Genomic DNA, 57671 nt, shown 5'->3' with positions numbered 1-57671 from the left:
GCTGAAAGTCTATCAGGATAAAGCGGAGCTCATCAGGAAAAGGAATTTGGAAGCATGGGACGATCGGCAGCTTCAAGCAGAATCCCTCCGGCTGCAAAAAGAAGCAGAATCAGGTACGCCTTTGGATGAGCTGCTTGTCGATGCTTATGCCCTAGTCTGCGAAGCAGCGAAGAGAAAACTCGGATTACAGCCTTACGATGTCCAGATCATGGCTGCCGTCGCTCTGCACGAGAGATTTTTGATCGAACAGCATACTGGCGAAGGAAAAACGCTCTCTGCTGTTATGCCTGCTTATCTAAATGCGCTAACCGGCGAAGGCGTTCATGTGCTGACTTTTAACGATTATTTGGCAGATCGGGATGCGGAGTGGATGGGCCCAATCTATCGTTTCCTCGGGTTAACGGTAAACTCGGTTCAAGCGGGCATGAGCCCGTCCGAGAAACGGGAAGCGTATACCGCGGATATAACCTATGTTACCGCCAAAGAGGCGGGATTCGATTATTTGCGTGACACGATTGCACTAAACGAAGCTGATACCGTGCATCGTCCTTTCCACTACGTCATCGTCGACGAAGCGGATTCACTACTTCTGGACGAAGCACGGGTGCCGCTAGTTATCGCAGGCGAGTCGGGCTCTTCCAGCAACGACGGCATTCGTTTTGCAGAAGTGGCTCGGCAGCTCGAACAAGTAGAGCATTACTACTTCGACGAGTTCAAGCGGAACGTTTATTTAAATGAAGCAGGCTCTGCGAAAGCGGAGTCGCTGCTGGGATGCGGCAATTTGTACGACAGCCAAAATAGTCATTTGTTAACGTCATTAAATTGCGCGCTGCATGTGGAACTGTTATTGAAAAAAGAAGTCGATTATATCGTCCGGGACGGTGAAATCGAGCTGATCGACGAATATACCGGACGCGTGGCGGAGAACAGGCATTTGCCGGACGGGCTGCAAGCCGCGCTTGCGGCCAAAGAAGGGCTGCAGTCGATATCCGGCGGGGAAATTCTCGGGACGATCACCCTTCAACACTTCCTTAGCCTATATCCAAAGATTTGCGGAATGACGGCTACCGCGCACGCTTCCGCAATGGAATTCGAAGATATTTATGCGCTGCAGGTCGTGCAAATCCCGCCGAACCGACCAAACATTCGGATCGACCATCCACTCCGGATTTATACTCATAAAGAAGCCAAACTTAAGGCACTTGTAAAAGAAATTTCGTCCGTCCATGCGACGGGCCGTCCAATTCTCGTTGGCACATCAAGCGTCGAGGAGTCTGACATACTGGCGGAGGCGCTAGCGGTTGCCGAAGTACCTTGCCATGTTCTGAATGCCAAAAACGACGCAAAAGAAGCCGAGATCATCGCCAATGCGGGAGAAATCGGCGCCGTGACGGTGTCTACGAATATGGCGGGACGCGGCGTCGACATTCGACTCGGCGGCGGCAACCCCACACAATCAGAAGTTGTCGTCAAACTGGGCGGGTTGTACGTGATTGGTACGCATGTGAACGAAAGCGTGCGGATCGACGACCAACTGCGCGGGCGTTCTGGCCGCCAAGGCGACCCGGGAGCTTCCGTATTTTTCGTAAGCTTGGAGGATGAGTTGCTGCTTCGGTTCGGTATCGATAAAGCGTATCGTAATCTTAGGCAGGATGAGGCTCTCGAGAAGCCGGTGCTCCGCAGCAAAATTGCGCATATTCAGCGCGTTACTATGGGCCAAAACTTTCATATCCGCCAGGAACTGAACGGTTATTCGGATATGGTGGAGGATCAGAGGCGAATTCTATACGAGGAGAGGCTCGGAATTTTGAAAGGCGAGAAGCCGATGAGTCCTTCGGAGCAGCGTGTACGGCTTTTTTATATCGACGAGTTCTGGGCTGACCATCTGGCATACGTTTCTTACATTCGCGAAGGCATCCACTTGGAGAGTCTTGCTAGCCGCAATCCGATCGACGAATTTCATGTACAAATCACCCAAGCATACGAGCAAATTCCGGCTAAAATAAATAATGAGTCGGCGAATATGCTTGTAAGGCTCGGAGGCTCGAATGATCCGGCGAAGTGGGAAAAGTTCGGTCTGAAGAGTCCCACTTCCACTCGGACTTATATTATCAACGATCAATACATCCAGAACAAGCGCAGCTCATGGACCCCAGAGACAGTAATGGCTTATTATATTCGCAAGATTTTGAGTCCGGTATTCGACCGGATATTTTCTGTACTAAACAGAGGCTGATTGCGTTGTCCCCCCACTTGCTGCACGAAATAATGGATGATCTGAATACTTATCGACAATATCTGACTACCCACTCGATGATTACAACACTTGACTAATTTTAACGAAGCTATTTATTTGCCGCCTGGTTCGCTTGGATTTCTTGATATTAAATCAGAATAGCAACCAATTATCGCCGCCATAGCTTTGGCGGCTTTTTTGCATCAATTTAGAGAGGAGAAATTCATATGACACAATCGACAGCAACACGCGAATGACTGACTTCCGCTACGATCAGCTTACATCAATAATTGTTGAATTTGCGTTGATTCCATATGCCCCTGTACAAGAATTTTTGACTTCCGAATCTTTGTTTAAAACCCTCTACAAATGCAAAAAGGTCGATCAGTCACTCGATGAGTTAAGCTGCCGACCTTTGTTTTGTCTATACAGAGGGCTGAGTTTTGCACCGTAGAGCATACGAGCGCGTGCTCGGTTCAAGGCTAATCATTTCAATCAGAGGGTTTTCATTTAAAGCAACTTAATCTGCTCTTCTAGCTCATCAACCAATACTTTTGCAAGTTCAAAATCAGTATCTTTTAAAGCCAATTCTATTTTCATTTCAACTGATTTTTTATTTTGTTCATTTTCTAGATAGTCTTTATCAAAATGACTAGCATAAATCATCTGTCTAAATTTTTGCATACTCATTTTTCTAATCGTCTTATCGTCAATGATTAGAACATAATCCATACCATTTACAACAGAATAGAAATCATGAGAAATCATGAGAATCGCACCTTTGTAGTCTTCAATGGCTTTCTCCAGTGCTATTTGTGTATAGGTGTCTAAATGGCTTGTCGGTTCATCAAGAAGCAATACGTTTGCTTTACTGGCAGAAACTTTAGCCAATTGAAGCGTGTTTTTTTCTCCACCAGATAAAGATTCTATCTTTTGATTAACGATTTCCCCTTCAAAACCATAGTTTGAAAGATACGATCTAACCTCATCATAAGTTTTAAACCCAGCATCAATGAATTCTTCTAATATTGTATTTGGATCCTTTAGCATTTCGCCTTGAATCTGAGATAAATAAGCCACTTTAACATCAGCATTTATTTCAATTGAATCATGATTATTTTTAAAGATATCTCGGAGTAAAGTCGTTTTCCCGGTACCGTTTGCACCAATAATGGCTACTTTATCAGTAGATTTTATCTCAAAGTTAACATTGTCTAAAAGCAACTCACCAAAGGTAACACTGTAATTATTGACGCTTATAACAATGGTGTCTTCAATTTCATTATCTATACCAAAACTAATATTCGGTTGCTTAATTTCAACAAATGGTGCTTTAATTCTACGCGCTTCCAATCTTTCTTGAAACCTAACTCTAGCTTTTAATGCTTTCCCTCTAGAAGCTTCTGAATTATAAGTTGCGATAACTCTAAGATTAACGATTGTTTTCTCATTTCTCTTAATTTCTTCATCATCAGCGATTGCGAGTTCTTGCAACTCTATTTTAGTCTGAAGTAATGAAAAGTTATAATCAATATATCGCCCATCAAACTCTTGGATCTCCGTGTTTTCAAGGTGTATAATTTTGTTGAAACAATGATTCAATAGATATCGGTTGTGCGTTACAACTAGCAGTATTCCTTTGTGAGAATTAATAAGATTTTTAAGTGCATTTAGGTTTTCAAAGTCTAAAAATACATCTGGTTCGTCCATAATCATTAAGTCTGGACTACTAAGCATTTCCTTCATCACTTGAATAAGTTTGAATTCGCCACCACTGAGATCGGATATCCTAAGGTCTTTTAGCTTCATAAGGTTTGCTAGATTTAGTTTCTTGTTAATGTTGCTTTCAAAATCATCCCCACCGATAGAATCAAATGCGTCTAAAGCTAATTGATACTTTTCTAATAACGAATCAATATCCGACGATGTTTCCATTTCAGTACAAATAGATGTTATTTCATTTTGTATCTTAATAAATTCTTCCCCTATATATTCAAAAACTGTTGTTTCTTTCGTTTTGTCTAGTTGTGAGAATTGACTTACATGCCCAATTTTGCAAGTCGGGTCTATTTCTAACATGCCCTCGAACATATATCTTTCTGGATCCATCAGTATATCTATTAATGTACTTTTCCCACTGCCACTTGTTCCTATAAATGCGCAATGTTGTGCCTCTTCTAACGTAAATGAAATGTTATTATATAGTTCTTTTTGCGGAAATGAGAAGGATAATTTATCAACTTTTATCATAGTATTACCTTTCTTTATAACTAAAATAGTGACTATTATTAGATGTATTGCAAAACATAGATTTTGAGTTTACCGTTGTTTGAGTAACACTGTTTACAACTAACTTCAATCCATTTGTATCCCATACCTTGGGGGTCAAAGTTCCATGTTACCTCCTCAACTGTCCTGATAAAAGCGCCAGAATGAATTCGACTTTGATCACTGTCGGTTGTAAATCTACCATATTCATCTTATCTCGCTCCTTAATCAAATAATGATAAGACGAGAATACCTCCTGACGAATAGCCAACGGAATAGGTCGGGGAGCTTTTTGGTAGGCTGCAGGGGTGAGCTGACAAGCCTCCCTCCTTTCCTTTTGATCATATCGCCGGCGATTTTTGCATACTTGATTCGAGTTGTACAATAAAATCTTGCCATTACTTATGATAAGGTTCTCCATGCTGACTGTAACGGCAAGTTTAAGAGCCATCCATAGCGGGATGGCTCTTTTGAAGAATACATAACTCACTGAACTGAGGCCCGTAAGTGTTGCATCCTTCTCCCCCATCTCTGTAGAATAGGCTAAACCGCTATCAGTACCTTTTTGGCTTTGACATGCGTTCCATGATCAAAGCTACCCTGCGTCTGCTAAAAAATCGGATCATTTGAGCCATAAGGTAATTGTTACGGCCATCGATGATATAGCTGCGTCCCTGGTCAATCCCGCGAATTCCGGCCTGTACAACCCTCTCCGGGGTCGAGAGCTTTTGACCCGCCCCCATCTCTTCACTGCCAACCGCATCGAAAAACCCCGTCTCAGTTGCACCTGGGCACAGTGCGAGCACGCGAACGCCTCGCCCGCGCGTTTCCGCCCATAGCGCCTCAGAGAAGGACAATACAAACGCTTTGGTAGCCCCGTAAACTGTAGAATAAGCACACGGCATAAACGAGGCCATCGAAGCCACGTTAACGATGACTCCGTCCTCTCGCCTCAGCATATTAGGCAGCAACCGATGCGTAAGATCGACTAACGATGCCGTGTTCAGCATAATCTCTTCCTGCTCGCGCTCCGGATCTATTTCCTCGAAACGGCCATAAGTGCCAACGCCTGCGTTGTTGATGAGAATATCGACCGACAAGCCCAGTTCAGAAATTTGTTCGGCCAGTTGACGCGGGGCATTCGCTTTGGACAAATCACAAGCCAACGCATATGCCTTCACGCCATACTGGCGGTTTATTTCCCCAGCCATTGCATCCAGTTTGTCCTTGGAGCGCGCTGCCAGAACGACATGACAACCTCGTGCCGCCAGTTCTTTGGCATACGCTTTCCCGATTCCGGATGAAGCACCGGTGACTACAGCTAGCTTGTTTCTATAGGAATACTTGTTCAAGAAAAAAAACCTCCTATCGACAGCACTTCTCTGTCGTTAATATCTTAATCGTACCGTCGGTAGAGGTTGTTAGCCACATCATGTCTATACTATTAGCGGGATTAACAGGCATCCGTTCTCGGTGAAGGTTATGTCCTGTGGCAACAGACACTTTAAAGAGATATAATGTTCATGTACGAGAATATTTGGTTAATTTTGTTAGTTATGATTTGTATTCTCGCATAGGATTAATGGGAGGTCATACATGTGAAAACAAATCATTCCTCATCCGCATTAGGTGAATTCATTAAATCACGCAGGGAACGGTTGCAACCCTCACTAGCGGGGATAAAGCCGCTTCCCGGACGAAGACGCACCCCGGGGCTTCGAAGAGAAGAGGTCTCCTATCTCGCTAATTTAAGCGTGACTTACTATACTTGGCTGGAGCAAGGCAGAGAGGTTAATCCTTCGCCGGAAGTATTGCTAAATATCAGTAACGCGCTGAAGTTGGATGAAGACGAGCAAAAGTATCTGTTTGATCTGGCAAATGTAGACCCGGCGAGCGCAGGTGCAGTGCTAAATATCGAAAAATCAGATACCGGGTTTTTGCAAACGATCGTTGATCAATTGCATTATCCTTCTTTCGTCACAAACGAAGGAACAGATGTTATCGCCTGGAATCGGGCAGCGGAACTGATTATAGCCGATTTCGGTAGTCTGCCAATAAACGAACGGAATATGATGAACATTATGTTTTTAAATTCGGATTACCGACAAAGACTGGTAGATTGGGAGGGGTTTGCCCGGTACATGACTGCGATGGTGCGGGCAAACTTAGACCGTTATAAGAATAATTCATTGTATATGGAACGGTTCGAACGTTTGAGGCTGGAAAGTGAGGAGTTTGTGCATTTCTGGGATCTCTATGAAATCAAGCAAAGGCGGGTCGCAACTACTTCATTTCGTCTTCCAGACTCACAGGAGATGGAGTTCGTGATCCATTCCGCTTCTGTAGTCGATAACGACCCAGGCCTGCACTGGTGTTTCTACGTCCCGGTACCCGGATCAGGCACCGAAGAGAGTTTATTGCGTCTACTGAAGCGAGACAATAAGCGGTATTAGTATTACAGCCAGCAATTGATGACTAAATCTCTACATCCATTTCAAAAAACTTGCCATTACTTATGATAAGGTTCAACCTATCATCTATAGAGCGAAATAAAAGGGCACCCGATGGGGGGCCCTTTAGCCCTTTAATAGCCGCTAGCACGATGCTAGCACGTCCTCTTCATATTCATGGGAATTAGCTTGGATAGTTCCATGCTTGGTTCAACCTCTTCATCATTCAGATAGAGTCATTCTATAGGCTGATAGTCAATAGGAGGTGTCGTTACCGAATAATTGGCTAACGCTACGATCTCTTCATCGCGATTAACTGCAATTACACGCAGATTATAAACCGTCTCCGGATTAAGACCCCAAAGTGAAACATGGGTGGTTGGACTGGTTTCGATCAGCTCCTCATTCAGATAAACGTGATAGTTGATCCCCTCTTCCCCATACTCATCCCAATAGAGTTCAATGAAATCGGGCTGGACTTCAGCCCTCATATTCTGTATTTCCCCATAGTACGCGAAACGAAAGGAGGTTTCAGTTAGTCCGCCTTTTCCATCATCGGCCGTCATACGAATTTCTGTTGAACCGATACCAGTTGGGCTAATGCGCATACTAGCTCCTTCCACATCTACCTCTGCAACTGCCGAATCACTCGAACGAGCTGTGAATGTTAACGAATCGCCATCCGCATCATGGAACACCTCGCTCATATTGATTTCAAAAGGCTCCTCAGAGTTTACTATTCTATCGGATATTGGTTTGACCACCTTAGGAGCGGTATTAGTCGGTGTTGGCGTCGGTGTCGGTGTTGGCGTCGGTGTTGGCGTCGGTGTTGGCGTCGGTGTTGGCGTCGGTGTCGGTGTTGGTCCCGATGGTCCTGATGGTGTCGATGGTGTCGTCGGCGTCGGTGCTTGCGGCCGCTGAGCTTGTTCTTGCTGCTGCATCACCTGCTCCAAAACTTTTTTCAGCTCCTCAAATTTTTTCTTCTCAGCATCCAAAAGTTGTTGCATCAACTTTTCCTCCGATTGTTTACGGGCTTCTTCAAGTTTCTTCTTATTCTCCTGCCCTTGCAGTACTTTTGCAGCTAGAAGCTTATCTATTAGGGCCTGCTTCTGTGCGTCTAGTTGACGCTGCTTATTTTGCTCCTCCAGCAGTCTTTTTTGTTCTTCCTCCAATTGCTTCTGCCTTGCCTGCTGCTGCTTTTCCTCATCCGATAATTGAAGCGGCAGGACATTATTCAAATCGATCTTTTTACCGGATTGCTTATTGGCCTCATCAATAAGTGCCTGCAATTGTTCTGGTCCTATTAAATTCTGATCACGAGCCTGCTTTAAAATATTAGCAAGTAGATTATCTAAATTATTCTGGTATCGATCCAGATCGTCTGGAGACAAGCCACCCGGATTTCCGCTAGGGATAGACCCTGGGGCTTGATTTCTAAACCTCTCCAGCATCTCCTCATTTTCCTGCTCTATTTTCTGCTTAGCCTTTAATATGGCTTCGATAACAGCAGGTGAAGCTTGATTAACGAAATCGGAAAGGTCAACCACATAAGGCACATTGGGCGTTTGCGAATCTAATCCTGGATTTAAGCTCAGTTGCTGCCCAGGATATACGAGGAGGGCTGGATCCTGACTGGTTCCGTTGCCGCTTCCCTGAACTAGACCGCTGTTTACAGTAATCATCGGAAACAACGTAACCGGATTGATACCCACCATAAAATTCGTGCCTCGTACATCAGTCACAGCCGTCGGCGTCAGGATGTTGAAGGTATCCTTGGCACTTACCAGTGAGGACACATTGGCCGCAGCTAGCCCGCTCCATAACATTAAGCTCGTGTGCTTTACACGGGACGCATCACTTAAGTTTGAAATGTACAGCTCCGAGTTTTCGCTTATCGTAATTTCATCCCCACGATCGGCCGTCCTTAATATCGCGCTCGTATTTTTTTCCGTAAGAATATGATCACCTTGATGAAGATTCATGCCATTATAGGCCCGGTAAGTCAATGAACCGCCCGCCTGATTGATCCAGACCGTTCCTTTAATCTGTTCGATTACCGTCACACGCGACTTGCGATCTGCTGCAGGCAGCTTCTCGACCGCTTCCGCGATTTCCCGCAAAATTACCGTCCTCGTGTTCGAATCCCATTCTACATCTGCTCCAAATGCCTCACTGAAAAACCTGACCGGAACATAGGAACGACCATTTTTCGTATAAGGCGCCGCCTCAATCGACCACTGCTCTTCCAGATCTGTCGCGGCTTTCTTAATCGAAGTTACTTGACTTCCAATTTGCAGCCTGACTTTTACCTCGCCCTTCGTCAATTCAATGTTACTCTGGTTACCCAAGAACCCAACCTTATAGCCCATCATTTCGCTTAAGGCTCTCACAGGCACCATCGTGCGCCCCTTCACAATTTCGGGCTGCGCATCAAGGGTAATCACCGAATCACCGACCACAACCTTCACTTGATCATTGCGGGGAAGATTGGTTGGGAGCCGGTAATATTCAAGCTCGCGGATTTTATTGTTATAACTGTCCGCAATGAGCAAGCCGCCATTTGGCAGAACCGCTACATCAGTCGGATGATGGAGCAGATTGTGACCGTTAATGCCATCTACATGGCCAAATTGCGCAGCTACACCAGCAATTGTACTCACATGTCCATCAGCAAGATAACGAATCGTGTGATTTAAGCTGTCGGCAATAACCAGCCCCCGATCCTTCGTTACGGCGATTCCTCTAGGAGACTGAAAACGCGCCTCGTCAGCGGCCCCATCCGCATAACCGCCTTCGGCATAAAGGCCGCCATTCGCATACACAGGCTTCTCCCCCGGAGACAAGCCCGCTGCAGTTGTAACCGAACCTTTTTCCAGGTCAATATACCGAATCACATGATTACCTGTATCGCTCACAAATAGATTACCTTTATGGTCGATTGCAATACTGGTAGGCTCATTAAACTTGGCAGTTGATAGCTTACCGTCTGCATAATCACCTGCAGGAACAGCATAGCCGGCAATAACCTCCACGACTCGATCAGATGTAGTGTTAAGCGTAGTCACTTGACCATCCGGCGTTATTTGACGGATCGAGTGATTTAACGTATCCGCAACATACAGGGTTCCATCTGAAGCAACAGCCACATCTTGAGGATGATGGAATCTCGCACTCGTGCCTGTACCGTCTTCCTCACCGATTATGCCATCTCCGGCAACCGTTGTTACCGTTCCGCCTTTAGCTATTTTTCGTATTCGATTATTTTCAGTATCCGCTATGTAAATATTACCATATAAATCTGTGTCCATGCCTGAAGGTTCGTTGAACACTGCCGTTTCCTTAGCACCGTCATTCCAAGCTCCAACAGGAAATCCTTCGTCTCCCGAATCAAGCATGAAGCCCGCATAAGTAGAAACCTCTCCATTCTTAACTTGACGGATGAGATGATTTCGGGTGTCCGCCACAAGCACAGAACCATCTTTCAAGACAGCAATACCTTGAGGCATACGAAAAGATGCCTTTGATATCTCTCCATCCCAATCGTCAAAATTACCACTTCCAGCAAATACCGTTACTCTTGACAGAGCTTTATGGCTGTCGCCTAGAGACGGATCGCTTTGTTTTCCAGCAGCCTCTGTGGCTGTGCCTCCAATAAGTGTGGAAATCATAACAGCGACTAACAAACGACCAAATACTACCCTCATATTGATCCCCTTTCACCTCATAAGTTCAAACTTATTTCAAACAATAATATGCTGCCGCTATTTTAGCTAGTGACAATTGTCACTAGTTATGTCATATGACAAAGTGGATATATTTGTGAAAATAACGTTGCACACGCTAATCGAACAGACTCTTTACGAAGGACATCTGACATTAATACCTTCGTGCTGACTGCGACCACAAAAAAAGAGCACAGACGCTTAACGCACCTGGCTCTGTACAACACTCTTTGATACTAAAATATACTTTTCCTCATAAGAAAACACTTCGCCCTATTTGTGGTACGGTTCCCCTTGATTAATCTTAAAAGTATTTAATTCCATTTAGAAGACTAGTTAACTCTATGTTGATTAAACCCACACAAAATAAGGCTGTTGGCTTGGTCTTACAATGCAAACATAGCTCTGACAGTACATATACATAATTCTGAATCCGTCTATTTCTCCATGACTTTGTAAAGTACTTTCAGCAATTAATTGTTGACTCCGTGTTGACTTCGACACCCCTAAGTTGCATACTACTATGCTGATTAAGCGTTCTATTCGTCGCCAGTGGCAACAGGATTTTCAGGACTGGAACTCCAATCACTCCAACTACCCGCATACAACTTCACGTTCTTAAATACCGCTTCCTGCAGATCAAACATATTCGGCGTTGCCGTTACGCCGGAACAGCAATAGACAATGATTTCATTGTCTGGCAAGCCTGAGAAGCGTTCAGCTTGCTCTTCGGGTGACTTCCATGTACCGTCTGCTCGTTTGCCTTCATTTTAGAAGCGGTTGATGGCGCTGGGAATATGTCCAGCCTCTATTTTTTTATAATCGCTTATTTTCTATCGATCTCCCATATCCCGTACAGAACCACTTCTCCCTCATCATACCCAAGCATCCGTAGAGTAACCTCGCTGCTCCCAATAGCCGATATGATCCGTATCAATAAGCTCGATACGGTTCAGCCATTTCACCGATTTGTACGCATACATTTTCGGTACAACTAGCCGCACCGGACCGCCGAGATCACTCGGGATCGGCTTTCCATCATGCATAACCGCCACCATTACATCATCCATGTCGGCCTGCTCCAGCGTCAGCGTATCTGTATACACGCCATCACCAGAATATAGCTTCACGTACTTCGCATTTTTGCCTACGCCTGCCATCTTCAAGAACTCTTTGAGGGGAATACCTTCCCACGTATTCTTGTATACCGACCAGCCCGTTACACAGTGGAAATCACTCACCTGTACCGTTCTGCTTAGCGCAACAAACTGCTCCCAATTCCATTTCATCGGTTTGTCTACTAGTCCATCTATTGTAAAAGACCAATTCTCATTCGAAAAGGATGGGATCGCCGTTACCGTATAGACACGGAACTGCCCTTTTGCACCTCCGCCGATCGGCGGTGCAGAGGCAGCGAGCGGCTGCGGTGCCGGCAGCATTTGATTGGCGTCATTTTCAAGAAGCTTGTCAATCGCCTGTCCGCCTCCCAATCCGCCAAGCGAGCCACCGAGCCATTTTAGAAAAGATGGGCCCAGTGTAATCCCAAGCCCTACTCCTATAGCGCCGCGAATGAATGCTCTGCGCGTATAAACGGGCTGCGGTGCTCCTAACGTAGGAGTCTCCTCTGTCACATTTTCGCTCTTAATTGTGCGGCGGTTCGGCTCCTTCAGCCATTTGGCCCTCGTAATCGAATGGTAGATAATATAAGGAAGACCAATCCAAGTAAGTAAATCATGTATCGTTAACGCGATATTCGAAACGCCCGGTCCAACGGTTCTGAATTGCCAGAGCAACACACCAGAGCCGAACCAGCCAAGCAGCAGCACAAGCACAACCAGCACATTAAAACGCTGCCAAGGCTTTTGCTTCAGCCCCTTCCAATGCTTGCCCGCAAGCGCCAGGTAGTAGACAACAGGCAGAATCGATGCAATACCGACTACGGTATGCAGCCACTTAATCCATACTCGTCCCTCTCCGAGGACCCCGCGCCAAAAACCTCCGACGAGAATTAGCCCCGTAAGTGCCAAAACGACGACAATCCAACCATTCCAGCTATGTAGAGATACCAGTTTCTTGCCATAACCTTTGCGCAATCGGTCGATAATTCGGCTCATTCTGCATCCCCCTCTTTCCTTTATTATAGCGCCGTTAAGCTACAGATACGACTGCTTAAGAGACTGATTCTCACCCCTCCCATACAAAAAAAAAAAAAAGCAGATCACCCCCAAATTGAGGGTAATCTGCTTCCTGCGTGCGTCATCCAGATGCTTTGCTTACATCCTTCAAATGCTCTTCCTTCATTTCTTTACTTAATCCCCTGAGCCGTCACATACGCCTGCCACTGCTTCGTATATTCCGCTTGAATTTTCTCAAGTCCCGCTTGCTTGGCTTTGTCCATAAAGGTCTTCATGCCGTCCTCTACATTTTTCACGAGGCCTGCATTAAGCGGATACAGATATTGCTTCTCTACTTGCTCTAGAGCCGCTCTCTCTGCTTGGTAAGGCGTGTAATCCTCTGCAAAGCCCGTAAATTTATCAGGTACTTGGATTTTATCCAGCTCGTCAAAAATAGCTTTGACACCGTCATAGTTTTTATCGAACAACATAAATTCAGGGTTGCGCCATGCCCAGCCGTTCATCGCCTCGCGCGAGAAGCCATTTGTCTTGGAATCGCCAATCAAACTATAGTAGCCATCTTTCACTTCATAGTTTTTGCCCTCAACACCGTATTGTGTCAGCATGTTATAACGCTTGTCAGTAACAAGCTTCTCATAGAACGCAAGGGCGCGTTCTGCGTTTTTGCTGCTGACAGGAATCGCGAAGCCATTATGAATTGGATGTACAGGTGTTGCGATGCCATTTGTTAAAGGATACGGATAGTAAGCAAGCTTCCAATCTGGATGCGCTGCTTGAAGGTTGATTACCATATCATTAAAGCGTGTAGGGTTATCGCCCAATAACGCAGCTGCTTTGCCGCTTGTAATTTGATCCTGAAGCGTGTCTTTCACGGCTAGAACGTTTTTCACCATATAGCCGTTGTCCTGCCAACGTTTTAATGTGATTAAATCTTCTTTTTGCTCATCTGAACCCCAATAGCTGTAAACCTCGTTAGGGGTAGCGTAATTAATACCGATACCGTAAGGCAAAGCGCCAATTGGCTTGTGAGCAATGCTTTTGAATGTATCCATCAAGTTTGTTTTAACATCAGAGTTCATGGATAGCGGTGTCATTTCAGGCTCATTTTTCTTAATGCCATCCAAATATTGCTCGAAGGTTGCAATATCAACAGGCTTAGGAAGATTGTATTTCTCCCTTAGATCCTCACGCCATACAAAACCATTCGTTACATATTCTTTATAAGTAGCTGGCACTGTATAAATATTTCCATCGATTTTTACAGCTTCCCACATATCTTCCGGTACGAAATTATACAGTGTTGGCGCAGCTACAGGCAGCAGCTTATCAAGCGGCTGGAATGCTCCCTTCGTCGCATACGATTGGTATTGCGTCCAATCCGCTGTAAAAATCAAGTCAACCTGTTGGCCTGATCCGAGCAACAGCTTATATTTTTGATCCCAGTCCGTCCAAGAGGTGTAGTTGAACTTCACGGTAGCATTCAATTCCTCTAATGCCATTTTGTTTATCTCTGCTGCAATAGAATCTAGCTCTTTCGGAGCATCGCCTAGCATATAGAATTGCAGCTCTACCTTTTTGGACGTATCAATTCCGGTTTTCTCTTCTGTATCTTTTCCCGTATTGGCGGCCTTTTCTGTTTCTTTTGGAGCATTAGTCGCCTCCGTCTTCCCGCCTGTGTTGCCGTTGTTGTTGGATGAACAAGCTGCTAGTACCGAAATGATCATAATAATGGACACGAACAAAGACATTGCTTTTGCTGCTCTCTTAGTCATTTGAATCCTCCCTTTATATGTTCTTTCCATCTATGTCAGCTAAGCTTGGTATGAAATGCCCATGCTTAGTTCTAACCTTTTACAGCACCAATCGTCAATCCTCTTACAAAATAACGCTGCACAAACGGATACAGAAACAAGATAGGTCCCGTTACAATAATGGACATCGCCATCTTCGTCGATTCCGTTGGCAGATCACTGCCTAGCGACACACCGGTTCCAGCGCCCATTTGAGCAATGAAGCTCATGGCGTTAATAACATTGTACAGATAGTATTGCAGCTGGTATTTGCTTGTATCATTGATGAACAATGAAGAAGTGAACCAGTCATTCCAATAATGCAGTGCTAGGAATAAACCGACTGTCGCGATGCCGGGCATCGATAGCTGCAGCACGATTCGGCTATAAATCGTAAAATCATTCGCTCCGTCTATTTTCGCCGATTCTATGACTTCATCCGGAACGGCGCTGCGAATGAAGTTTTTCATTAATATAATGAGGAACGGCGTCATGAGCCCTGGAAAAATCAATACGGTAAGCGTATCTGTCAGCTTCAGATATTTGGTCATTAGGATGTACCAAGGTACCAAGCCGCCGCCAAACAGTGTTGTGAAATAGATCATGAAGGAGAAGAAATTACGATATTTGAAATCTTTACGCTGCAAGACATACCCCGCCATCGTCATCAGAAACAAACCAAGTGTCGTACCGATAATGGTGGTAAGAGTCGTCACGCTATAAGCGGCCAGCACCTGCTGCGGAAAGCGAAATACCGTCCTGTACCCCTCCAAGGAAAATGCAGTAGGAATCAGATGATAACCATCGCGAATGATCGCCTCGTTCTTGGTCAAAGAAGCCGATACGATAAGCAGGAATGGAAACAAGCAAGCTGCAGTCGTGATCAGAATAACGAGGAACGCCAGTAATCTAAACCATTTCATATAATTATCGTCTTTGATTTTCATAGGTGCCTCTCCCTCCTAAGCTGCTGATAGGATTAAAATAGAGCGTATTCATCATTGATCTTCCGAATAATGTAATTGACGGTCATGATGAGGACAAAGCCGAACAAGGACTGATAGAGCCCTGCCGCCGTCGACATTCCGATATCGAACGTCACCTTCAAGGAACGGTATACATACGTATCGAGAATATCCGTCGTATTGTATAGAATGCCGTTATTGCCAACCAGTTGGTAGAACAAATCGAACTGCCCTTTCATAATGCTGCCGAGCGCGAATAATAGGAGCATGACGAAGGTCGTTTTCAGCATCGGGATCGTAATATACCAAATGCGCTGAAAAATGTTAGCTCCGTCTATTTTGGCAGCCTCATAATATTCCTCGCTTATCCCTGTTATAGAAGCTAAGTAGATGACCATGCTGTAGCCGATATTTTTCCATAGGTAGAAGATAACGATCAGGAATACCCAAACCCATGGGGTATTGTATACATCCACCGATTCATAGCCCAATTGCTTCAGCGTCGCATTCAAGAACCCGCTCTCATAATTGAATACGTTGTACACAATGACGCTCAGGATAACGAAGGATACGAAGTAAGGCAGAAACATAATCGATTGCGTCAGCTTTTTGAACCATTTCAAGCGCAGCTCACTCAGCAGAACCGCTAGTGCAATCGCCAGTACATTTCCTAATAGAATAAACACGACATTGTAGCCGACCGTATTTAAAGTAAGCTTAACGAGAATGCCTGATTTCCATAGAAACTTAAAGTTTTCGAACCCAACAAACTGGCTCTCGAACAAGCTCGTATTGAAATCGAATCGTGTGAACGCGTAGTAAATGCCCACCATAGGTACGTACGAATTAACAATGAAGAAGCATAATACCGGTAGTAACATGAGGAATAACAGACGATTCGTCACCAGTTCTCTTAGAAAAGAATTTCTCTTCAGCATGCAGATGTGTTCCCCCTTCGTTCTTTCCGTCCATTCGGATTTGTCATGTTGGTTCTGTCCTTTTTGACTTGGTCACCCTATCTGATTCTCAGTGTACGCTCCTCCAAGTTCGGTCGAAAGAGTAACAATACAACCTTTGTGAACGATATGGCGAAATGACAAATGAACAATTTTCACCGCAATGAACGAATTAGAATATGTCACAAATACATAATCGCAAAAAAATGGAGACCCCGAGGTCTCCTTATACCGCCTAGGTTTTCAAGGATAATCGCCACATAATTCACTCATGTACCAATTGTTCACTTCAGAAGATCAAGAATCAGCAGCATCATCCATTCCATTCATTGCATGCCATCGCAAGTGAAGATTATAATAATAGAAGCAATAGGAACATTATGATTGTGAACAATATGAACCAGTTTGCAAGAAGCCGCACTCAACGACATAAACGTAAACGCTTACATAACGATTGCCTACATCTTGCTTCTACTTTTAAAAAATATAAAGGGGGAGTCCGTATGACAGCTTTTAAAATAAATAACAATGGAAAGTTATACAGCAAGCTACTGCTAAGCATCACCTTATGTATTGTTCTTACCTTGTTAGTCTCCTCCCTGTTCTATTTCTTCACCTATATGCGCATTGATCTTAAGAAAGCTTATGAATCTGATGTCAGCAATCTAAAGCAAACGAGCAAAGAGGTCATCAGCATGACCGATAGCGCACAGTCCCTTTCATTTCAAATCTATAGAACCTTTACCATCACGAAGCTTATGTTCTATACAGATCCCAATATCTATGATGTGACTGCAGCCATGAATGAACTCAACAATTACTTGAACTCGATGCCTTTCATTGAATCCATCTATGTGTACAATTCGAATAATAAGCTGTTCTATACAGCCAGTCGGGCTGGAGAAGCAGGTACATTCAGTGAAGAAGATTTGGCGGATCAGGGAATACGAGGCGTTCTCGATAACTTCCAGCAATATAAGCCATTCACCCCTATTCCAAGAACTTATTCAACCGTCACGCTAAAAGGTGAAAATACAACGAAGGCCTATACGTATTTGGGCTATGATGCTATAGGAAGAGAGCAAACCATCAATTCAGCTGTCATTATTAATATTTCTTCGGCTTGGATCAATAAGGACATTGCTGTTAATAAGAGCGAGGCAGAGGGCAAATCATTTATATTGAATAATGCAGATGATCTCTTAAGCGGGGATACGCTCATTCCAAAGAAGCTAAGCCAAACGGACAGCGCTTTGATTATGAACCAAATTCGAGGGAAGGAATCCGGTTATGTGGTCGCTAATTTTGAAGGCAAAAAATCGCTGATCTCCTTCACCTCGCCGGATACACTAGATTGGCAATATGTACGTATTACACCATATCAGAAGGTTACAGAAGAAATTACAGCGATTCGCAATAAGACCATTCTAATTGCTGTGAGCATTTTGGCCGTCGGCTTATTCTTTTCATGGCTGCTCTCTTCTCTGCTTTATCGCCCTATTCAGCAGATCATGAACAAAATGAACATACTGGAGACGGAGAAACGCAACAGCTCTTATACGATTAGACAAAATATGCTTCGCAGTCTTATTCAAGGCTCACTGTCCCTGCAAAGCCACGCACAGCTTCAAAAGCTGTCACAGGCGGGGATCACATTCGATTTTAATGCCAGCTATCGCGTCGTGATGCTGAAAATTGATCAATTCGAAGAGCTGAAGGAAATGCGCGGCAATGATCTTCATGTCTATAAGTTCGCCATTATGAATATAAGCTGGGAAACGAGCATGCTCCATTACCGGGTGGAAACGGTGGATGTAGAGGATAATGCGATCATTATGCTCATTAATCGGCTAGATCCCTCTGGACTGTCGGATGATGAAATACTGCGAACCGTGCTGCACCAAATTCAGCAGTCTATCCTGAGCTACTTGAAAATAGGTCTCTCCATTGCATATAGTCCGGAAGCTGTGCAGCCGCAGCAGCTATCGACACTGTATAGTCAGGTGAAAGAAGCCTCCATGCACCGATTATTTTATGGTCATGGCTGCTTGATTGACGCACAGTCGATTATGTCTTTGAAGTCCAAGGAATATATTTTCCCCGTTGATAAGGAACGCAAGCTGTCAGACGCACTCATGACTTCCAAGCCAGAGGAAGCGAAGAGACTATTCGCTGAGATCGTACAGGAAACAGCTGGCTATCCCATTCATGTCGTGCAGCTCGCCATCTCACATCTGACAATGACCATCGACCAGATCCTATTCACGATTCAGAAGAATAACAATCTAGAAATCGAAGCAAGTCCGACCATTTATTTCCCATCGCCGGATACATTTGAGATTATTCAGGAACTTAATGCTTTGTTCTTCGCCTTGTTCGACGACATTGCCATGAAGCAGCAAGTAAAGCGAACGCTTAAACAGGATGATCTCATTCGCAAAATTAATGATCTCATTCATAATGATTACGCCAATCCGAATCTATGCTTAAACGCCATTGCTGAGGAACTGGATATGTCATCGATCTATTTAAGCCGTGTGTATAAGAAACAGACGCTAACCGCAATCGTTGACGTCATTAATCATGTTCGAATGGAGCGAGCGAAGGAATTTTTGGTGCAAAGCGACTTGCCTATCATTGATATTGCAGTGAAAAGCGGCTATACTAGCAGCTCCTACTTCCATCGCATATTCAAAAAGACATTCGGCGTAACCCCGTCCGATTATCGTAAGTTTAGACTGCAAGAGCATGCTTGAACGACGAAAGCCGAGCTAAAAGCAGGAATCCCCTGCTGCAAGCTCGGCTTTTTTCACAAAACGTATCTATTCAATGACCCATGATGCTTAACACCAAAGACTGTCCAGAACCCACTGCTACATCATCCTCTGACATAGAGGCTGCCGTTACGGTCTCGATTGTAATGCCATTAAATATATTGTTCTTTATCTTTACTCCGCTGCATGCCAGCAAACGAATTAGCCCATCCCTGCCCATCGCAGCTTTATCTTCCTTACGGTTATACAATAAAATTCGATTATTCGAGAACACTAAATTTCTCGTGCTCTTAGCATCCAGTAACCGAGAGCCTGACATTTCAATATCATTTCCTTCTATTATAATATTGCAGTGGACAGGGTTGTCTACGGATACCATCGTATTTTCTGGATGTATAAAAATAACAGGCTCATCGCTCTCCCCGCAGTCAATAAATCGGTTGCCCCGGACTTTAACATCCCTTACCATACCTGATTCATACCAGCTTCCAGCATCATTTGCAATTAAGATCGCACTCATCTGCATGCCGTCGAAAATATTATCTTCAATGATTACCTCACGACGAGTCGTAACTAGTACCCCTCGAGTCGGTATTCTCTTAAAGTGATTACCGCGGATATACACCTCAGGCGTCCAGGTTGCATTCTCGATTACATCCCCCGCTTCCACATTCTCCGGAAGAGGCTCATCCAGTGTCAGTTCGATTTCCCGCAATGAGATCGGAGAGACAGCATGAATTGTACGTGTTGCATATGGCGTCAGCTTGCCTGCTGATACAAAGTCAACGATATCCCCTTGTTGGAATGCTTTGAATCCGTAGCTTTGTGCATGCATAAACCGAACTCGAATACAGCGATCGTCATCATGGCTGACAATTTGCAAATGCGTGCCATGAACATTAATCGGATCATCATGAGCGCCTTCAAAAACACTGTTATTTATAGAGATCCTGCCCCTATTAGCGGAGAAGTGCATGAAATCAGCAAACGCTGCTGCTGTTCTTCCACTAGAAGGGTTAGGCGCCAGTCGCAGTTCCTCAAAGGTTAGATTCTCGCTGAATTGACCAACAATCCCCAGACCATGCATATATCTCATTCCAATATTATGCCAAGCAATATTTCGGCAGCTTATGATGAGTGAACCGACCTGATCCCGAATACCGTCACGCATTTGAAACACATGATCGATCTCCGTACGCGGAGCTGAGACGAATGTCAGCCTAAGCTTGCCGCTCTCTAATTCCTCTACATGACTAGCTAAAGTCACTGGATTTGGCACCCGCCAAGTCCGATTGGTTCGTGGATTATATTGTTGCGAAGGCCCATCTGTATAGGTCCACCCTTCACCGACCCAAATGAGCTTCCCATCCTGAAGCAAATAATGCGAATCGGGATGAACCGCTACATCCCAATGACGTTCGCCAGTTGCTAAGACTCTCATCTCAGAGATCGTAGGACGGGCAAAATCAACATAGAGATTACGAATGACCGCTTCCGTGCAGCTATCCAGAACGATCGGTGTCATTTTCCCATGAAAAAGGAGCAGCGAGCCATTGCCTTCCACCGTAAATTGCGACCCTCCCTTGAACAGGAGTCCTATTGTCTTCGTAGGATCAGCATGCTCTTGTTCGCTTGCTGTATTCGAAACATAATATTCTTTTTTGGCTGCTTTATCTGGATAGAAATCATATTGTCCATGTGGAAAATCAATGATTACAGGTCCGTCGACAGTGAGTGCAGCATCTATTGCAGACTGTATCGCCTTGGTTGCATCCTTACCGGAATCTGGTCTTGCTCCAAAGTCTGTTACCCGAAAAACCGTTATCGGTTCATTAGCCATAACATTCATCAGTTTAGACAACCCTTCTAGTATCTATTGCGAAACGTTAAGTGTGTCACAAAACTCGATATAATAGGATTTACCTGCTTCGGTTTTCATTGCAATTTCTTGACCGTTGTATACAATCTTACAGTCTCTTCCTCCCAATGAGACAATCTTGCAAGCGGTTAAGATTCCTTCCCGCCATTCTATATCGATCTGGAATCCGCCGCGTGCTTTAAGTCCCTTCACAATACCCTCTTTCCAAGCATTTGGAAGGGCGGGCAATAGCTCTATCTCGCCTGCATGGCTTTGCAAAAGCATTTCTGCAATACCTGCAACACCACCGAAATTTCCATCGATTTGAAAAGGAGGATGACTATCGAATAAATTCGGAAGTGTCGATTTTTTCAATAGCATTTTAAGATTATAGTAAGCCTGCTCCCTATCCTTTAGACGTGACCAGAAATTAATAATCCATGCTCTGCTCCAGCCAGTATGACCGCCGCCATGACTTACCCGATATTCAAGCGTTTTCCGTGCAGCAGCCATTCTATCCGGAGAAGAGGTATAGGTATATTGCGCTCCTGGGTGTATGGCGTACAAATGAGAGATGTGACGATGTCCAGGCTCAACCTCTTCTACAGGCTCATACCATTCTAGAAGTCTGCCGTCAGTTCCGATACCGGACATAGCAAGCTCACTCCATACCTCTATCACCTGTTCAGTAAAGGCATCACTTATACCTAGCTCTTGCGCAGCCTCAACCACACATGCGAACACATCCCAAATAATTTGCTGGTCCATCGCAGGCGCCATACATAGGCCCACACCCGTTCCATTAGGCGTTAAATATGTATTCTCGGGTGAAGATGAAGGTCCCGACACCCATTGTCCCGTTTCCGGATGTCTAACCAGCCAGTCTAGGAAGAAGAGCGCAGATTCCTTCAAGATCGGATAAGCACGCTCTGTCAAAAACGCTCTATCGCCAGTGAATCGATAATATTCCATGAAATCCCGCACACACCAGCCCGCTCCCATCGGCCACATGCCATAATTCACAAGTCCAACCGGAGCTGTAAATAACCAGGCATCGGTCGTGTAATGAGCAACAAAGCCGCGGCAATCATATACTTCTCTTGCTGTCTTGCTTCCTTGATCGACCAATCCCTCTATGAGATTAAAATAAGGAAGATGACATTCTGCTAGATTCGTCACTTGAGCAGGCCAGTAGTTCATCTGAATATTTATATTGATGTGATAATCGCTATCCCATGGTGCAGCCATATGCGGATTCCATATCCCTTGAAGATTGGCTGGCATATTGCCTGGACGGCTCGAGGAGATCAGCAGGTATCTTCCATAATGAAAATATAAGGCAATCAGGTCATGATCCTCATTGCCTTGCTGATAAGCTTCTAATCTCGAATCCGTCGGCAGAGAATCAGGAGATTCAGGAGCATCCGATTGCTGAAGCTGGAGCTCTACACGTCTGAACAAGCGTTGATGCTCTTGCATATGCTCCTTCTTCAGCTGTTCATATGATTTTTTCATAGCTTGCTCTATATCTGCTTCACATTGCTCCAAGAGATTATGTTGAAGGGGTTCTGATGGTTTGGCAAAATAATAGTCTGTGCGAACCGCTAGGTAAAGGGTTAACATGCTCGCATCCGTTACGAGAAGAGTATTCCCCTCTTCTTTTATCATGCCGCCCTCTGCAACCGTTCTCAATACACCAGTGAATTTTACACCAAGATGTGTTTCTCCATGAGCTGCCTGCGCTGTAAGCACCAAGGAATGATTGTCCTTCACCCTAACTGCTGCAGCTTCATCCCGTGTCATATCAATCTGTGTGTTGATCTTGCCTCGCCCATCTGTATGCCAACGAATGACAAGCACTTGATCAATTGGACTAGAGAAAACTTCCCGGTAATGACGAACCCCATCTTGAAGGTAAGAAACGGTTGCTATTGCTGTATCTAGGTCCAACTCTCGTCTATATAAGCTTATCGGCTGCTCGCTCGAAGCTTCAAGATCATGAAGCCATATATCCCCGAACGGCTGATAGCTTCTAGGGCCTGTATGCGGAGAGAGTACCTTTTCCTGTACCAGTCTCTCCGCTTCCTCGCTCTTGCCAGCGAATAATAGCTCCCTTGCTTGATGAATCGCCTCTTTCGCTTCCGGCTGATGAACGGGAACAGGAGGTCCTGCCCAAATAGACTCCTCATTTACCTGAATTCGTTCTACAGGCGAGTCGCCAAACACCATGGCTCCCAGCCTTCCGTTCCCAATCGGGAGCGCTCGGTTCCAGCTCTCTAGATCATTCTCATTCAGCGTTGACGGTCGATCATACCATAGCTTCCAATTTTCACCCATGTTGTTAAGGCTCCCTACCTTTTTAATTTACTTTGATTCCAAAGCCGCTCCCTAGCTTATTCCCTGCAAGGAGAAACGCTTTCGCGGATCGTTGCAAACCTGTTTGCTCTTCATATAGAGAACGATCAGAACTAATCTTATTAAAAATGCGTTGTTCCGCTTCAATTGAATCATCATCAACATCATAGATAAAAAAGTATTTTTGAAATTGTAAAATGTTGGATTCCGATTTCAAGATATCACTTAGCCTAGGATAAAGCAGCCATGAATGACAAATAAAGATAGGTGTTATACCTCTAAAAAAGGCTCGCGCAAGCTCAAAGGATTGCTCAACGCCTTCAGGGTTTAAGGGCTCTCCAGAAGGAATATGAACATTAAGCACAATTTGATTCTTCCACAATTTCTTTCCATTTACCTCAATGTTTCTATCGAGCGCAATTGGTTGAAATTGCATTCTTCCCAAGCGGAATAATCGAAGCTGAACATGCTCTTGCAGCCAATGATATTCTTCCAGTCCATATTCACCGAAATCTCTCTTGCAGTTGTCACACCAAATTCCAATATCTAAGAAGGTATCAAAATAGACAGCATCATCAATTCCCCTTATGCGATACTCTTCATGGGCGTCGACTGCAAATCTTGCAAATAAATATAAAAACAGCTTCCGATAGTTTTCCTTCTCCTTAATCGTTTCAAAAAAGGAAAATCTATCGTTATGAAATTGCTCCTTATATTCCCTGTAATCTTTCTCTTCCATTTGAAATTGATAGATGACTTGCTGAGCATTTGGATCTAGCTGTATGCCCTCACATAATTGTTTTAAGTTCATATGGTTGCCTTCTCCTCCTAGCGATTCATCCACTTGCCATTTGTAAAATCAGGTATAGCTACCGGATGGCCGCCCAATGCGATCGAATCCTCTGATAGCGTAGAAATACTCATCCAAGCAGCCATATCATAAACATCAAGAGGCGTTTGCGTTTTGTTTTTTACACTTTCGAAGAAATCCGCGAATACGAGCCAGTCCATGCCGCCATGACCGCCCTTGACTCCTTCGTCGAGGTATTTTTTCCAAAGCGGATGGTCATATTTTTCTCTATAACCCTCTGCATTGCCCCATTGGCCATTCCATTTAATATGATGCTCATCATGCTCTCCGTCTATATAAATAGAATTATTTTCTTCTGTATACATCCCTTTTGTTCCTCTTACCGTAAAACCTCTGGAATAATATCTTGGCAATGTTGTATCGAGCGTGATGGTAATTGTTTCTCCGTGAGCGCATTTGATAATTGTCGTAACGATATCTCCTTGCATAAAATCCGTATTAGCCAGCGTGTTGTCCGCGCCCTTTTCTCTCTTAATATATTCCTTCATGCCCTTGGCCTTCGAAGCCATGGAGACAAGTGATACCATGCGATTGCCACGATTAATGCCTAGAATTCTTGCAATAGGTCCAATCTCATGAGTAGGGTAGTTCTCGCAATTCCGATGAATATAGTTATCTAAGCGATAGTGTCTATTCTCATTGCCATATGTAATCTCATCTCTCAAATCATGATGGTAGCCACCTGCACAATGTACGATTTCACCGAATACGCCTTGCTTAACCATGTTAAGAACCATAAGCTCTTCTCTACCATAGCAGCAATTTTCCATGATCATAACGGGCACCTTTGTTCTTTCATAGGCTTCTACCAATCTCCAGCATTCCTGAATGGAGAAGGCTCCGCCTACCTCGCTAGCCGCATATTTGCCTGCTTCCATAGATGCAATGGCAATCTCCGTATGAACAGCCCATGATGCGCTAATGACGACAGCCTCAATCTCTGCAATTGCCAAAAGCTCGGTGTAGTCTGTTGTCACGAATGGCCGATAACCAAGCTCCTTTTCAATATGGTCTGCTGCCTTTTCTCCTCTGTCCGCATACACATCACATACAGCAACAATCTCAACGTCTTCCATTTTAACAATTATCTGCTCCAGAAGGCCTTTACCCCGAGCGCCCAATCCGATAATTCCCGTTTTAATTTTCTCAGCCATTTCGTTACAACTCCTTGTTGCCAATTATATTTATGTTCCTGCATAGTAGGGAAACCCTCGCCATTTTACAAACAGATTCGAGGGTTTCCAGTCTTACAGATTACTTAATGGATGCTGCTTTCTCATTCATCAACTTCACTATGGCTTCGTAATCACCCATTTTCTTAATGTCTTCTTTGTATTTATCCCACTCGTCAAAGCTTTTCTCGCCGATGATGAATTTCGTTACCATTTCACTGACATACGTCTCAATCGGTGTCATTGTTTCATTTCGCTTCGCCTGCTCTTCTTTATTTAAGAAGATTTTTGGCGCTCTATCCATCGGAGCGATTGTATCTGGACCGCCGTATTTATCCGTAGCCAAGAACGTAATTTCATTCATATAATTACCATCGGCATAAAATGGCATTGGTTTATACTTCCCTACGTCCGAACCGAAATCCTGTGGCGTGAAAATAATGCCTGAGCGATTATCTCCGCCCGTACCGAAAGGATCAAGCGCTTTGGAAGGAATTTCTGCATTCATAATTTCTGGGAGATAGTATTTTTTTCCGTCCTTCACTTCATAGGTCTTGCCCTCAATGCCCCAGTTTACGAGGTCAATCATTTCATCGGAATATTGATAATCAATCATTTTTACGAGCAGCTCTGGATTTTTCGCCTTTGCAGAAATGAGCACGCCATTATACGGTTTAATGATTTGACCTGCCTCAACCGACTCCATTTTCCATGACTTTCCGTATTTAGGGTTGTTAGGCAGCAATGCGGCGCCCCATTCCATCGAGCCTTTGCCCATGCTGTTAAACTCATCACCGAAGCCATACCAAGAGAGCGGAATCATAAAGGATTTTCCAGTCGTAACCTTCTGCTTCACCTGATCATCCGATTGTGTAATAATCTCAGGATCCAGCAATTTTTCCTTATACAGCTTGTTTACAAACATTAGCGCTTCTTTATAGGCATCGGAGACTGCACCATAGGTATATTGCGTGCCATCCCAATAAATGCCCCCATTTGTATGATTGGAATAGAGGAAGCCTTCTTCCGCTTTTGGCCAACTGAATGAATTAACCGGATAGCTGTCAGGATAAAGCTCTTTTAGTTTTTTTGCAGCTTGATAAAAGTCGTCCTGCGTTTCCGGAATCTTTATATTATGTTTTTTGAAAATATCGAATCGGTACAACGGGCCGTACACCGTGCCTTCGTTATTATCTGTATTGGACCAGCCGTCACCGAAGAAATACATATTGCCTTCCGGCGTATACATGCTCGACTCCACATACGGCGTGGAATCAAGAAATTTCGAATAATTCGGCGCTTGATCCAAATACTTGGAAATATCGAGAACGATACCCTGTCTACCATATTGATTAGCCAGCTCTCCTCCTGAGTTGGTCATAATATCCGGCAAATCACCGCTTGCTAGTGTCAACTTAAATTTGTCATTATACTCACCCCAAGGAATGTACTTCCAGCTGATATCCAATGGACGGCCAATGAAGGCTTCCATTCGCTTCTGCCATTCCTTTTGCACTTCGGTATTCTCCGGTATCGATCCAAAAGTTCCCGCCATAATAGAAAGCTTGAGCGGTGCTGTTGTGTCAGCTGATTCCGATCCCTTGTTGGAATTTGAAGAACAAGCCGCAAGTACAACAGTGAACAACAACAGCAGTGCCAGTCCTGACAAGCCCATTTTTTTCGATTTCTTGAACAATTTCATATCTATCATCCTCTCAGATTCAACCTTTAATGGAGCCAATCATCATGCCTGTTGCAAAATGCTTTTGAAGAAAAGGATAGAGCAGCAGCATAGGAATAACGGTAACCATGACCGCTGCCATCTTAATGTTTTTGCTATGAACCTTCATATCACTCATAAGCTTAAAGGTTTGTGCATTCATCGATGAGCTGTCCGTTTCTAAAATCATTTTCCGCAATATCATTTGAATCGGATATCTATCCTCATTATTTAAGTAGATCAAAGCGTCGAACCATCCATTCCATGCACCTACAATACCGAACAAAGCGAATGTCGCAAGCAAGGCTTTGGAAATAGGCAAGTAGATTTGGAATAAGATACGAAAATCATTCGCTCCGTCCATATAAGCCGATTCACCCAGATCCTTCGGTATGGTTCGAAAGAAGGTTCGAAATAAAATAACATTAAAAGCGGAAATGGCGCCTGGAATAACCATTACCCACAACGTGTCCAGCATGTGCAGCTTGCGGATCAGCAAATACGTAGGAATTAACCCGCCTCCGAAAAACATGGTGATCGTTAAAAAGATGATCGTGAATTTTCGAAGAACGAAATTCTGAATCGTAAGCGGATAGGCCATCATAGATGTTAACAACAGCATAATAAATGTTCCTATCCCTGCATAGACGATTGTATTGCCAAACGCCATAAGCAATTTGGATTCAGAGAGAATATACTTATAGCCCTCAAGGTTGAAGCCGCGCGGAATCCAGCTGACCTTCCCCTGAATAATCATTTCAGGCTGACTAAGTGAAACCGCCAATGTATTTACTAACGGATATAACATGATGATGCATAAACCAATTAAGAACGTATAATTAATAGCATCAAATATTTTAGAACTTATTCCTGTGCGTAAATGCTTCGTATTCATAGTCACTCTCCGTCTACCATAGACTTGTCTCGGATACCTTCTTGGACACCCAATTCCCGCCCGCCACAAAGATGAACGCGATAACCGAAAGCATAAGTCCTACGGCTGTGCTGTATTCGTATTGCGCTCCGAGAATTCCTTGACGATACACATAGGTATCAATGACATCCGCTGTTTCATAAATATTAGGATTGTACATTAAAATAATTTTTTGGAAGTCAGTCCCGACGACGCTTCCCAGTGACAAAATAAACAAGATCGTCGTTGCAGGAATAATGGCAGGCCAAGTAATGTTTTTAAGCCGCTGCCATCTATTCGCCCCATCAATCGTAGCTGCCTCATGAAGCACTTCATCCACGCCTGAGAGCGCTGCCAAATAAATGATCGTACCCCAACCTACGCCTTGCCAAATGCCTGACCCGATAAAGAGTGTTCGAAAGAATTCTGACTTTGCCAAAATGGGAAACGGCTCGGCTCCAAACCAGCCTATTATTTGATTAAATAGACCGTCAATTGCTGAAAATTCTTTAATAAATCCGACGATGATAACAACAGACAAGAAATGCGGGAAATAGATGATGCTTTGTACGGATCGCTTAAAGAATTTGTTTTTCACTTCATTCAAGAGCAGTGCCAGAATAAGAGGCGCTGGGAAGCTCCAGAATAAGGAATAAATACCGAGTAAGAATGTGTTCTTAATTAGTCTGGGACTTAAAGGGTTGTTGAAAAACGAAATGAAATGCTTGAGGCCTACCCATGGACTGTTGAAAATTCCTGCCGCTACATCATAATTTTTAAAAGCGATTAACACACCATAGATGGGAAAATACTTGAAAACGATTACAACAATTAAACCGGGCAAGATCATCAGCAGCAAGTTACGCTGCCTGAAGCATTGGGTCATAAATGATTTCAATTTCCTTTCCTCCTCCTCTCCTTCGTTCTAGCTTTAGCCTAATTCCAGAGAAGGAGCAAGACAAGAAACGGATCTTAATCATCCGGTCAGTTTTCAAGATTTTGAGAATATCGGTATTTAATATAGGCGTCACTTTTTAATCTAATCATAGATTTTAAGCTGAAAAATTCGTATGATAGCATTAAAATGTAATCGCTCTCAATATAATGAGCTGAATATGGAATAGGAGTTGGTTGCATGAAAACTCGGCTAGTGAGCCTAAAAAATCACAGCATGTATGTTAAAATTATTGCGCTTAATCTGATTTTCACTCTGCTTTTCTCTTCCATTCTGCTTTATAATTCGCAATATTTAAAAGGAACGGTTACTAAAAATCTCAATCAATCAAACAAGGATTCCCTACTTGATATAGCAGGAGATGTTGATCGTCAGCTTAATAAATTGAAGCAAAGCGTATATTCATTAAGCTTGAACAGCGATATCGCATCGCTGAATAAATCGAACCCAAATTCAACCGGCTATAAATTGATGCTGATTCGTTTTAATCAGAAGCTAAATGAGCTGGGTCGCTTATTGCCCTTTGAATCCTCTCTCTTCGTCTATTTTCAAGATAAAAATTTCGTAACCAGCGCTGACGGCAGCCGTCAATTGGATCTATTCTATTCGAAGCTCAACAAAGAGAGCGCTGACTATACCTGTAATTGTCTAGACACAATCGAACAGCGAGAGACATTCCAAAACTACGAGCATTTCATTACCTATGTCTATCGAATTAATAATGTCGGGGCCATCATCGTAAAAATTAACAAAACAGAGCTGGAACGGGATGTGAAAGCCGCCTCTCAGGTTTTGGACAATATGATATGGATTACAACCGAAAATGGCGAGATGATAACGGGAAATGATCAGCTTAATCCGCAGATAAAGCAGAAGCTGCAGGCTGATGCTCCCTCATTCGTTATTGACCAAACGAGATATTCAGCCTTTCATTTAACATTAAATGGTTTTAAATATACGGTTCTTTACCCTGAAAGTGTCCTGCAGCAAAAGATTAACCAAACCAATCAATATACCTTATTGCTGTTTTTCGTTTTTCTACTCATATCCATTGGATTGCTAATGGCAAATATGACTATATATAGACCGATCAAATCGACAATTTCGAGCTTGAATTCTACCAACCAATTGATGAAGCAGACATTGAATGAGCAAAATACGATCATGCAGCAAAATGCTCTCTTGCGACTTGCTTCTGATACATCACAGGATATTCCGGCTGAAATACTGAGCGCTCTTCATGCAACCTACAATAATGGTTATATTCTAACTTGCTTCATTGAAACGGATCGCGGCAGCGACGTCGAGCATGCCTACAAGAAGCTGGAGCAGTATTTGTTCGAACAGTATTCGGTACATAAACTAATCCACCGTGTGGATGCTGGAACCTACTTACTTTATAATTTGGATCCAATGGAGATAGGCGGCGAGCTCTCTGCCATTCTCGAAACAATAGCATCCGAAGGCTATTTTATAATGTGCGGCATCAGTGACTACATGACAGATATTCGCACTATACACCATGCTATTGAAGAGAGTTCACGGGCTATTGACCACTATTCGTATAACTGGGAAGCCCCCTATCATATCGCTAATTTCACCGATCATTCCCTTATTCAAGAATCCTCTATTGCCTTATCTATAGATAAGGAGCAGGAATTAATTGCTTACGTGCTAAAGGGCAATCAAGAAAGCCTTAGACAATTCTTTTCGGGGACGGTTCGAAATTTAATGAAGCGGATGACCTATCAGGACATTCGCATTCTTCATCGTTATTTAAATGACTTGCTGAATGTCATCATCTCTAGCAAAAAACTCAAAGCTGCTCAGCTCGGTGAATCGTTTAAAACGGATCTGAGTACCGCGCGCAATCCTGAGCTTGTCCATATGGAAATATACGAGAAATATGCAGTACTAACCGCACATTCCATTAATCAAGATATGACGTTGTACGATAAGATCGTCATCTATATTGATCACAATTACACGCGTGAATTATCGCTTACTGCCATAGCTGATCATTTTGACATTACTACTGTCTATTTATCAAGCTACTTCAAAAAGAATTCCGGCTACAATATTACGCATTATATCAAAAATGTTCGCATGAATGAGGCGCTTAAGCAGTTTGAAGCTCACCCTCATAAGACGATCAAAGAAATTGCGGATCGAGTTGGCTACTACAGCGAACAAACCTTCACTAGACATTTTAAAACCATCTTCGGTACAACACCTGCAAACTACATCAAGTCTCCGGTCGATGATTCATGCATGGAAAATTAAAAAATAACGGTAACCCGAATGATGGACACGTTACAAAAAAAATGTCCTTCTCGGATTACCGTTATTATTATTTTCACTTGATTTAATCCCAACGTGTCAATACAATCGGGCCTTCCTTCGTTATTGCAATTGTATGTTCAAATTGAGCGGCCCAAGCACCGTCTCTTGTACGCGCCGTCCAACCGTCATTGGCAATATAGATGTCTGGCCGCCCCGCTGTGATGATCGGCTCGATCGTTATGACCATTCCCTCTTCAAGCTGAATGCCCTGACCAGGTATACCTGAATGCGTCACTTCTGGATATTCATGCATGCTTCTACCAATCCCATGTCCTACAAAAGCCGTAACGACCTGAAACCCTGCACGCTCTGCTCGCGATTGAACCGCATACCCGATGTCGCCAAGCCTATTGCCAAGCACCGCCTGTTTAATGCCATCCAGCAGGGACTGCTCGGCGGCCAGCATTAGCTTCTCAGTCGCAGTTGTCGTCCGCCCAATAGCGTATGTCCATGCTGAATCTGCCTTCCAGCCATCCAAATCAGCAACCATATCAATCGTAACGATGTCTCCAGCCTCCAAAGGCATGGTATCAGGAAATCCGTGACAAACAACTTCGTTAACGGAGGCACATGTAGCAAACGGGTATCCCTTATATCCTTTCTGAGCAGGCGTAGCTCCACGATCAAGCATGAATCGCTCAACAAAACGATCAATCTCCTGTGTAGTAACACCCGGGGCAATTCTCTTCGAAAGCGCTTTGTGACAGGCGGCAACAATTCGTCCCGCCTTTCGAATCCCACGAATATGTTCTTTCGTCTTCAAATCCACTGCCATATGTGTACGGACCTCCTTCATGGGTTTTGCGATAGCCGAAATCAGCTTAAAGATCTCCGCAACTGACACGCATACGGATTCCTCTATCAATAGCTTATTCGGGCTGAAGGTAGCACATGCCCAATAGGAATGACGAAAATGTGAGTAAACAAAAAAAGACTTTGCACCCTGTTAGAAAACAGGTGCAAAGCCTCGCTATACACGTTAAGCTAGCTGACCGAGGAGTTAATTCGGCATAATTCATCTTGAACCAATACGGTTAATTCATCTTCATAGCCACCCGTGATACGATACTTACGGATATACTCCTTAACAAATTTACGTGGGTCCTTGGGTTGAAAAATTCTCGTTAGTTCCTTCAGGCTTTCCTTGACTTCATTTTGACTATGTTTCGCCATGAAATCTCCTCCCCTTTTACGTTGGATGGTCGTCCTAAACAGCAATGTACGAGACCGCATGCGATGATTACACCACAAGTACCCCCACTCGGTGCAGCTAGCTCCATGGCTAATTAGTCACAATGTTTGTATTTTTCTTACTATTATAACATTTGGATTGTAATTAATAAAGCAAACAATTATTACTCCCGCCGTACGGCTTGTTCGGATATTACCTCCGAGCCCTGTGCGCCATCCTTTGGTATGGCTGGATATATAGGACTTGGAGGCGAGACAGCAGGTGTTGTCTGCGGCACCGAATCAAGCCTGTCTTTACGAAACATTCTTAAATAAGCAATAACGCCTATAACAGCAACCAATATCCCAAAAGCTAAAACCAGCATCGTTACCCAGCCCTGAACCATGTTCTCGCCTCCTTTCCCATACTAAATATATCGGAAAAAATGTTGTAAATATGAGCTATTTTCTAACGATGAATGCTTTCCATATTATTGCCATTATAGCGAATCCGTATGAGCCAAGCAAATGACAGGATGCATGCCTTTAAATAATGCGATACGCGCCTGTTCCCCATGCCAATAGCTTGCCATTGTCATCTTTTACCTGAGCTCCAAGCGTTAGCGTTCGATCCGTTCGATGTACGAGCTCAGCCTCGCATAACAGGACTCCTCCTTTGCTGCTGGAGAGAAATTGCGTGTTCATATTTGCCGTTACGGACCTTTCATTCGGGGCGGCCAGCATAACCACAAGCCCCATCGCATTATCGAGCAGCGACATAAGAACACCGCCATGAACGATATCAAGCAAATTCATATGTCTTTCAGAAGCATCTAAGCATATCGTCGCCTTACTGGCAGACGCCTGAACAATTTCGCAGCCGAGAGCGCCCCAAAATGTCGCCTGCGCTCGTTCGGCGAGTCTTGTTAGATGACCAGCCTGATCGGCCTGCTGAACGAACCATTTCTCATCCATACCGCTAGCCTCCTACTCCTTGGTGGACTGTTTCGCCTCTGCTTCCTCTTCTTGCAGCTTGCGACGAAGCACTTTGCCAACCATTGTCTTTGGAAGCGTTTCCCTGAAAGCATAATGATGCGGCACCTTATAGGCTGCAAGACGCTCTCTGCACCACCGATCCAATTGACTTTCTGATACCTGCCAGCCCTCTTTAAAGACAATGAACGCCTTCACTGTCTCGCCTCTGTATTGGTCTTTGATGCCGACTACGGATGCCTCTCGGACTGCCGGATGCTCAAACAGTACCTCCTCAACCTCACGCGGATAAACGTTGAAGCCGCCTGCAATGATCACATCCTTTATCCGATCCATGATTGTAAAATAGCCCTCTTCATCCATCGTAGCCAGATCTCCTGTATAAAGCCAGCCATCCTTCAGCACTTGCGCCGTTTCGGCAGCCTTGTTCCAATAGCCGCTCATCACCTGCGGACCTCGGACAATAAGCTCGCCAAGCTCTCCAACAGCCAGCCGCTCACCTGACGCTGGATCAACTACCGCTGCCTCAGTATCCGGCATCGGTATGCCAATTGTACCGATCTTGCGCTTACCCCAGACCGGATTAGCATGGGTTACGGGTGACGCTTCCGATAAGCCATAGCCCTCTATGAGTCTTCCGCCAGTTAACAGCTCGAACTGCTCCTGTACCTCAAGCGGCAAAGCAGCTGAGCCGCTTATGCACACGTTTATGGAGGAGAGATCTGTTTTGGCTGAATCCTTATGATGAATAAGTGCGACATACATCGTAGGGGCTCCCGGAAAGATCGTCGGTTTCTGCTGATTAATCGTCTGCAATACCGTCTCTACCTCGAAACGCGGCAATAAGATAAGCGTTCCCGCTCGCAGCACAGACATATTCATTAATACCGTTAATCCAAATACATGAAACAGAGGCAAAGCCGCGAGAAATTTTTCTTTGCCATCCACTGCTTTATAACACCATGCAGAAATCTGCATCGTATTGGCAATTAGATTGCGATGCGTCAGCATCACACCCTTTGGCGTGCCAGTCGTTCCTCCCGTATATTGCAGCACGGCTAGATCAGCACTTTTGGCAGGGTCCGGCAACAGAATCGTATGCTGCTTTGTCCCCAAAAGCTTCCTGTAGGCAACGACACCTAAGCTGCCGTATGGAATTTCTGAGCGAAAGCCCTCCATTCGCTGTTTTATTGGGTAGAGCATGCTTTTGGGAAAAGGCAGACCATCCTTCATAGATGTAACGACAACATGCCGCAGATTAGGCAGCGGTCCTGTCGCTGGCTGCTCGGTTCGTACACGTGATAACCGCGCGTAGAGAAGATCCACCGTAATAATGGCGACAGCGCCGCTATCTCTGAGCTGATGCTCCAGCTCCCGCTCCACATAAAGCGGATTGGTCTGAACAACGATTCCGCCAGCCAGCAAGGCTCCGTAATAGGCAACCACTGCCTGAGGACAGTTCGGCAGCATAATAGATATTCGATCTCCCCTAGCTATGCCAAGCGATACAAGCCCTGCTGCCAATTTAAAGGCGTCAGCATGCAGCTCGCGATAGGTCAAGGTTTTGCCAAGAAAATGAATGGCAACATGATTCGGAAATCGTTCAACAGCATTCAGTAGAAATTGAACGATGCTCTGATCGGGATAGTCCAGAGAATGTGGCGTTTCCTCTGGATAATACGGAAGCCATGGGCGCGCTTGCTCCTCGGTTGCAAAGGACGGTTGTTCTGGCAAAAGCGGATCTTGCGGTCCAAGCTCATCCATTTATGCTCTCCCCTTTACACGATATAATGCTCGCTTCGAATCACTCGCGCGGCTATCATTCGCTTCAAAGCAACCGTATCGGAAAGCGGCGCCCTCATCAGCTTCTTCAGAACAGACAGCTGCATCTGCAGACCGTCACCCTGCTCCAGTGCGGTAAGCGCGAGCTTTGCAATAGATTCCACTCTCTCCATCGACTCCTGCACGAATACAGTCGTCATTTGAATGGCATGCTCCATTTTGTCCGCTTTCTCTTCTCCGGCGGCATTTATTATTTTTTGTGAACGGAGCCATACACTCTCCATCGCGAAGATCTCTATCATGAGATCCGCCAGCGTGCACAGCACCTCCTGCTCTTGCTCGAGCCGCAGGCCGAGCTTTTGCACAGCAAGCCCTCCAATTGCGAGAAAAGCTTTCTTCGCTTGGGCGATTCGGTATGCTTCTTTGCTAAGCGGTGTGTCGAACGAAGGAACCGGCATCGGTTGAACCAGCTCCGCTTGCAGCGCTTTTGCTTTACGAAGCAGAGGAAGCTCGCCTTTTACCGCTTTTTTCATTAGTGTTCCAGGAATGAGCATACGGTTGATTTCATTCGTTCCTTCAAAAATCCGATTAATCCGTGAATCACGGTAAATTCGCTCCACCTTATATTCCTTGATGTACCCGTAGCCGCCATGAATTTGGACGCCTTCATCGGCAATGAAATCGAGCGTTTCGGACGCAAACACTTTGACAATGGAGCATTCTATCGCATATTCGCTTATCGCCTTCGCTGCCGCCACGCCGCTGCCCTCCTCCGCAGTCCGCAGCATCCCGTCAATCCAGCCTGCAATCCGGTAAACCATGCTCTCCAGCACAAATGTCCGAATATTCATGTCAGCCAACTTTGCACCGATCAACGGGTAAGAGGATATAGCACGCCCGAACTGCTTGCGCGTACCCGCATAGGATGAAGCCAGCTCAATCGTTTCCTTCGATGACCCCAGACAGGCTGCTCCGAGCTTAAAGCGTCCGATATTCAAAATATTAAAAGCGATATGATGGCCTTTCCCCACCTCCCCAAGCACATTCTCAATTGGCACACTCACATCTTCAAAATAAAGCGGGCAGGTAGAAGAACCCTTGATGCCCATCTTATGCTCCTCCGGTCCAACACTGAACCCCGGCATCCCCTTCTCCACAATAAAGGCGGTAAAATATTCGCCATCTACCTTCGCATAGACGATGAACAAGTCGGCAAAGCCCGCGTTTGTAATGTAAAGCTTCGAACCATTCAATACATAATGCTTGCCGTCCTTCGACAGCCTCGCCGTTGTCTTCGCTCCCAGTGCATCGGAGCCAGAGGCAGGCTCTGTCAAGCAATACGCTGCAATACGCTCACCGCTGGCAAGCTGCGGCAAGTAGGCTTGCTTTTGTGCGGCGGTGCCAAAAAAGACGATCGGAAGCGTACCTATTCCGGTATGAGCGCCGACCGAAAGCGCGAACGAAGAAGAGCGTGCCAACGTTTCTGCCAGTATGGTCGTGCTTACCTTATCCAGTCCAAGCCCGCCATAAGCCTCCGGCACATCAGCACCTAGCAGTCCCAGATCTCCTGCCTTCCGCATCAGCTCCACGGTAAGCTCATAGTTCAGTGCCTCCAGCTCCCCGTCACGAGGTGTAATTTCTCCTTCTAGAAACTGCTGCGCTGCTTCTGCTATCATCCGCTGTTCATCTGTGAAATCCTCCGGCGTTACGACTGATTCCGGTACGCTGTCCTCTACGACAAAGCGACCGCCAAAACGTATCGTTTCCGTCATGCCCCAGTTCACCCTTCCGACAACTTAATGAGGTTTATTCTTTTATTCCTAACCATTAGCAGGGTTAATCAACAAATTTGGAGGGACTGGACACATGTTGAATGAAACCTTAATGGTGCCTGCTAGACTACGAGCCAGATCCGTAAACCTCTATGACGCCAGCAGCTCCCATACCTCCGCCTATACACATAGTGACCACACCGATTCCGCCGCCCCTGCGGCCCAGCTCATGAATAAGGGATACCGACAGCTTTGTCCCTGTACAGCCAAGAGGATGCCCTAGGGCGATGGCTCCGCCGTTCACATTCACACGTTCAGGATCTATGCCCAGCTCTTCAATAATAGGGACGCATTGTGCTGCAAAGGCTTCATTCAACTCAAAGAGATCAACCTGCTGCAGGGAGATACCTGCTTTATGGAGCGCTTTCGGAACGGCTGCAATCGGTCCAATGCCCATTACCTCAGGAGCGACACCGGCAACGCTAAAGCCGCGAAATACAGCAAGCGGCTGCAATCCCAGCTCATTCGCACGGCTGCGGCTCATGACAATGACTGCTGCCGCTCCATCGCTCATTTGTGAGGAATTGCCGGCTGTCACCGTTCCTTCCCGAGCAAAGGAGGGCTTCAACGGCGCTAACGTTTGAACCGTCGTATCTGGCCGCACACCCTCGTCTGTATCAAAAACGAATACCTTCTCCCACGGCCTTCCTGCATCATTTACACCTGAGCGTCTCACTGTCATGGGCACAATCTCGGCTTTAAATCGTCCCGCTTCAATGGCTGCCGCAGCCTTGCGATGGCTGGCTGACGCGAAGGCATCCTGCGATTCACGCGTGACACCATAGCGCCGGGCTACCTCTTCTGCCGTATGCCCCATGCCCATGTACACTTCTGGTATGGCATCTACAATGGCTGGATGAGGCGAGAGCTTGAAGCCGGTCATCGGCACATGACTCATGCTCTCTACACCGCCAGCTGCGATAATGTCCGCATCGCCAAGCCGAATACGTTCCGCAGCATAAGCAATAGCCTGCAAACCTGATGCGCAGAAACGATTGACCGTTACCGCAGGCGTCGTCACCGGTAAGCCTGCATATAACGAGATCGTGCGTGCAAAGTTAAGGCCTTGCTCCCCTTCCGGCATTGCGCAGCCAATAATGACATCCTCAATAAGCTCTGGCGCTAGCCCTGGTATTCTATCCAGTGCGCCTTCGAGAACCGCGCGGCCTAAATCCTCTGCTCTTGTCTCCGCCAAGCTTCCCTTTGATGCTTTGCCGACCGCCGTCCGCACCGCGGCAACGATAACGGCATCGCGATCGTGATCGATAAACGGTGATGCTGACATAGCGATTTCCTCCTTTGAATGTTGGAACCTGATCGATTTGAATGTGATTTTAGATGAGTTATTAGATGAACTACGAAAATGAATACCTAATTCCGCAGCGGCTTGCCGGTTGACAGCATGTGGCTCATGCGGTCTTGTGTTTTTCTCTCTCCACACAGGCTGAGAAAAGCCTCGCATTCCAAATCAAGCAAATAGGCTTCACTTACCTCAGTGCCAGACTGAATATCTCCGCCTGCCAGTACATGAGCAAGCTTTCCAGCGATGAGCGCATCATGCTCGCTAATATGTCCGCTTCGCCTCATATCCTGCACGGCCACCTTGAGCACTGCCTTGCCCTCGCGTCCAGCAACACGAGTACGGGCTTCTGCTGGTGGTGAATACCCCTTACGATCCAGCTCCAGCACCGCGCGCTTCGCCTCTGCTATTCGCGCATCCCCCCGCATAATGACACGATCCTGCGGACGCATAAATCCTAGTCGGCTAACCTCATAGCCGCTGGAGGATGCTTTCGCAAGCGCAATCGTCTCGAACAATGCATTTAAATGCGGCTGCAGGTCTCCGCCCTTCTTGCCGCTTCCTACAATATGAGCCCGTTCAGCTGCCATCGCAGCCGCTTCCTTGCAGCCCCCGCCCGCAGGAATAAGGCCCACCCCCGTTTCTACCAATCCAAAGTAAGTTTCTGGCGAATAAATGATCCGATCAGCAGGCAAGCAAGCCTCAACCCCGCCGCCCAGCGTCATTCGGTGCGGTGCAGCTACGACCGGACGATCAAGCCGCTTCAGCTCCAGCATGCTGCTTTGGAAGTAGCGGATAATGTCCTCGACCTCATCCCACTCCCCGTTTTGCGCTTCCATCAGCAGCAGCATCAAATTCGCGCCAACACAAAAATTCCGTCCTTCATTTGCAATCACGAGCCCGCGCCAATTCTGAGAAACCTCCTTTGCCGTATGACGAATGGCGGATAGTATATCGCCACCAATCGCATTGTTCGGAGAGTGAAATTCCAGAAGCACGACATCATCGCCAATATCGATAAGGCTGGCGCCGGATGTGGCGAGTACGGTTTTTCCCGACTCTTTTAATGCCGCTAATGAAATGACATCCCTCTCGGGCTCCTCCAGCTTATAGGCTCCGCTTGCTGCATAGGCCCGCTTATTATCCTCCACAAGGTAGAAGCTCCTATGACCCGCCTCCAGCCAAGCCGTCACCCATGCGGGTATTTCTTCACCTTCCTTCCTCATTTGGTTCACTGACGACTCCAACCCAATGGCATCCCAAAGCTCGAACGGTCCAAGCTCCCAATTAAAGCCCCATCGCATCGCGCGATCAATATCCGAGATGGAATCAGCAATGACGCCTACCTGTGCAGCGGAGTAAAGCAATGTTTTTTTGATAGTAGACCACGCAAACTGTCCATAACGATGCTGCGGATCAGTTCGAAGCAATGCTTTCACCTTCGCCGCTGCACCTTTTGCTGCCTTGGCTGCATCAATAATAGGAGAGTTGATGGGACGCTTTGCGCCGTAATCCAGCGTATCAAGCTGAAGCGATTCAATGGTGCTGCCGCCCTTGCCCTTCACCTTGCGGTAAAAGCCTGCTCCGCTCTTCTCTCCTAGACGTCCCGCTGCTGCTAATTGCTCTAACAGAGCGGGTCTTGCAAAGATTGCCTTCTCCCCTGCGTCCTCACTTCTCTCCCGGACGTTATCTACCACATGCAGCAGCGTATCGAGCCCTACTAAATCCATCATCCGAAACGTCGCTGTCTTCGGCCTGCCCATAGCTGGACCCGTCAGCGCGTCCGCTTCATCCACCGTCAATCCATAGCTGATCGTATCCGCAAGCGTCACCAGCATCCCATAGGAGCCGATTCGATTGGCAATAAAATTAGGCGTATCCTTCGCGATTACGACACCCTTGCCAAGACGCTTCTCGCATACCTCCGTAAGCACCCTCACGACCTCAGGTGCCGTTTCTGTAGTAGGAACAATTTCAACAAGCTTCATGTAGCGAGGCGGGTTGAAAAAATGAGTGACTCCAAAGTGCTCTCTAAACTCCTCGCTTCTCCCCTCTACCATAGATGCTGCTGATAAGCCTGACGTATTCGTTGTCACGATTGAGCCCCGCTTGCGAGCAGCTTCAATGGTTGCAAGAACCTGCCTTTTAATATCCAGCCGCTCCACAACCGCTTCAACAATCCAATCTACTTCTCCCAGCGCATCTAGATGATCAGAGAGATTGCCCGGGGTGATTCTTTCTGTCCATGCTGGGTCATAAAGTTGTGCGGGCTGAGCCTTGACCATACGTGATATAGCTCCAATCGCCAAGCGACTTCGCACTTTAGCAGCCTCCAGTGTCAGCCCTTGCCTCTCCTCCTCTTCTAATAATGATTGCGGAACGACGTCCAGCAGCAGAACCTTCATACCCGCATTTGCCAAATGAGCGGCAATGCCCGCGCCCATTACGCCGGAGCCGATTACAGCGGCTCTGCGAATGGAACTGGCGTTTTTTTGCGACGATTGTATCGTCATAGACATCCTCCCCCTAGTCCCATCGTTCATTTACTCGCCAAAGACACTCTCAGCTAGCAGCTCTGCTACATCACGGGCAATAACCTTATCGTCGGCAGACAAAGCCTTCAGACCGTCCTCCATCATCGTCAGGCAGTACGGGCAGGCTGAGCTGATAACCGACGGTTTTACCTCCAGCGCTTGAGCGGTTCTCGCATGATTGACCCGCGTACCGGAATGCTCCTCCATCCACATGAGTCCGCCACCTGCGCCGCAGCACATTCCATTTGAACGTGATCTCGCCATCTCTTCCATTTGAACGCCCGGAATGGCTCGAAGCAGATTGCGCGGCGCTTCATACGCATCGTTGTAGCGTCCAAGGTAGCAGGAATCGTGAATCGTAACTCTCTCATCAATCGTATGCTGGGGTTTGATGGAGCCCTCCTCAAGCAATCTCGCCAGCAGCTCCGTATGATGCTCCACTTTTATGCTTGCACTGAGCCCAAAATCAGGGTATTCATTTTTGAACGTATGATAGGTATGCGGACAGGCTGTCACGATTTGAGTGATGCCGTATTTCGTCAACATATCGATGTTTTCACGGCATAGCTCTTGAAATAACAGTTCATTCCCCACCCGTCTTGCTGTGTCTCCTGAGCTTTTCTCCTCCAAACCAAGCGTTGCAAAGCTAACCCCCGCATGATGAAGCAGCCGTACCACATCGTAAAGCACGCGGCGGCTTCGCATATCATAGGCACCCATAGAGCCTGCCCATAGCAGAACGTCGGCTTTGCGACCCTGCCGCTTCAGTTCACTCATCGTTTCGACGCGAATGCCGGTACGGCTCTCGCAATCTCTGATCCAAGCCGCCCGTTCAGCACGAGGCAATCCCCAAGGATTGCTTTGCCGCTCGATATTTTGCAAGGCGCGTTGACCGTCCGAGGGCAACTTGCCCTCCATCAGCACGAGATAACGACGCATATCGATGATCTTATCGACATGCTCATTTCCAACTGGGCATACCTCCTCACAGTTGCGGCAGGTCGTGCAAGCCCATAGCTCTTCTTCGGTGATCACCTCACCTATCAGCTCGACTTCCTCCGCTTTTACCCCCATTCGTTTAACCCAAGCCCCCCCTTGCGCAGTCATGGTCGGCTCAATCATTGTTCCTCCACTGGAATCCGACTCCCAAGCAGGAAGCACGGCTCCCATGGTGTGGGCATAGCTATTTTTGGATGAAGACTGCCATAGCCCAGCAGGCATCCAAGGTGACTTAGAGGTGATAGCAGCTCCTTTTTCCGTCAAATGGTCCCTCAGCTTCACGATCAAATGCATAGGAGAGAGCAGCTTGCCGGTATTGGAGGCGGGACACACATTTGTACAACGACCGCATTCGACGCAAGCGTACAAATCTACCATCTGCTTTTGCGTAAAATGCTCCACCTTCCCCGCGCCAAAAGACTCCGCTTCTTCATCCTCCAAGTTCAAAGGCGTAAGCCTGCCTAGCGGTGTGCTTCGGCGGAACCATAAATTAACGGGAGCAATGAGCAGATGGAAATGCTTTGACTGCGGCACATAAACAAGAAAGCCCAGCAATACAAGGAGATGCAGCCACCAAAAAACTTCAAAACCAACATGCGCAGAGATGCTTCCATGCTCCACCCCTATGCTATGCAGCAGCTTGGCAAGCGGGGCGCTGACTGGAGAATAGCTCGCTTCTATGATTGATGTGTTCGAGGTCGCTTCAGAATGGGATTCCGTGGCTGCTAAGAGGACAGCTTGATCCCCTATTGCAACCACTTTCTGTTCGGAAGCAAGACGCTCAAACGCTAAGCTGAACAAAATCGTAAGCATCAACGAGCCGATAAACCACATCACGAGCGATGGCTTCCACCCCCGCTTAAGCCGCGGCAACCGCTCGCCATAACGCCGAAAAGCGCCGTAGAGGACAGCCGCCAGCACGAGTGCCACCGTTATCTCCTGTGTCCATGAGAACCATTCATAATACGGAATCGGCAGCGGCTTCCCTTCATTTAATCCCTTCCAAACGAGATCTGCTGCGCCGAACTGAAGGGCAATAAAGCCATAAAAATAAATCAAATGCATGATGCCGCTTCTGATATCCTGCAAGAGCTTACGATGACCGAATACTTGCCCAGAAAAACTGCTTTTGCCCCTTCCCTCTCGTTTAAAACGTGTGAAGGCAGTCGGTACGCCCAGCCGAATGTAACTGAGTCGCCTCAACACGACAGCTGCAAACATCCAAACGGCAAGCGCCACAATCAAGGTAAATAGGAGCAATCTGCCCCATTTTGCGAGACCCTCAATCATTGAAGCACCGTTAAACGTCTCCATAGGTCCCAGCATGAAATCATTCATATAACCTCTCATTTGTTCGCTCCAATTTGCCAGCTGCCGCAATAACAAAACGGTTGCTAGGTGTCCGCCCCCTACTGCCCCATGCACCAACAATAAAAACGCCGACCCCATTGCCATGTGCCCGCCCCCTAGTATGCCGGTTCTTGGAACCAGCAAGATTGCACGAAGTAGTTGGACAAGTAATAAAGCGCTTTCATGAATATAGCCGCGGTGCTTATGTATATGAGCTTTTTGTCACGAACATGCCGCAGAGGCATCCCTATCCAAGGGGTCTATTCTAAGGCAAGCTGACATATCGTAGCACTGATGGACAGTATCTTGCGTGATGGTAAACCACATTAATCGTTAAATCGGGCTTAGAAAGGAGCTTGCTTCTATGCTGAAAATAGTTGTGCTTCTCAAGCAAACGTTCGATACAGAGGAGAAAATAACCCTTACTCCAAACGGCGTAGATGAAAGGGATGCAAAGTTTGTTATCAATCCCTATGACGAATATGCACTAGAGGAGGCATTGCGTCAGAGGGAGCAGCATGGCGGAGAAGTCATCGTCGTCACCTGCGGAACCGAACGAGCTCAAGAGGCGCTTCGCACAGCGCTCGCTGTAGGAGCGGACGAGGCGATCCGTCTGGAAAGCGAGGGCTTATCGGATGACTCCTCTTCCATCGCCTCGGCGCTAGCTGCTCTTATCGAGCCATTGGCACCCGATTTGCTGCTCGCGGGATTATTTGCTGTGGATAGCGGCTCGGGTAGCGTCGCGCTTCAAGTAGCTGAGCTTCTTAAGCTGCCGCATGCCTCCTCTGCCGTTAAGCTCACCATCGTTACAGGGGAGCAATTGGCTGCTATCCCAGTTACAGATCCTTTAACCTCGCCGAGTGGATGGAAGGCGGAGCAATTCGCACTCGTTGAGCGAGATGTGGAGGGCGATACGGAGACCGTCTCGATTCCATTGCCTGCGCTCATTACAGCCCAGCAAGGACTCAATGAGCCTCGTTACCCTTCTCTCCCCGGCATTATGAAAGCAAAGCGCAAGCCGCTGCGCATCCTGACCGCAAGTGAGCTGCTCGGTAATGAAGCTAGCAAACCTACAAGTCGGACGATACGAACGCAGCTGCTCCCTCCTCCCCCTCGCGCTGTAGGGAAACGAATTCCCGGCGCGCCTGCCGAGCAGGCAGCCGCGCTAATTACGCTGCTTCAGACGGAGGCGAAGCTGCTTTAGAGTTGAGTGAGGGTGAGATGATGATCGCGAGAAGATCGAGAGATGAAGATGGAGAGACGAAGATCGATTGATTTGGATCATAAAATAAAAATAGAACCGATCTTGCTCCATTTAGTCTGCTAATGGACGGAATGGTTGTAGAAAGGACGAAGATCCATTGATTAGATCATAAAATAAAAAATAGAACCGTTCTTGCTCCATTTAGTCTGTTAACGAACGGAATGGTTGGTAGAAAGGGCGAAGATCCATTGATTAGATCATAAAATAAAAATAGAACCGATCTTGCTCCACTTAGTCTGCTAACGAACGGAATGGTTGGCTAACATTTGATCTTTTGTTATGGGAGAGGAGCTGTATTTGATGAGCAAAACCATACTTATTTTTGCGGAGAGCCGGGACGGCGTTCTCCGACGTGTGGCGCTGGAGGCACTCGGCGCAGCAAGGCGGCTCGCAGGCGAGGACGGCACGGTCCATGCCGTCCTTGCCTGCTCTGGCGGCGCGGCGGAAGAAGCCGCCGCGCTGATCGCGCGGGGGGCGGACGTCGTGCATATCGCCGACGATCCTGCCCTCCGCGCCTATGCGCCCGAGGCGTACATCGCCGCCCTCGGCGCAGCCATGTCTGCGGTGCAGCCGGACGCGCTTCTGCTCGGCCACACCGCTATGGGGCGCGAGCTCGCGCCCCGCGTGGCCGCGGCCCATGGCGCCGGCCACATTGCCGACGCCATCGCCATCGAAGCTTCAAGCGATGGCAATGACGTCGGCTTCATTCGCCCGCTCTACGCCGGAAAGGCGTTCGAGCGGCGCAGCTTCTTGCCGGGCCACCCGTGGGTCATCACGGTGCGCCCGAATAATTTGCCGGCGGCTGAGCCATTGGACGCCGCCCAGCAAACAGGCACCGTCACGGCTCTGCCGTTCACGGTGCCACCGCTTTACACCGCCGTGCGAAGCCTAGTCAGGCGCGCCGGCGGCCAGCTCGATCTCGCCGAAGCTGACGTCGTCGTATCCGGCGGCCGAGGGGTGCGCAGCGCAGCAGGCTTTGAGCCGCTGCGAGTGCTGGCTTCCGCGCTAGGCGGCGCGGTCGGAGCCTCCCGCGGCGCCTGCGACGCAGGCTATTGCGATTATGCCCTTCAAATTGGGCAAACTGGCAAAGTCGTCACACCGCAGCTATATATTGCGTGCGGCATTAGCGGCGCCATCCAGCACTTGGCTGGGATGAGCCAATCTCGGGTCATCGTCGCGATCAACAAGGACGCCGATGCCCCTATCTTCGGCGTCGCCGACTACGGCATCGTCGGCGACTTATTCGACGTCGTGCCTCTGCTTTCCGCAGAGATGCAACGCATTCGATCCTAATTTCATCCCATATCACTCAACCTGCGAAACACTCTCTTTCAGCTATCTGCTATCGATTATGTCGACAGCCTTCGAAGTTTGGACTAGATACGGGGTTCTGTTAGGGTTGAGTAGGCGTATGTGGCTAGTGGGGCGTATGGAGTCTTTGGAGCACATGGTGCATTTGGGACGCATGGAGTGAGCATAGTGGCACGTTTAACATTTAACGGACAATGGTTCCGCTATTCTGTAGAAAACACACTAATTACGATTGTTACGGACCTCAGTTCCGCTATTGATGAGAAAAACGCAATAATTAGTCATTTGAAGGCAAATAGCGGAACGTAAGTCCGTTAGTTGGAGGAGAAGCCGCTTAAGTTTAGAATAGCGGATCCAGGGTCCGTAAGAAGAGTAACCTATACGAGGTGCTAACTAAAGTGAGAGAATTAGTGAGTTAGAGTCTTTGGAGCACATGGTGAGTTTGGGGCGCATGGAGTCTTTGGAGTACATGGTGTGTTGGGGGCGCATGGAGTCTTTGGAGTACATGGTGCGTTTGGGGCGCATGGAGTCTTTGGAGTACATGGTGTGTTGGGGGCGCATAGAGTCTTTGGAGTACATGGTGTGTTGGGGGCGCATGGAGTCTTTGGAATACATGGTGCGTTTGGGACACATGGAGTCTTTGGCGTACATGGTGCGTTTGGGGTGCATGGAGTCTTTGGAGTACATGGTGCGTTTGGGACGCATGGAGTCTTTGGAGTACATGGTGCGTTTGGGACGCATGGAGTCTTTGGAGTACATGGTGCTGGGGCGCATGGAGTGAGCATAGTGGCACGTTTAACATTAAACGGACAATGGTTCCGCTATTCTGTAGAAAACACACTAATTACGATTGTTACGGACCTCCGTTCCGCTATTGATGAGAAAAACGCAAAAATTAGTCATTTGAAGGCAAATAGCGGAACGTAAGTCCGTTAGTTGGAGGAGAAGCCGCTTAAGTTTAGAATAGCGGATCTAGAGTCCGTAAGAAGAGTAACCTATACGATGTGCTAACTAAAGTGAGAGAATCAGTGAGTTAGTTAGTGGGTGAATCAGTTAGTTAGTGGTTGAATCAGTTAGTTAGTGAATTAGTTAATGAGAGTTAGTGAGTCAGTTAGTGAATATGTTTGGCAATCATTTTTGTTGGCTCCGAAACGATGTGTCAAAAAGAGAGTCGAATGGACCCCACAAACAAAACGAGCCCTAGAATCGATTCTAGGGCTCGTTTTTATTTTATTATTTTGCAGTCCAGAAAAATCGTGCCTTTACAGTGACCGTGATCAGATTACCACAACTGAAAACGCGACTTCTTCTCATTATGCACGTTTTATCTAATCTCGCCTATGCAAAATCCGGTCTAATCTCTCTGATGCAATCCGGCGATTCATACAGTTCATCACGCACGGCATTTGTAACGGGATAGGCGCGCATAAGATAGGAATCCATCGCATCCAAATGCTTGCGCAAGCTGGCGAACTCCGTTATTCGCGGATTTAGCCAATCCTCAATGCCATCCTCGTCCAAAATAACAGGTACACGTGGCTGCCAAACGGACATGGAACCGGATGAAGCGGCAGTGATCATCGTGAAGGCACGCATCTCTTTGCCGCTTGCATTCCTCCAGCAATCATAAATCCCTGCAATTCCAAATAGCTGCTGGCTTGGAATGATGACGTGCATCGCCCGCGGGTCGCGCTCCTTGCCGAACTGCTTTTGTCCATAGAATCCGCTGCATGGCAGAATACAACGCTGCCTCCGCAGCATCCGCCCCAAAAAAGGCTTCTCTGATAGAGTCAAATGATCTGCATTCACTGAATCCTTTGCCCAAAAAGGGAAAAGTCCCCATCTCGACTCCTGCATCGTTCTCTGATCAAAGCGATCATTCATCACGATCGACACCGTTTGAGTAGGGACTACATTAAATCGATTCGTAAAACCTCTAACCACTTTTTTCACTTGAAACATATCCACCATATCACCAATATCTGCAGTTAACGAAAACCGTTCAATCATCGCGATCATCCTTTTCACGTTGTTTGAACCAGTTTTTGTTAAAATGTATTTATTTATGCATGGTTTATTGGAAAATTCATTCTATTCTCTTTTACAAATCTCAAGCCTTTCACATCGTGAATCGTTTGCGGAATTTCAACGGCGGCATACCGGTGTGTGAGGCGAAGAGCCGCGAGAAATGCGGTGTCTGCCGAAAGCCAGTCTCCTCCGCAACGCGCGCAATCGTCCAATCCGTCTTGATAAGCAGCAGCTTGGCTTGGTCCAGTCGATAATAAAGCAAATATTGCTGCGGCGTGCAATCGAATACCTCAGTCATGCAGCGAGTAATGTAATTCGTGTGTAGCTGAAGCACCTCACTCAGCATCGTGTTGCTGATCGGTGTGCGATAATTGAGCTTCAAATAAGCTGCCGCCCGCTCCGCCACCGATACAGCTGCTTTCGCAGCATCAGAGCGCCAGCCCTCATCCAACATTTGCAGCAAATGCAGAAAACGCTGCTGACGATCCCAGAAAGCGCCATGCGATGAGCTTTTGGCTGCCTCATGCAGCTGTTGGAAGATGAGCTTCGCTTCATCTGGATAAGTTAGTTTCATTTTTTTGGGCAGACGTATGGCATATGTATAGTAATCTCCCCGAAGTGATCCGCTTTGATTGCCGACCGTCTCTTCCCAGGCTCCTACTGTTTGAAAGTGAATCCAGTCAAATACCGTTTCCTCGTCGCACGGACGAGTGGAATAATGCCAGCGGTCTGGCCGCAATATCAGGACATCACCTGGTTCTAGTACCCAGCTATGATTCTCTTCTGCCACATGCAGCGAGCCTTTATTTACGAACAGTAAATCAAATACGCCAAGGTTAGTCCGATTCGGATGCTCTTCCCCAGCATGATATGTTAATCGGTTAGATTCAATAAAAAATGGCAATGGCGGCGAACGAAATGTTAGCAATAAGTCCTCTGACAATCTAATCTCTCTCCTCTAAAGTTTTGCGCAGCAAAACTCTCTTCGTAAGCTTCCACTTTAGTTTTGCGCAGCAAAACTTTCTTCATAAGCTTTCACTTTAGTTTGGCATAGCAAAACTCTCTTCGTAAGCTTTCACTTTAGTTTGGCATAGCAAAACTCTCTTCGTAAACTCTCACTTAAGTTTTGCGCTACAAAACTCATACTTCCATGTGTAAATATGCAAAAATACTACTGCCCATGTTACTTGAAAATCATTTCATTTGTCTACAGCAAAACAAAACCTCGGCTGTATCCTAGTAGATACGGCCGAGGTTGACTAATGGCTTCAAGAAACCAATATGATATTCATTAATATTTTCTTACAACTGCTCCCTATCTTTTATCCCTCTTAGCTTGCAAAGACTGATTGACTCGCTACTTGTCGGCCAAGCGATCTTCCCTGCTCCTTCTCTGATTCCGATGGATCGTATTCAAATTTAATGCATTCACAAACGATCTCCGCACCCAGCTCCTTAAGCTTTGCTTCTATGATATCAACAGCTCCGCAGTAAATGGGGTACGAGGTATCGCCTGAACCGAATACTGCTGCTTTTTTGCCGCTCAAATCCAAGCTCTTCAGCTCCTCGTAAAAATCGAGAAACTCATCCGGCAGCTCCCCGTCTCCCCACGTATAAGCTCCAACAATAATGCCGTCATAGTCTTTAAGCTCAGATGCGCTGGCATCAAAGGCTTCCTTGGCAACAACCATAGCGCCAGCTTCCTTCGCTCCTTCTACAATGGCTGCAGCCATTTCCTCTGTATTCCCTGTCATGCTTGCATAGACTACAATGATTTTTGTCACCCATCATCCCTCCTACTTCCTGTCTGCTTTCTTACACGTTTATCGTTTGAATACCCTCAAAAATAGTAGCCATATGAAGCTGATCACCCTGCACATCAATGTCCGTTACGGGACAGCCCAGTTTGACCGAAAGCAATGAAATGCCCTTATACAAATAAGTAAGCCGGTATAACCCTCTGTCCGTACATACGTAGACCTCTCTCCCTTGAGCGATCACAGCAAATATAAACAGCTTACCGTAGCGAATTCGTTCAATATTACCCTTCTTATCACCGATGAGCAGCTCACCTTTCTCACTCGTGCCAACCAGATGACCTCTGAAGACAACCAGACTCGTCACGCTCGTTTGAAGCTCAAAATGTGCCCAATCATCCATAAATCGGTCATATAATGAAATGCCGCTGTCATGCGCAGTTATGAGATATTGAGGCAAATTAATAAAATCATAGACACGTTTATCTGGGCAGGCTATCTTCTCCCATTCATAGCTTCCTTTTGACCATAAGCCATCTTCCGTTGCCGCATAGCTGTTACCGCCGATTTTACGATACTGATAGCATGGAATATCGAGTCCGTCATGCTCCCATGCATCCCCATTCCATTCATACATTCCTGTGCTCGTGCAGGCGTGAAGCAAATCATGCTGCAGCTGCAGCCGATTCACATTGCTCGTATCCGAGAGCCCTTGATCGAGTTTATCCCATTCGCCCTCTCCATCGATGTGATAGACACCATGACCGACTGAAGCTGCGAACAACCCGTCCGGACTCGCTTTCACTGATGAGAAAGGAAAGAGCAGCCAATTCCAAGGCTTGCTTGTTTCCGTCTTCATATCTCTCTCTCCTTCAAAATAATTTCACTCATTCTCTTGTTGTATATTTTTGATCCGATATGTTCTTCTTCGCCATTTTTCTCAGTGATAATCATTATCATAACCATAGACTAAATGATAACCATTCTCAAATTCATTGTCAATGTCTTTCTCGATAGCTCGCTTCCTTCCCCTTATTCAAAACCTTTCTTTACCAACTTCACTACCGATTCACTGACTAATAAAAAAAGACAGCCCAAGGAATTTCCTTAGACTGTCTGCTTGATTTCCACAAAGGCTTGCCCCTCTATGAGTTTGCTACAAATTAAAGTGAAGCTGTATTTTAAATAATATTTTAATCTGATCCTGTAGAAATTGAACATCATTCACTTTAACCACATCCTGCGCTGGCAAATCAATTGGAACGACAATGGTCTCCAGCATGCTAAGCGGCAATGCCATTCCCTTCAGAGATAATGACTGCGGTCTTAAAATAAAATTAGGCGACTCCCATTCCATGCCATATTCCGCTTGGAGTGCTGCAGGAATACGATCTCTATATGTAATATTTAAGTGCGCGATCAATTTATTCTCCTCCAATTCGAAGGACGCTCCGTTCAAGCGAACATTTTCTCTCAGTTCTATAGAAGGAGCTGCTGAAGATCCGCTATCATATTTACTGATTAGATTCATTTTGATCAGATTGTTCATGTCGGATTCCGTAAGGACAAGCTCCGGCTTGAATTTCTTGACCATGGACAATGCCTTTTCCTTCACATCAATCGAAGTGTAGCTCATATCAAGCTGCTCATCCGGCGCAATATAGGAAATCCCCCACCAGATCGCGCCTCCAAGCACCAGAACAATGATTAATAATACGATGAATAATCTTTTTACTAATTTCCCCATCCAGTATTCCTCCTAGAGCACTAACAAGCTATCATCCATCATTTTAAACCTATTTTTCAAAAATAAATCATTTAACAGCTACATGCGCGTACTTTGATAGTGCTATAATGAATCAAATCATTGATCATAATCATTCATTAACCGAGAGGATGTACGCCAATGAACACGAGTAACGCATCACAATACCGCATTGGACTTGAAGAAATCGTTCAAGCTCAAATGCATTTAAAAGACGTCATTACGCGTACGCCGCTCCAATATAATCGCGTTTTGTCTGAAAGGTACAACTGCAACGTTCTACTGAAAAGGGAGGACCAGCAAATTGTCCGTTCCTTCAAAATACGCGGTGCTTACAACCTCATGTGCTCGCTTGATCCCGAGACACTAGCCAAGGGTGTCGTGTGTGCCAGTGCGGGAAATCACGCGCAAGGTGTCGCTTATTCCTGCCAAGCGCTGGGTATCCCCGGCAAAATTTATATGCCAAGCACCACGCCTCGCCAAAAGGTAACACAGGTTTCCTTCTTTGGCGGCTCTTTCGTTGAAGTTATTTTGACAGGCGATACCTTTGATGATGCCTATGATGAAGCGATGGCTGAGAGCACACGAAGCGGCATGGCATTCGTTCACCCCTTCGATGATCGCAAAATCATAGCGGGAAATGGAACGGTTGGCCAAGAGTTTATGGAAGCTGCCGATTCGGTACCTGACTTTGTATTTGTGACCGTTGGCGGCGGCGGTCTCGCTGCTGGCGTAGCATCCTATGTGAAAATTGTTTCACCTTCAACGAAGGTCATTGGCGTAGAGCCACAGGGTGCACCCTCGCTCCGCGTTTCGCTGGATGCCGGCGAGGTTACTCCGCTGGACCAGATAGATAAGTTCATTGACGGCGCTGCTGTTAAGCGTGTCGGTGATCTCACCTATGAGATCTGCAGAGACTTGCTTGACGATGTAATAACAGTCCCAGAAGGCAAAGTATGTACAACGATGCTCGACCTCTATAACGAAAATGCGATTGTAGCTGAGCCAGCAGGCGCTTTGCCCATTGCAGCGCTTGAAGCTTATCGCGATGAAATTGCAGGCAAAACCGTCGTATGCGTCGTGAGCGGCGGTAATAACGATGTGGATCGCATGCAGGAAATCAAGGAACGTTCGCTCATTTATGAGGGTTATAAGCATTATTTCATGCTTAGCTTCCCTCAGCGAGCCGGAGCTTTAAGAGAGTTTCTTGATAAGGTGCTGGGCCCCTATGACGATATTACACGTTTCGAGTATACGAAAAAGTCCAATAAAGACAACGGACCTGCTCTCGTCGGTATCGAGCTGAAAGATCGTAATGACTATGAGCCGCTCGTAGAGCGTATGACCAAAAAAGGCTTTCAATTCGTAGAGCTGAACAAAGATCCTGTCTTGTTTAATTTGCTCATCTAATTTTGGCATGACGCAGTTCTAAATATGAAGATTATCCTAATACCAAGAGGGTGTCCCAGAAGCGAAACCGCTGCTGGGACACCCTCTTGTTTGTAATTAAGCATAATTTAGCCTATCACTAGTCATTAGTGAAGTTATCTGCTGTCTATACGTTCATTTACTTTACCAAGCATAAGCGCGCGGTGCGTCGCCGCCTGGACCAGGGAAGATTTCATCGATGCGTTTGAGCGCGGATTCATCCAGCTCGATTTCCACTGCACGAAGGGAGCGTTCAAATTGATCGAGCGTACGAACACCAATGATCGGTGCTGTCACAGCAGGATTAGAGAGCAACCATGCGAGTGATACAAGATCCTCGGGCTCACCCAGTTCATCACAAAATGCCGCATACGCTTCAAGCTGTTCACGATGCTGCTCAAAGCGCTTCGTATCGCTGCTTCGGCGACCGCCATCCTTACGACGTTGATTACCCGCAAGCAAGCCCCCATCAAGCGGACTCCAAGGGATTACACCAAGACCGAGCGCTTGCGAAGCCGGCAATACTTCCAGCTCTGGAAGACGGCAAAGCAGATTATACTTATGCTGCTCAGATACAAGTCCGAGAGAGCCCCTTGCCTTTGCTTCGCCTTGGGCAACTGCAATATCCCATCCCGCAAAATTGCTGGAGCCTATGTAGCCTATTTTGCCTTGGGCAGCCGCAATTTCGAAAGCTCCCCATAATTCACTCCAGTTAGCATTGCGATCGACATGATGCATTTGATAAAGCTCTATATGATCGGTTTGCAGACGCTTGAGTGATCCTTCCAAATGTCTGCGGATTTTATAAGCGGACAAGCCTGCCTCACGGTTAGGTCCGTCATGCTGATCATGCATATCGCCATAGACTTTTGTAGCCAGCACTGTACGCTCGCGACGCCCATCGCCTTGTTGAAACCATTTTCCGATAATTTCTTCTGTACGTCCTGCATTCTCACCCCAGCCGTAAATGTTGGCTGTATCAATAAAATTAATCCCTGCATCTAAAGCTGCATCCAAAATACGAAATGAGTCCTTTTCATCCGTGTCTACACCAAAATTCATTGTCCCCAAGCATAATCGACTTACCTTAAGCCCTGATTTACCTAAATTCGTATATTGCATACTTTCATCGCTCCCTCAATTTGATAGGATGGATTACTTCTACATTATACAAAACTTACACATACTAACCAAATTTTATCGGCACTCGCCTTACCAAACTATTTTCATCCACGCTTACTGAGCATCTGGAAATATGGGCATATTAACCAATATAAACAAAACAAAATGGTTCTCATCACATGTATAGATAAGGAGCCTGTCCTTGCGAAAAAATAACAACGTTTTTTTTGGAGCGGAGATGCGGCTTTACGCCGTCATTTTGTTTATTATCATATTTGTAAGAGGAGCAGTTCTCGTCAGCTTGCTCCCCATTTATGGCGCCAAAACCTTGGGACTGACGTCCGATGTTATAGGTGTTGCCATTTCTGCTCATTATATAACCGATACCTTGCTGAAAATGGTCATTGGCTATTTGCTCGATCGGTTTTCCGTCCGCATTGTCGTGCAGACTGGACTTATTTTATCGCTCGCGGGGGTCTACTTGCTTCAGTTTGCTGAGTTGCCTTGGCTGTTCATTGGAGCCGCTGCCCTCTACGGAATCGGTATGTCTCCGCTGTGGATTGTATGTCTAACGAAGGTAACAGAGGAGAATCGTGCCACTCAAATGGGCGCTCTTTATACCATTTGGATGATTGCGCTTGGGAGCGGTCCTATTGTTTGTAATATTTTGCTGGATCGGAGCGTATCGTTTACGTACCAGCTGCTTGTCAGCTTGTCTGTGATCGCCTGCCTGCTCGCTTTCTTTATGAGCAGAGAACGAGTAGTAACACCGAACAGGTTGCCGTTAACTCAGCAATTCGCTATTCTTAAGGAAAGACTTCAGCATATGAAGCTGCTGCTTCCGGGGATGATTTTGCAGACGACAGGCGCGAGTATGCTCGTGCCGATTCTGCCGAGCTTCGCCGACCATAAACTTGGCTTATCGGGAGCTCAGTATTCCATCCTGCTCACGGTTGGCGGTTTATGTGCTGCTGCTGGATTAATACCGATGGGCAAACTTTCTGACAGGCTTGGCGGGAAAAAGTGGTTTCTCGTTATTGGATTCGCTATTTTCGCTTTGGCTTTATACCTGCTAGCCTACGGCTTTACGTTCTGGTATTGTTTACTAATAGCGGTTGCGCTTGGTGTATCTTACGCTGCTGTGCTTCCGGCATGGAATGCGCTGCTTGCCGCTTATGTTCCCCCTAAGCAAGAGGGACTCGGATGGGGGATTTTGTCCACTATCGAGGGTATTGGCGTCATGATTGGTCCGATAGCCGGCGGTTTTATCGCGGCTTGGAGCGGAGAGACAGCCGTTTTTTGGGTAAGTGCAACCTTATTCGGAATCATAAGCGTCTTTTATTTATGGTTCCCTTTTCAAGCATTTGGGACAGGCGACAAACAAGTAGAACGGGGTTAGAGATCAATGAATGATTGGCATAATTGGTTGGAATATATTAAGCATTTGGATCTCGACTCGATTCAATGGACACTGCAAAGCTATTCACAGTGGGGACCCTTACCCGGTATCCTGCTGCCAATGGTTGAATCCTTCCTACCTTTCTTACCGTTAATACTCATTATTGCGGCTAACGCCAATATATATGGCCTTGGCTTAGGTTTTTTATTTTCTTGGATCGGTGTTACTGCAGGCGCAGTGTCCGTGTTCTGGATCAGCCGTAAGCTAGGTCGTAATGTAAAGGGCAAATTAGAGAAGCGTTTTCCAAAATCAGAACGTTTTTTCAACTGGGTAGAGCATAAGGGCTTCACCCCTTTATTTCTGCTTGCTTGTTTTCCATTCACGCCTTCTATTGTTATAACTGTAGTTTCCGGACTGAGCAAGGTTCCCTTCAAAACCTTTTTGCTCTCCATGCTGCTTGGCAAGGCCGTTATGATTTTTAGTATCTCGCTAATCAGCTTTGATATCGGCAATCTCATTCATGAGCCTTGGCGTATTTTCGTGACGATTACCGCTGTGCTTGTCATGTGGTTTGGTGGGAAAAGACTGGAATCACGCTATCAAGTCAACGGGTAAATGAATACATAGTATATGATATCTATTTCAAAAGACGAGCGCCAAGCTGAATTCAGCTTGGTGCTTCTTTTATTTCTCGTGCCTAGTCGTACATTTTCTTCTGCGCTCATACATTTCTTCCTTTTGTGGCAAACTGTTGAGGATCTTCTAGAGAAGATAAAGCGCTAGCTCTACATCATCCTTCAGGAGAGTGATTTTATGTCAGGCAAACAGCCATCTGATCTACAAAAAAAGGCCAGTAAAGCACAGTCATTAGCTGACCGAAATGAAGCCAGCAAACATTCTGCAAGTGAGCTGCAATCAGAAGCGGATCGTGCAGCCGTGCCGAAGCATGGACTATAAGCACAAAGCATAGGAGGTTTGGTTGAACCAATGGGCGAGCAAAATAATCATAATGAGATGCAGCCGGTATCCGGCGAAATCGTAGAAGTTAAAGGCGTCTATAAAAATGAATGGGGTCGTCAAGAGCAACTCGAAATCGGGGATGAGTTTCCCGCTGATCCGATGCTAGGCGCGACGGAGTGGCAGCTCGTTGAGGTCTATTTCAATAATCATCACGAAGGACATACCGATCCGCGCTTAGTGCCGCATGATGATGACAATAATCCAGAAGCGCATATGCAGCACCCGCGCCGTCACGAAGGCAGCAATAAGACAGACGATGACATGTAGGTCCTATTAAAAAAACGGCAGACTGTGGGTCAAGCTAAAGAGCTCCCCTGCAGTCTGCCGTTTTCCAATCCATAATTCCGTTAATAGTACTATGCATTAACCATTTGCAAGCCTAATCATTAATGATCTAAAGCCCTGCTTCATTGACCTCTTGCTCCATCTCATCAGGGACACGCTTGTCGTTAACCTCGCGCTGCTTTACTTGATCAAGCAGCTTGTCCAAGCGCCGCAGATGAAACCCATATTCAAATATGCCGGATGCAACAAATACAAGCCGCTTATTCTCATCTGGATTCCTTTGAATATACGCACTCAAATCCTTGACCAGCTGATCCTCTTGTTCTTCCTCCGGCTCGATTAAAGCATTCGGCTTCATCTTCCCTTCAGCCTTCAGCAGTATATGCTCATGATATTTAGTCAAATCTTCAATTTGACGATCGAAACGTACAGACCATTCTCCTGGCCCTGATGAAGCAAAGTAATGCTCCTCCACAACCTCAATGAGATCGGCGCCTTTTTGCAAAGTCTTAATCATTTGTTTGGATACGATAAGCTGCCTAGCATGACTTTTTCTCGTCCGAGCCAGTACCTTGCGCTCCTCTTCAAAAACCGTATACCGCTCTTGCAGCTTTTGCAAGGTGCCAAGCAGACGATCCTTCTCCTTCTCGAATACCTGCTCCTTCATTTCATTCGAGACTGATGTGCGCAGCAGCAGCGAGAGCTGGCTATACGCCTGATGTACTTGCTCTGTAAATTGCCGTCTTGGTCTAGGCGGGAACACGAATACATTAACAACGAATGAAGCGCCGATACCCGTCAACACCATTAGGAAACGAGTTGTAGCCGCCTCCCAGCCTTGACCATGCG

At 46.3% G+C, this 57671-nt stretch carries 44 protein-coding genes and 1 pseudogene (2 of these 45 cut by a window edge); 13 read left to right on the top strand and 32 right to left on the bottom strand.

Annotation, left to right across the window (positions count from 1 at the left end):
- Positions 1 to 2236 carry the 3' portion of a preprotein translocase subunit SecA gene (locus AC0YOD_RS12920; RefSeq protein WP_475799702.1) on the top strand. Its footprint begins 56 nt before the window's first position, so 2236 of the gene's 2292 nt are visible here — the last part of the coding sequence; the start codon falls outside the window, past its left edge; its stop codon occupies positions 2234 to 2236.
- Between the two features lie 510 nt (positions 2237 to 2746).
- Here AC0YOD_RS12920 and AC0YOD_RS12915 read toward each other — a convergent pair.
- The 3 genes from AC0YOD_RS12915 to AC0YOD_RS12905 form a co-directional block, all read right to left on the bottom strand.
- On the bottom strand, positions 2747 to 4486 hold the full coding sequence (locus AC0YOD_RS12915; RefSeq protein ID WP_475799701.1) for an ABC-F family ATP-binding cassette domain-containing protein: 1740 nt from the start codon (positions 4484 to 4486) through the stop codon (positions 2747 to 2749).
- A 148-nt stretch (positions 4487 to 4634) separates the two neighbouring features.
- Positions 4635 to 5033: a hypothetical protein gene (locus tag AC0YOD_RS12910; protein WP_475799700.1), complete on the bottom strand. Its 399-nt coding sequence runs from the start codon at positions 5031 to 5033 to the stop codon at positions 4635 to 4637.
- A gap of 25 nt (positions 5034 to 5058) precedes the next feature.
- The gene (locus AC0YOD_RS12905) at positions 5059 to 5856 is read right to left on the bottom strand and encodes an SDR family NAD(P)-dependent oxidoreductase (protein ID WP_475799699.1); all 798 of its coding nucleotides are present in this window, start codon (positions 5854 to 5856) and stop codon (positions 5059 to 5061) included.
- 246 nt (positions 5857 to 6102) lie between these two features.
- Between AC0YOD_RS12905 and AC0YOD_RS12900 the strand changes: the two genes are divergently transcribed.
- On the top strand, positions 6103 to 6957 hold the full coding sequence (locus tag AC0YOD_RS12900) for a helix-turn-helix transcriptional regulator (protein ID WP_475799698.1): 855 nt from the start codon (positions 6103 to 6105) through the stop codon (positions 6955 to 6957).
- A gap of 233 nt (positions 6958 to 7190) precedes the next feature.
- On the opposite strand, the gene AC0YOD_RS12895 is transcribed toward AC0YOD_RS12900, so the two are convergent.
- The 6 genes and pseudogenes from AC0YOD_RS12895 to AC0YOD_RS12870 all read right to left on the bottom strand — a co-directional run bounded on the left by AC0YOD_RS12895 (position 7191) and on the right by AC0YOD_RS12870 (position 16504).
- Positions 7191 to 10658 carry a stalk domain-containing protein gene (locus tag AC0YOD_RS12895; protein WP_475799697.1) on the bottom strand — a complete coding sequence of 1156 codons (3468 nt, stop codon included), beginning with the start codon at positions 10656 to 10658 and terminating at the stop codon, positions 7191 to 7193.
- A 557-nt stretch (positions 10659 to 11215) separates the two neighbouring features.
- Positions 11216 to 11482: pseudogene (locus AC0YOD_RS12890) on the bottom strand (sulfurtransferase); the annotation flags it as partial.
- A gap of 69 nt (positions 11483 to 11551) precedes the next feature.
- The gene (locus tag AC0YOD_RS12885; RefSeq protein WP_475799696.1) at positions 11552 to 12790 is read right to left on the bottom strand and encodes a molybdopterin-dependent oxidoreductase; all 1239 of its coding nucleotides are present in this window, start codon (positions 12788 to 12790) and stop codon (positions 11552 to 11554) included.
- Positions 12791 to 12981: 191 nt separating this feature from the next.
- A complete protein-coding gene (locus tag AC0YOD_RS12880) occupies positions 12982 to 14589 on the bottom strand; it encodes an extracellular solute-binding protein (RefSeq protein WP_475799990.1) in 1608 nt (535 codons plus the stop codon).
- A gap of 65 nt (positions 14590 to 14654) precedes the next feature.
- Positions 14655 to 15548, bottom strand: coding sequence for a carbohydrate ABC transporter permease (locus AC0YOD_RS12875; RefSeq protein WP_475799695.1), 894 nt, complete (start codon positions 15546 to 15548; stop codon positions 14655 to 14657).
- 32 nt (positions 15549 to 15580) lie between these two features.
- A complete protein-coding gene (locus AC0YOD_RS12870) occupies positions 15581 to 16504 on the bottom strand; it encodes an ABC transporter permease (protein WP_475799694.1) in 924 nt (307 codons plus the stop codon).
- A 521-nt stretch (positions 16505 to 17025) separates the two neighbouring features.
- Between AC0YOD_RS12870 and AC0YOD_RS12865 the strand changes: the two genes are divergently transcribed.
- Positions 17026 to 19278, top strand: coding sequence for an AraC family transcriptional regulator (locus tag AC0YOD_RS12865; RefSeq protein WP_475799693.1), 2253 nt, complete (start codon positions 17026 to 17028; stop codon positions 19276 to 19278).
- A gap of 70 nt (positions 19279 to 19348) precedes the next feature.
- Here AC0YOD_RS12865 and AC0YOD_RS12860 read toward each other — a convergent pair whose 3' ends face one another.
- The 7 genes from AC0YOD_RS12860 to AC0YOD_RS12830 form a co-directional block, all read right to left on the bottom strand.
- Positions 19349 to 21136: a right-handed parallel beta-helix repeat-containing protein gene (locus AC0YOD_RS12860; RefSeq protein ID WP_475799692.1), complete on the bottom strand. Its 1788-nt coding sequence runs from the start codon at positions 21134 to 21136 to the stop codon at positions 19349 to 19351.
- 33 nt (positions 21137 to 21169) lie between these two features.
- Positions 21170 to 23491, bottom strand: a complete 2322-nt coding sequence (locus AC0YOD_RS12855) for a glycoside hydrolase family 95 protein (RefSeq protein WP_475799691.1) — start codon at positions 23489 to 23491, stop codon at positions 21170 to 21172.
- A 22-nt stretch (positions 23492 to 23513) separates the two neighbouring features.
- Complete coding sequence (locus AC0YOD_RS12850; RefSeq protein WP_475799690.1) at positions 23514 to 24320, bottom strand: acyltransferase domain-containing protein; 807 nt, start codon at positions 24318 to 24320, stop codon at positions 23514 to 23516.
- 17 nt (positions 24321 to 24337) lie between these two features.
- The gene (locus AC0YOD_RS12845) at positions 24338 to 25534 is read right to left on the bottom strand and encodes a Gfo/Idh/MocA family protein (RefSeq protein ID WP_475799689.1); all 1197 of its coding nucleotides are present in this window, start codon (positions 25532 to 25534) and stop codon (positions 24338 to 24340) included.
- A gap of 100 nt (positions 25535 to 25634) precedes the next feature.
- Positions 25635 to 27254 carry an extracellular solute-binding protein gene (locus tag AC0YOD_RS12840; protein WP_475799688.1) on the bottom strand — a complete coding sequence of 540 codons (1620 nt, stop codon included), beginning with the start codon at positions 27252 to 27254 and terminating at the stop codon, positions 25635 to 25637.
- 19 nt (positions 27255 to 27273) lie between these two features.
- Complete coding sequence (locus tag AC0YOD_RS12835) at positions 27274 to 28167, bottom strand: carbohydrate ABC transporter permease (protein ID WP_475799687.1); 894 nt, start codon at positions 28165 to 28167, stop codon at positions 27274 to 27276.
- Between the two features lie 13 nt (positions 28168 to 28180).
- A complete protein-coding gene (locus AC0YOD_RS12830; protein WP_475799686.1) occupies positions 28181 to 29083 on the bottom strand; it encodes an ABC transporter permease in 903 nt (300 codons plus the stop codon).
- A 237-nt stretch (positions 29084 to 29320) separates the two neighbouring features.
- Between AC0YOD_RS12830 and AC0YOD_RS12825 the strand changes: the two genes are divergently transcribed.
- Positions 29321 to 31423 (top strand): helix-turn-helix domain-containing protein, encoded by a 2103-nt coding sequence (locus AC0YOD_RS12825; RefSeq protein ID WP_475799685.1) that lies wholly within the window; start codon positions 29321 to 29323, stop codon positions 31421 to 31423.
- Positions 31424 to 31505: 82 nt separating this feature from the next.
- Here AC0YOD_RS12825 and map read toward each other — a convergent pair whose 3' ends face one another.
- The 9 genes from map to AC0YOD_RS12780 all read right to left on the bottom strand — a co-directional run bounded on the left by map (position 31506) and on the right by AC0YOD_RS12780 (position 43383).
- Positions 31506 to 32258 (bottom strand): type I methionyl aminopeptidase, encoded by a 753-nt coding sequence (gene map / locus AC0YOD_RS12820; RefSeq protein WP_475799684.1) that lies wholly within the window; start codon positions 32256 to 32258, stop codon positions 31506 to 31508.
- A 209-nt stretch (positions 32259 to 32467) separates the two neighbouring features.
- Entirely contained in the window at positions 32468 to 32656 is a 189-nt protein-coding gene (locus AC0YOD_RS12815; RefSeq protein WP_475799683.1) for a hypothetical protein, read from the bottom strand.
- 182 nt (positions 32657 to 32838) lie between these two features.
- The gene (locus tag AC0YOD_RS12810) at positions 32839 to 33060 is read right to left on the bottom strand and encodes a hypothetical protein (protein ID WP_475799682.1); all 222 of its coding nucleotides are present in this window, start codon (positions 33058 to 33060) and stop codon (positions 32839 to 32841) included.
- A 139-nt stretch (positions 33061 to 33199) separates the two neighbouring features.
- Positions 33200 to 33628, bottom strand: a complete 429-nt coding sequence (locus AC0YOD_RS12805) for a PaaI family thioesterase (protein WP_475799681.1) — start codon at positions 33626 to 33628, stop codon at positions 33200 to 33202.
- Between the two features lie 12 nt (positions 33629 to 33640).
- Positions 33641 to 35410 carry a long-chain-fatty-acid--CoA ligase gene (locus AC0YOD_RS12800; protein ID WP_475799680.1) on the bottom strand — a complete coding sequence of 590 codons (1770 nt, stop codon included), beginning with the start codon at positions 35408 to 35410 and terminating at the stop codon, positions 33641 to 33643.
- Positions 35411 to 35424: 14 nt separating this feature from the next.
- Positions 35425 to 37200 carry an acyl-CoA dehydrogenase family protein gene (locus AC0YOD_RS12795; RefSeq protein WP_475799679.1) on the bottom strand — a complete coding sequence of 592 codons (1776 nt, stop codon included), beginning with the start codon at positions 37198 to 37200 and terminating at the stop codon, positions 35425 to 35427.
- Positions 37201 to 37327: 127 nt separating this feature from the next.
- Positions 37328 to 38545 carry an acetyl-CoA C-acyltransferase gene (locus AC0YOD_RS12790; protein WP_475799678.1) on the bottom strand — a complete coding sequence of 406 codons (1218 nt, stop codon included), beginning with the start codon at positions 38543 to 38545 and terminating at the stop codon, positions 37328 to 37330.
- A gap of 86 nt (positions 38546 to 38631) precedes the next feature.
- A complete protein-coding gene (locus tag AC0YOD_RS12785; RefSeq protein ID WP_475799677.1) occupies positions 38632 to 41073 on the bottom strand; it encodes a 3-hydroxyacyl-CoA dehydrogenase/enoyl-CoA hydratase family protein in 2442 nt (813 codons plus the stop codon).
- 30 nt (positions 41074 to 41103) lie between these two features.
- A complete protein-coding gene (locus AC0YOD_RS12780; RefSeq protein ID WP_475799989.1) occupies positions 41104 to 43383 on the bottom strand; it encodes a heterodisulfide reductase-related iron-sulfur binding cluster in 2280 nt (759 codons plus the stop codon).
- Between the two features lie 427 nt (positions 43384 to 43810).
- Between AC0YOD_RS12780 and AC0YOD_RS12775 the strand changes: the two genes are divergently transcribed.
- The 4 genes from AC0YOD_RS12775 to AC0YOD_RS12760 all read left to right on the top strand — a co-directional run bounded on the left by AC0YOD_RS12775 (position 43811) and on the right by AC0YOD_RS12760 (position 46945).
- The gene (locus tag AC0YOD_RS12775; protein WP_475799988.1) at positions 43811 to 44647 is read left to right on the top strand and encodes an electron transfer flavoprotein subunit beta/FixA family protein; all 837 of its coding nucleotides are present in this window, start codon (positions 43811 to 43813) and stop codon (positions 44645 to 44647) included.
- Positions 44648 to 45007: 360 nt separating this feature from the next.
- Positions 45008 to 46000: an electron transfer flavoprotein subunit alpha/FixB family protein gene (locus tag AC0YOD_RS12770; RefSeq protein ID WP_475799987.1), complete on the top strand. Its 993-nt coding sequence runs from the start codon at positions 45008 to 45010 to the stop codon at positions 45998 to 46000.
- 186 nt (positions 46001 to 46186) lie between these two features.
- Entirely contained in the window at positions 46187 to 46327 is a 141-nt protein-coding gene (locus AC0YOD_RS12765) for a hypothetical protein (RefSeq protein ID WP_475799676.1), read from the top strand.
- Between the two features lie 165 nt (positions 46328 to 46492).
- Positions 46493 to 46945 carry a hypothetical protein gene (locus AC0YOD_RS12760; RefSeq protein WP_475799675.1) on the top strand — a complete coding sequence of 151 codons (453 nt, stop codon included), beginning with the start codon at positions 46493 to 46495 and terminating at the stop codon, positions 46943 to 46945.
- A gap of 411 nt (positions 46946 to 47356) precedes the next feature.
- Here the strand turns inward: AC0YOD_RS12760 and AC0YOD_RS12755 are convergent, their stop codons facing one another.
- The 5 genes from AC0YOD_RS12755 to AC0YOD_RS12735 form a co-directional block, all read right to left on the bottom strand.
- On the bottom strand, positions 47357 to 48028 hold the full coding sequence (locus AC0YOD_RS12755; RefSeq protein WP_475799674.1) for an SOS response-associated peptidase: 672 nt from the start codon (positions 48026 to 48028) through the stop codon (positions 47357 to 47359).
- Between the two features lie 109 nt (positions 48029 to 48137).
- Positions 48138 to 48989 carry a helix-turn-helix domain-containing protein gene (locus AC0YOD_RS12750; protein WP_475799673.1) on the bottom strand — a complete coding sequence of 284 codons (852 nt, stop codon included), beginning with the start codon at positions 48987 to 48989 and terminating at the stop codon, positions 48138 to 48140.
- Positions 48990 to 49377: 388 nt separating this feature from the next.
- Complete coding sequence (locus AC0YOD_RS12745) at positions 49378 to 49830, bottom strand: flavodoxin (protein WP_475799672.1); 453 nt, start codon at positions 49828 to 49830, stop codon at positions 49378 to 49380.
- A 31-nt stretch (positions 49831 to 49861) separates the two neighbouring features.
- Positions 49862 to 50662: a hypothetical protein gene (locus tag AC0YOD_RS12740; RefSeq protein ID WP_475799671.1), complete on the bottom strand. Its 801-nt coding sequence runs from the start codon at positions 50660 to 50662 to the stop codon at positions 49862 to 49864.
- Between the two features lie 297 nt (positions 50663 to 50959).
- Complete coding sequence (locus AC0YOD_RS12735; protein WP_475799670.1) at positions 50960 to 51550, bottom strand: hypothetical protein; 591 nt, start codon at positions 51548 to 51550, stop codon at positions 50960 to 50962.
- 159 nt (positions 51551 to 51709) lie between these two features.
- On the opposite strand from AC0YOD_RS12735, the gene ilvA reads away from it, so the two are divergent.
- Positions 51710 to 52978 carry a threonine ammonia-lyase IlvA gene (ilvA, locus tag AC0YOD_RS12730; protein WP_475799669.1) on the top strand — a complete coding sequence of 423 codons (1269 nt, stop codon included), beginning with the start codon at positions 51710 to 51712 and terminating at the stop codon, positions 52976 to 52978.
- Between the two features lie 162 nt (positions 52979 to 53140).
- Here ilvA and AC0YOD_RS12725 read toward each other — a convergent pair whose 3' ends face one another.
- Entirely contained in the window at positions 53141 to 54118 is a 978-nt protein-coding gene (locus AC0YOD_RS12725; protein WP_475799668.1) for an aldo/keto reductase, read from the bottom strand.
- A gap of 202 nt (positions 54119 to 54320) precedes the next feature.
- Between AC0YOD_RS12725 and AC0YOD_RS12720 the strand changes: the two genes are divergently transcribed.
- The 4 genes from AC0YOD_RS12720 (at position 54321) to AC0YOD_RS12705 (ending at position 56804) form a co-directional block, all read left to right on the top strand.
- Entirely contained in the window at positions 54321 to 55517 is a 1197-nt protein-coding gene (locus tag AC0YOD_RS12720; RefSeq protein ID WP_475799667.1) for an MFS transporter, read from the top strand.
- 6 nt (positions 55518 to 55523) lie between these two features.
- Positions 55524 to 56132 (top strand): TVP38/TMEM64 family protein, encoded by a 609-nt coding sequence (locus AC0YOD_RS12715; protein ID WP_475799666.1) that lies wholly within the window; start codon positions 55524 to 55526, stop codon positions 56130 to 56132.
- 198 nt (positions 56133 to 56330) lie between these two features.
- On the top strand, positions 56331 to 56474 hold the full coding sequence (locus AC0YOD_RS12710; RefSeq protein ID WP_166742865.1) for a hypothetical protein: 144 nt from the start codon (positions 56331 to 56333) through the stop codon (positions 56472 to 56474).
- A gap of 30 nt (positions 56475 to 56504) precedes the next feature.
- Positions 56505 to 56804 carry a transposase gene (locus tag AC0YOD_RS12705; protein ID WP_475799665.1) on the top strand — a complete coding sequence of 100 codons (300 nt, stop codon included), beginning with the start codon at positions 56505 to 56507 and terminating at the stop codon, positions 56802 to 56804.
- Positions 56805 to 56931: 127 nt separating this feature from the next.
- On the opposite strand, the gene AC0YOD_RS12700 is transcribed toward AC0YOD_RS12705, so the two are convergent.
- On the bottom strand, positions 56932 to 57671 hold the 3' portion of the coding sequence (locus tag AC0YOD_RS12700; protein ID WP_475799664.1) for an FUSC family protein. 334 nt of this gene lie beyond the right edge of the window; only the last 740 of its 1074 coding nucleotides appear in the window; its start codon lies beyond the right edge, outside the window; its stop codon occupies positions 56932 to 56934.

Source organism: Paenibacillus sp. J31P13 (genome assembly GCF_056269295.1).
The sequence above is the reverse complement of the archived record's forward strand: the minus strand, read 5'-3'. Positions and strand labels throughout refer to the sequence as shown.

What these genes read in the sequence shown, in the direction of transcription:
- AC0YOD_RS12915 (WP_475799701.1), bottom strand. Translation starts at nt 4,486, where the DNA reads ATGATAAAAGTTGATAAATTATCCTTCTCATTTCCGCAAAAAGAACTA.
- AC0YOD_RS12910 (WP_475799700.1), bottom strand. Translation starts at nt 5,033, where the DNA reads ATGGGGGAGAAGGATGCAACACTTACGGGCCTCAGTTCAGTGAGTTAT.
- AC0YOD_RS12895 (WP_475799697.1), bottom strand. Translation starts at nt 10,658, where the DNA reads ATGAGGGTAGTATTTGGTCGTTTGTTAGTCGCTGTTATGATTTCCACA.
- AC0YOD_RS12885 (WP_475799696.1), bottom strand. Translation starts at nt 12,790, where the DNA reads ATGAGCCGAATTATCGACCGATTGCGCAAAGGTTATGGCAAGAAACTG.
- AC0YOD_RS12875 (WP_475799695.1), bottom strand. Translation starts at nt 15,548, where the DNA reads ATGAAAATCAAAGACGATAATTATATGAAATGGTTTAGATTACTGGCG.
- AC0YOD_RS12870 (WP_475799694.1), bottom strand. Translation starts at nt 16,504, where the DNA reads ATGCTGAAGAGAAATTCTTTTCTAAGAGAACTGGTGACGAATCGTCTG.
- AC0YOD_RS12865 (WP_475799693.1), top strand. Translation starts at nt 17,026, where the DNA reads ATGACAGCTTTTAAAATAAATAACAATGGAAAGTTATACAGCAAGCTA.
- AC0YOD_RS12860 (WP_475799692.1), bottom strand. Translation starts at nt 21,136, where the DNA reads ATGGCTAATGAACCGATAACGGTTTTTCGGGTAACAGACTTTGGAGCA.
- AC0YOD_RS12855 (WP_475799691.1), bottom strand. Translation starts at nt 23,491, where the DNA reads ATGGGTGAAAATTGGAAGCTATGGTATGATCGACCGTCAACGCTGAAT.
- AC0YOD_RS12850 (WP_475799690.1), bottom strand. Translation starts at nt 24,320, where the DNA reads ATGAACTTAAAACAATTATGTGAGGGCATACAGCTAGATCCAAATGCT.
- AC0YOD_RS12845 (WP_475799689.1), bottom strand. Translation starts at nt 25,534, where the DNA reads ATGGCTGAGAAAATTAAAACGGGAATTATCGGATTGGGCGCTCGGGGT.
- AC0YOD_RS12840 (WP_475799688.1), bottom strand. Translation starts at nt 27,254, where the DNA reads ATGAAATTGTTCAAGAAATCGAAAAAAATGGGCTTGTCAGGACTGGCA.
- AC0YOD_RS12835 (WP_475799687.1), bottom strand. Translation starts at nt 28,167, where the DNA reads ATGAATACGAAGCATTTACGCACAGGAATAAGTTCTAAAATATTTGAT.
- AC0YOD_RS12825 (WP_475799685.1), top strand. Translation starts at nt 29,321, where the DNA reads ATGAAAACTCGGCTAGTGAGCCTAAAAAATCACAGCATGTATGTTAAA.
- map (WP_475799684.1), bottom strand. Translation starts at nt 32,258, where the DNA reads ATGGCAGTGGATTTGAAGACGAAAGAACATATTCGTGGGATTCGAAAG.
- AC0YOD_RS12815 (WP_475799683.1), bottom strand. Translation starts at nt 32,656, where the DNA reads ATGGCGAAACATAGTCAAAATGAAGTCAAGGAAAGCCTGAAGGAACTA.
- AC0YOD_RS12810 (WP_475799682.1), bottom strand. Translation starts at nt 33,060, where the DNA reads ATGGTTCAGGGCTGGGTAACGATGCTGGTTTTAGCTTTTGGGATATTG.
- AC0YOD_RS12805 (WP_475799681.1), bottom strand. Translation starts at nt 33,628, where the DNA reads ATGGATGAGAAATGGTTCGTTCAGCAGGCCGATCAGGCTGGTCATCTA.
- AC0YOD_RS12800 (WP_475799680.1), bottom strand. Translation starts at nt 35,410, where the DNA reads ATGGATGAGCTTGGACCGCAAGATCCGCTTTTGCCAGAACAACCGTCC.
- AC0YOD_RS12795 (WP_475799679.1), bottom strand. Translation starts at nt 37,200, where the DNA reads ATGACGGAAACGATACGTTTTGGCGGTCGCTTTGTCGTAGAGGACAGC.
- AC0YOD_RS12790 (WP_475799678.1), bottom strand. Translation starts at nt 38,545, where the DNA reads ATGTCAGCATCACCGTTTATCGATCACGATCGCGATGCCGTTATCGTT.
- AC0YOD_RS12785 (WP_475799677.1), bottom strand. Translation starts at nt 41,073, where the DNA reads ATGACGATACAATCGTCGCAAAAAAACGCCAGTTCCATTCGCAGAGCC.
- AC0YOD_RS12780 (WP_475799989.1), bottom strand. Translation starts at nt 43,383, where the DNA reads ATGATTGAGGGTCTCGCAAAATGGGGCAGATTGCTCCTATTTACCTTG.
- AC0YOD_RS12770 (WP_475799987.1), top strand. Translation starts at nt 45,008, where the DNA reads ATGAGCAAAACCATACTTATTTTTGCGGAGAGCCGGGACGGCGTTCTC.
- AC0YOD_RS12755 (WP_475799674.1), bottom strand. Translation starts at nt 48,028, where the DNA reads ATGATTGAACGGTTTTCGTTAACTGCAGATATTGGTGATATGGTGGAT.
- AC0YOD_RS12740 (WP_475799671.1), bottom strand. Translation starts at nt 50,662, where the DNA reads ATGAAGACGGAAACAAGCAAGCCTTGGAATTGGCTGCTCTTTCCTTTC.
- AC0YOD_RS12735 (WP_475799670.1), bottom strand. Translation starts at nt 51,550, where the DNA reads ATGGGGAAATTAGTAAAAAGATTATTCATCGTATTATTAATCATTGTT.
- ilvA (WP_475799669.1), top strand. Translation starts at nt 51,710, where the DNA reads ATGAACACGAGTAACGCATCACAATACCGCATTGGACTTGAAGAAATC.
- AC0YOD_RS12725 (WP_475799668.1), bottom strand. Translation starts at nt 54,118, where the DNA reads ATGCAATATACGAATTTAGGTAAATCAGGGCTTAAGGTAAGTCGATTA.
- AC0YOD_RS12715 (WP_475799666.1), top strand. Translation starts at nt 55,524, where the DNA reads ATGAATGATTGGCATAATTGGTTGGAATATATTAAGCATTTGGATCTC.
- AC0YOD_RS12710 (WP_166742865.1), top strand. Translation starts at nt 56,331, where the DNA reads ATGTCAGGCAAACAGCCATCTGATCTACAAAAAAAGGCCAGTAAAGCA.
- AC0YOD_RS12705 (WP_475799665.1), top strand. Translation starts at nt 56,505, where the DNA reads ATGGGCGAGCAAAATAATCATAATGAGATGCAGCCGGTATCCGGCGAA.